Source organism: Kosakonia sp. BYX6 (assembly GCF_038449125.1).
Classification (GTDB): domain Bacteria; phylum Pseudomonadota; class Gammaproteobacteria; order Enterobacterales; family Enterobacteriaceae; genus Kosakonia; species Kosakonia calanthes.
Window position 1 is genome coordinate 2,518,995 of sequence record NZ_CP151800.1, and the last position, 56,475, is coordinate 2,575,469.

Sequence of the window (56,475 nt, forward strand, 5' to 3'; positions counted from 1 at the left end):
CAATGTGCGCTCATGGCCTGCGGTAAACGTCGTGACAATGATTTCATCAAACGAGAGCGCAAACGCCAGCATGCCCCCGGCCAGCAGTGCCGATCCCAGATTCGGCAACACCACATAGCGGAAGGTTTGCCAGCCGTCGGCACCCAAATCCATCGACGCTTCCACCAGGCTCCACGACGTACGCCGGAACCGGGCGATGACGTTGTTAAATACCACTACCACGCAGAACGTCGCATGCCCGACGACAATGGTGAAAAAACCTGGCTCCAGGTCGACGGTCTTGAAGGCCGTCAACAGCGCCAGGCCGGTGATGATCCCCGGCAACGCAATCGGTAACAGCAGCAATAGCGAAATAGCGTTTTTGCCGAAAAAATCGCTGCGCCATAACGCCATTGCAGCAAGCGTGCCAAGAATCAAGGCGATAACCGTCGCCAGCGCCGCGATTTGCAGTGACAGTGTCACGGCTTCGAGAATATCCCCCCGTCCCGCCGCCACGCTAAACCAGCGCAGCGTAAAGCCCTGCGGCGGGAAGCTAAACGCCGCGTCTTCGGTATTGAAAGCATAGATGGCGATGATCAAAAGCGGAAAGTGCAGAAAGATAACGCCGCCCCAGGCGGCAATTTTGAGCAAAAACGGTGCGCGGTCAGAGTGCATCGAACGCTCCAAGACGTTTTACAAACGCCAGATAAAGGGCAATCAACACCATCGGCACAAGGGTAAACGCGGCGGCCATCGGCATGTTGCCAATCGCCCCTTGCTGCGAATAGACCATGTTGCCAATAAAGTAGCCCGGCGGGCCGACCAGTTGCGGGACAATAAAATCGCCCAGCGTCAGCGAGAAGGTAAAAATCGACCCGGCCGCCACGCCCGGAATCGCCAGCGGCAGCACCACATAACGGAACGTCTGGCGCGGGTGCGCGCCCAAATCCGCCGACGCCTGCAACAGCGACGGCGGCAACCGTTCGAGCGCAGCCTGAATCGGCAAAATCATAAACGGCAGCCAGATATAGACGAACACCAGAAAACGCCCGAGACCAGAGGTGGACAAGGTGTTGCCGCCCACCGCGGGCAGCGTCAGAAACGCGCTCAACAACGGCTCCAGCCCCAGATGGCTTAAAAACCACTGCGCGACGCCATCGCGCGCCAGCAACAATGTCCAGGCGTACGCTTTAACGATGTAGCTCGCCCACATCGGCAGCATCACCGCGATATAAAAGAAGGCTTTCCATTTGCCCACCGCATAACGCGCCATGTACCACGCCATCGGAAACGCCAAAATGGCGCTCGCCACCGTCACCGCAATCGCCATCGTCAAGGTACGCAGGATGATGTCGTAATTCGCCGGGTTGAACAGCGCCCGCAAATTTGCCAGCGTCAAATCCGGCGTCACCGACATGGTGAAATCATCGAAGGTGTAGAAACCCTGCCACAAAAGTGTGAGCAACGAACCGAAGTAGACAATCCCGAACCACATCAGCGGGCCGAGCAACAACAGCCCCAGCCCGAGCAGCGGTTTGCGCCAGAAAAAACCGCTCAGGCTGGCGCGGCGGTGCACGGAAGACGTCACGTTCATCGCCCTGTTACCCCGCGCCTTGCAACGGCACCATCGCTTCCCGCGACCAGGAAACCTGCACCTGTTGGCCGGGCGCGAGAGTTTCCGGCAACAGCGCATCGGAGAGGTTCGCCTGGCTGACCAGCAGTTTCTCCCCGTGCGCCAACGCCAGTTCAAAGCGCGTTGCCGCGCCCTGGTACTGCACCGCCTGCACCACCGCGTTAACTTCGATCTCCCCCGGCGCGTTAAGGCGAATATGCTCCGGACGCAGCGAAAACGTGCCGCTCATGCCGCACAGTTTGCTCGCCAGATCGGCGTCAAACACATTAGAGGTGCCGACAAACCCGGCGACAAACGGCGTGCGCGGGCGCAAATAAAGCTCGCGCGGCGTATCGACCTGCTCGATCTTGCCGTTATTGAACACCGCCACGCGGTCGGACATCGACAGCGCTTCGCCCTGATCGTGGGTGACAAAAATAAAGGTGATACCAAGGTCCTGTTGCAGCTTTTTCAACTCTAACTGCATCTGCTCGCGCAGTTTCAAATCCAGCGCGCCGAGCGGCTCATCAAGCAATAACACGCGCGGTTGATTGACCAATGCGCGGGCAATCGCCACGCGCTGGCGCTGGCCACCGGAAAGCTGGGAAGGTTTACGGGCATGCACAAAACCGAGCGCCACCTTTTCCAGCGCCTCGTGGGCGCGGGCGTGGCGCTGTTTTTTATCGATGCCTTTCACCATCAACCCGTAGGCGACGTTATCGATAATCGACATATGTGGGAACAGCGCGTAATCCTGAAAAACGGTGTTTACGTCGCGTTCCCAGGGCGGCAGTTCGCTGGCTTCACGGCCGAATATGCGGATTGCCCCGCCACTGAGTTGCTCAAACCCGGCAATCAGCCGCAGGCAGGTGGTTTTGCCGGAACCGGACGGCCCCAGCATAGAGAAAAATTCCCCGTCGTTAACGGCGATGCTTACGCCGTCAACCGCGCGGATGTCGCCATAAAAACGCGAGACATCCAGAAACTCAACGGCATACGTCATGACTTCGCTCCTGGCAGATTAACGGCCGCCCATAATGGCGATGTAATCCTGTGTCCAGCGGCTGTAAGGCACGTATTTGCCCCCTTCAGCCACCGGCGTTTTCCAGAAAGCGATTTTGTCAAAGAAGCTGTAGCCGTTGGTTTCACAGCCTTTTTCGCCCAACAGCGGACTGGCTTTACACCCTTGTGGCACCACCGGCAGCGAACCAAACCAGGCGGCGACATCACCCTGTACTTTTGGCTTCAGCGACCAGTTCATCCACTTATAAGCGCAGTTGGGATGTTTTGCCTGCGCGTGCAACATGGTGGTGTCCGCCCAACCGGTAACGCCTTCTTTAGGAAAGACCGTGGCAATCGGCTGGTTTTCGCCTTTCAGCGCATTCGCCTGATACGGCCAGGCGCTGGAGGCGACGACACCTTCGTTTTTGAAGTCGCTCATCTGCACCGTGGTGTCATGCCAGTAGCGGTGGATCAGCAAATGCTGGTCGCGCAGGGTTTTCAGCACCGCCTGGTACTGCGCTTCGGTAAGCTGGTACGGATCTTTAATGCCCAATTGCGGCTGGGTAGCTTTTAAAAATAGTGCGGCGTCGGCGATATAAATCGGGCCATCGTAAGCTTGTACGCGCCCTTTGTTGCTTTTGCCATCCGGGAGATTTTGCTGCACAAACACCACCGCCCAGCTGTCCGGCGGCGTCGGGAAGGTTTTGGTGTTGTACATCAGCAGGTTCGGTCCCCACTGATACGGCGTGCCGTAGACTTTGCCGTCAACGTTGAACCACGCGCCTTTGATCAGTTTCGGATCGAGGGTGTTCCAGTTGGGGATAAGCGCGGTGTTAATCGGCTGCACGCGCTTGCCCATAATCAGGCGTAAAGACGCATCGCCGGACGCGGTCACCAGGTCATAACCGCCTTTTGCCATCAGGCTAACCATTTCATCGGAGGTGGCGGCGGTTTTCACATTCACCGCACAGCCGGACGCTTTTTCAAACTGCGTGACCCAATCGTATTCTTTATCAGTCTGGCCGCGTTCGATATAACCCGGCCAGGCGATAATATCCAGTCGCCCTTCTCCTTTTCCCACGTCGGTTGGCTCGGCGGCGTGCGCGGTCATCACCGTCAGGCTCAGCGCACACAGGCTGCTGCGGGCAAATTTCTTGCTCATTATTTTTACTCCTGTCGAATGAATAAAATGCGGCAGCCGTGCCGTAAAAATTTCTCCTATTTTAGAAATGTAGACGCAGCGTAAAGACAAGGGGTTAACGGAAACGCGGAATCTGTGTCGCTATTCACATTTCATATGAATGAGAGCAAACGAAGCGCGGAAAATAATGAATGGATTACTTCATCAACTGGCGAATTAATTCGCCTAAACGAATAGCCGCCCGCTCCTCTTTTTCGCCCCATGCCCAGGCACAGTTAAAGCGAAAAAACGATCGCCAGTTGTCGGACGTGGAAAACATTTTGCCCGGCGCAATGCTGATATGGTGCGCCAGCGCCTGCTGGCTAAGCTCGCCAGCATCCAGGCCGTTCGGCAACTCCAGCCATAAAAAATAGCCGCTTTCGTTACGGTAGATTTTCACCTCCGGCGGCAAATGGCGTAACAATGCCTGCCAGGCGAGATGTTTGCGCTCGGCAAGCTGGCGGCGCAGACGGCGCAAATGGGCGTCGTAATGGTGGGTGGAAAGATAATCGACCAGCGCCAGTTGCAGCGGCGAACTGGTCGATAACGTGCTCATTAACTGCAACTGCTGAATGCGCCGCGCGTGGCGACCAGCGGCCACCCAACCGACGCGAAACCCGGCAACCAGGCATTTGGAGAATGACGAGCAGTGCAGTGTCATATCCTGTTTATCCCACGCTTTGGCCGGTAGCGGCTGTTCGCGCCCGTAATAAAGCTCGTTGTAAACATCGTCTTCGATCAGCGTGACATTGTGTGCCGCCAGCAATTCAACCAGCCGGGCTTTTTTCTCCGCGCTTAAGGTGAAACCCAGCGGGTTCTGACTGTTGGTCATTAGCCAGCAAGCTTTGACCGGATACTCCGCCAGCACCTGCGCCAGCGCATCCAGATCGATACCCTCTTTCACATCGGTCGGTACCGACAGTGCTTTCAGCTTTAAGCGTTCCAGCGCCTGCAACGCGCCGTAAAAACAGGGGCTTTCGATAATCACCCAATCCCCCGGTTCGGTCACCGCCTGCAAACTGAGGTTCAGCGCTTCCAGCGCGCCGGCGGTAATGACGATGTCGTTCGGGGAGATATTCATGCCCTGGCGGGCGTAGCGGCGGGCAATGGCATGGCGCAACTGGCTGTTTCCCGGCGGAAGGTTTTCAATCACGCTCATCGCGGATGCGCTTTTGCTTACTTTCGCCAGCGAGCGGTTGAGTTGCAGCATCGGAAACAGTTTCGGGTCGGGAAACGCGGAACCAAACGGCAGCACCGAGGCGTCACAGCTCGCCTGTAGTACATCGAAAATGTAGGTATTGATATCGACGGCTTCATCGCGCGTGACTTTCGGCGCCACCGTGCGGGTGACGCCAGACGTTGGCGCGACGAAATACCCGGATTGCGGGCGGGCAATCACCCGCCCCTGGCTTTCCAGCAACTGATACGCATGACCGACGGTCATAAAACTCAGCCCGCTGCTGGCGACCTGTTCGCGCAGCGACGGCAGTTTTTCGCCGGGACGCCAAACGCCAAGCTCGATTTGTTCACTGATTTGCTGCGCCAGGCGCTGGTATTTTTTCATGATGATTCACGCGGTAGAAAGACCGCTCTATCATGGCACGCCCGTTGTCAGCGTGCTATATCAGTTTGTGTTATGCCGGTTTGAAACGGTGGCTGTTATAGCAAAAATAACGATGAACCTGATGTTTTGCGTGCCACCAGCGGGGAATTGGGTTCCCGACCCGGCGCACAAAGTTTGCTGGCAAGCCAGGTCAGAATGTTGTCATCCAGCAGGGCAAACAGCAGCAGCGATACCCAGTTGTTTTTCGATTTGAAGTAATTGTCTTTGGATTCCAGCTCATCTTCGATGATGCGACGCAGATGGTTTTTATCGCGTGGATTGCGCTGCAACGCACTGATCAAATCCCCCGGACGGCGACAGAAATCGATGAAGTTTTCCAGCGCGTACATCTCCACTTTCTTTTTGACCAACGTATCAAAATGAAACTCGACAGCGGCATAGTCCGCATCTGTTTGCGGGACGAGCACATGGCTAGAAACCGTGGGCGTGGTGTCCGGGTGATGGATGTCGATTTTTACCAGCCGCTGTTGCAGGCAGTCATCAAAATAGGGGTGTAACAGGCGCTGGTTGGTCTTTTTCCCTTTCAGGCGTACGCCCTTTTTGCTGTTACACAGGCAACTGGGCACCAGATTGAGCGAGAAAATGGTAAACGCTTTATTGTGCTTTTGCGGCAAGTAGTGATCGAGCGTACCGCTGCCGAGCGAACCGCACATCGGGCACGTGCGAATGCTGAACTCCTCGCGCATGGTATCGATGAAATTAATGTCTACGGTGGGATTTTTATAATAGTGCGCCAGCGCGCCCCCCATCTTGCGGCTAATGGGTTTGTCGGCCATTCCGGCCAGGATTTTGTCGGGGTTGCCGTGCGAAAGTTTGTACAAATCGTAAGCGAGTTTGATGTTTTTGATATCTTTCTCGCGCGTCCGTTTGCCAATTTTCCCGATGATTTCACTTTTCTTCGCTAAGGCATCCAGCCTGGTTTGGTCGTCCAGATCAATCAGTTTTATGCGGTTCATTGGTCATCTTCCATTGCCATGCGCAGCGCAGATAACAATTCGCTGGCGAGCACATCGCCGTAATCCGCCTCCAGCGCTTCCCAGCCTTTGTCCCGGTATTTTTCCAGCAACGTGTTCTTGATGCGCTCGATCTGGCGGGTTTGCTGATCCTGACCAAACACAAAACGCGAAATGGCGCCAACGTTCGCGCCTAAGGTACGCAGAATCGGCACATCAACATGGACTTCATTTTTATCGTTTTGGCGCAAAACAATAACCTGTTCGTGATTAACTTCACGCACGAAGTAGACCGAATGGGTGGCGACAATCGCCACCGAACCGCTCATCTCCAGCAGGTTATACAGCAGGTCGGCGAACTGGCTAATAAACTGCGGGTGCAAATGGGTTTCAGGTTCATCAATCAGTACCAGCGTGCCGTTGTCAATATGACGGCACACTTGCGCAGCGAAGGCGAGAAAACATCCTTCGCCGCTGCTGAGCGGATGCGTTTCGCCTTTCGAATAACGGACAAGCCATGCCGTTTCAGATGCTTCGCGATACGTGTCGAGCACCGCTTTGCCGGGGTTCGCTTTGCTGATTTTTTTCAACATATCCAGCGTGATGGGTACATCGTCTGTACCAACCGTCAGCGCAATTTCACCACTGTTATCAATAGCGGTGATCGCTTCACGAAACATCTCCCAGCGGCTTTTACGCCCTAATTTCTGCTTGCCTCTTGCCAGTTCGAGGATCGTTCTGACCACCGACGCTCGCGTTATCCCGGACATGTCGTTGAGCAAAAAACGTCGGTAATCAATGGCGTAACGCGATTCAACGTCACTGTCTGAAGGAAACGGGCTGCTTTGGTGCTGGGCCGAGGAAAAAGCCAGTAGGCGGTTTACCAGCACACGCTGGCCATCCCCATCAACGGAAAAGTGGGTTCTGTTGGTGAGCAACGCAGTGGTGATTTCGCCCAACGTCTGGCTTTTCCCAACGCCATTTTTACCGATGATCACCGCCATGCGCTGCGGGAGCAGGCTGTCAAAGTTAAAGCGCACGGTAATATCGTGCGCAGAGGCCAGGTTCCTGCGCTGAAAACGAATATTCATGACGGGCGACATCACATCAAATTGTTCTTGTTTGATGCCGTTAAGGATCGTGTCCGCGTTATTCCACGCAAACCAGGAACTGTAGTGGCGCAGAAAAGCGTATCGAAAATCATCCCGGCGCGTAATTTCTGTGAGCTTGTTTTGTGGATCGCCCGTATGTTTAAGAAAGACCACATCGTTAAGCGCTGCGAGGATCTTTTTCGCGTCTTTTAGCCCGAAGCGGTCGACCAGCTCACGGTAGCTTTCTGAACTTTTTAGCAAGGTGAAGAAAAAGAAACTGTCGGCGTGATAACGAATGTAGGGTGATTCGTCGTCCAGCAGACTTTCAATCATGCCCAGCTCGATGCCGAACATGCTTCGCCTTTTCGGGATATCAGCCAGGCTGCCGATATAAGCTTGCGTGAAGAAAGGTTCCGCGTCACGGGTGGGTTTGATATAGACATCCATCAGCGCGTTTACGCCGTTGTCATCCCAGTACGCTTCGCCGATAAAAATCCCCGTATTGCCGGTCTCACTGACCACCTGCCGTGCTGACCGGCACAGATAAAGGGAAAGGAAATTGTCGTCGCTCATGTTGCTCCTGCCATCGTTTAGCGTCCCGTATTGCCGCTAAAATCCGCCAGCCAGCGGCGGCTGTCAACGCCTGGAATCGGCAGGCCATGTTGCCGCTTCGTCTGGACTATCCCGCAACCTGCCATACCCTATTAAGGGAACTGTTATACGTAAATAACCCTTATCTGTTTCTGCAAGTTAACGCTCGCGCTCATTAACATTGACGCCACAACGTAGACATTGAGGTTGTGCATGTTTGGTTTAGACGCGTTTTACCTGGCGAGGATCCAGTTCGCCTTCACGGTTTCTTTTCACATTATTTTCCCCGCTATCACCATTGGGCTTGCCAGTTACCTTGCGGTACTGGAAGGGTTATGGCTGAAAACCCGCAACCCGGACTGGCGCACGCTGTATCACTTCTGGTCGAAGATCTTTGCCGTCAACTTCGGCATGGGTGTCGTTTCCGGGCTGGTGATGGCGTACCAGTTTGGCACTAACTGGAGCGGATTTTCGCAGTTCGCGGGCAGCATTACCGGGCCGTTGCTCACTTATGAGGTGCTGACCGCCTTCTTCCTGGAAGCCGGTTTTCTCGGCGTGATGCTGTTCGGCTGGAACAAAGTCGGCCCTGGGCTGCACTTTTTCGCCACCTGCATGGTGGCGCTCGGCACGCTGATGTCGACGTTCTGGATCCTGGCGTCGAACAGCTGGATGCATACACCGCAGGGCTTCGCCATTGAAAATGGCCAGGTCGTGCCGGTTGACTGGCTGGCGGTGATTTTTAATCCGTCGTTCCCCTACCGCCTGATGCATATGTCGATTGCCGCCTTTCTCAGTAGCGCCCTGTTTGTTGGTGCATCGGCCGCCTGGCATCTGTTGCGTGGTAATGACACACCGGCAATTCGCAAAATGTTTTCCATGGCGATGTGGATGGCGCTGGTGGTGGCGCCAATTCAGGCCATGGTCGGCGATATGCACGGGCTGAATACGCTTGAACATCAACCCGCGAAAATCGCCGCCATTGAAGGCCACTGGGAAAATCCGCCCGGCGAAGCCACGCCGCTGCTGCTATTTGGCCTGCCGGATATGGAACAGGAGCGCACGCGTTACGCGGTGGCGATCCCCGCGTTAGGCAGCCTGATCCTCACGCACAGCCTGGATAAACAAGTCCCGGCGCTGAAAGAGTTTCCCAAAGATCAGCGTCCTTACTCGCCGATTGTGTTCTGGTCATTTCGTGTGATGGTCGGGCTGGGCGTGTTGATGATTGGCCTGGGCGTCGCCGCGTTGTGGTTGCGCTTTCGCCAGCGGCTTTACCAGTCGCGCCCTTTTTTGCATTTTGCGCTGTGGATGGGGCCGGCAGGGTTAATCGCTATTCTCGCCGGATGGGTGACGACGGAGGTTGGCCGTCAGCCGTGGGTCGTATATGGCTTGTTGCGCACGGCGGATGCGGTTTCCGCCCACGGCGACCTGCAAATGAGCCTCAGCCTGCTGGCGTTTTTCGTGGTCTATTGCTCGGTCTTTGGCGTGGGTTACAGCTATATGGTGCGTTTGATCACCAAAGGCCCGCACACGCGTGACGAGCACGCGACGCAGGGTACGCCGGCGCGTCCGCTCTCTGCGGCGGGTGAAAGCCTTCCGGCTGATGAGGATAAAAAATAATGGGTATCGATCTTCCGTTAATTTGGTTCGTCATTATCGTTTTCGCCACGCTGATGTATATCGTGATGGACGGTTTTGACCTTGGCATCGGCATTCTGTTTCCGGTGACGCGCGACGCACACGATCGCGATGTGATGGTTAACAGTATCGCACCGGTGTGGGATGGCAATGAAACCTGGCTGGTGCTCGGCGGCGCGGGCCTGTTTGGCGCGTTTCCGCTGGCCTATGCGGTGATTGTCGATGCGCTGACCATTCCGCTGACCTTAATGTTGATTGGCCTGATCTTTCGCGGCGTGGCGTTTGAATTTCGCTTCAAAGCCACCCCTGCGCACCGCCCGTTCTGGGATAAGGCGTTTCTCAGCGGTTCCCTGCTGGCGACGTTTACTCAAGGCGTGGTGGTTGGCGCGGTGATTAACGGTTTTCAGGTCACGGGACGCAGCTTTAGCGGCGGCGCGCTCGACTGGCTGACGCCCTTTAACCTGTTCTGCGGTGTCGGTCTGGTGATTGCTTATGCGTTACTCGGCGCAAGCTGGTTGGTGATGAAAAGCGCGGAACCGTTACAGGGCAAAATGCGGGCGGCGGCGAAGAAATTGCTGCTGGCGATGTTGCTGGTGATCGGCGTGATCAGCCTGTGGACGCCGCTTGCGCACGCGGCGATTGCCGATCGTTGGTTCAGCTTGCCAAACCTGTTGTTCTTCTCGCCGGTGCCGCTGCTGGTGGTGTTGCTCAGCGCCTGGTTGTGGCGCAGCCTCGGCAACCCGAACGCGCATACTTTGCCGTTTGTGCAGACGCTGGGGTTGATTTTCCTCGGCTTTAGCGGGCTTGGTATCAGTATTTGGCCGCATATTATTCCGCCGAATATCACTTTCTGGCAGGCGGCTGCACCGCCGCAAAGTCAGGGCTTTATGCTGGTCGGCGCGCTGCTGATTATCCCGATCATTCTGGTTTACACCTTCTGGAGCTATTACGTGTTTCGCGGCAAGGTGCAGCATGGCGAGGGGTATCATTGATGAAACAACCGTTATGGAAACGGCTGATGTGGCTGGTGTTGATTTGGGGCGGCAGTGTGCTGGCGCTGGCGGCGGTCAGTATGGTGTTTCGTTTTTTGATGACCGCCGCCGGATTTAAATCCCATTGATAGGTGCCGGATGGCGGCAGTCGCCTTATCCGGCCGACAAACGGGTGCTGTAAACGGTGTAGGCCGGATAAGCGTTTTACGCGCCATCCGGCATGCGCAGCGCCAATCATTCCAGGTGCGCGCGATCCAAACCGTAGGCTTTATCCATGGCACCGGGTAATGCCTGCGACAACACCATCAAGCGGTTCCAGGTGTTGATAATGGCAATAGCGAACACCAGCTCGGACAACGCCACCTCGCTAAAATGCTCCCGCGCTTCGCGGTACACCGTATCTGGCACCCCTTGTTCGCCAAGACGCGTCATGGCTTCGGCGAGGCCCAACGCCGCTTTTTCTTTGGCGCTAAACAGCGGCGACTCGCGCCAAATCGCCACATGGTAAAGACGCAATTCGCGTTCACCCTGCAATTTGGCCTGCTTGACGTGCATGTCCACGCAAAAGGCGCAGCCATTAAGCTGCGACGCGCGGAGATCCACCAGGTTTTTAATCGTGATATCGAGGCTGCTGTTATGGGACGCCTGGCTTGCCTCGGACAGCGTTTTGATAAGCGCGGGAACGGTCTGGAAAAGATTGATGCGGTTGCTCATGATTTTTGCCTCGTTTAGGAATTCAACAGCCGCTATATTACGGCCTTATGCCATAGTAAAAAGATGCAAAAACCGAGAATAAAGGTAGGACATGAAGCCGGGTTACAAAGCTATTTATGAACAGTACCGCCTCAGCATCACCAGTGGCCTGCTGAAACCCGGCGACAAAGTGCCCGCCGTGCGCGTGCTGGCAAACGAACTCGGTGTGGCGCGTAAAACCGTGGAAACCGCGTGGGCGATTCTGGTCGGCGAAGGCTACCTGGTCAGCCAGGGCGCACGGGGAACACGGGTCAACCCCGATCTGGTGCTGGCGCGTCAATCGACAGTCCATTCCGACATCTCCGCCGCTGAATCGCCGTTGCGCACAGGCGACACGTTTCGCGATCTGCCAGGCTTTTTACGGCTCGGCATGCCTTCACTTGACGCCTTTCCCTATAAAAAATGGCTGTTGTTGTGCGGCAAAGCCGTGCGCGCCATGCAGCCGATGGAAATGACCAACCCGCCGTTGTTGGGTTACATGCCGCTGCGCGAAGCCATTGCGCAGTATGTAAATATTTCGCGCGGGCTTGCCTGCACACCAGAGCAAATATTTATTACCAGCGGCTATAACAATAATCTCCGGTTGATCCTCAACACCCTCGGCAACGCGAACGACAAAGTGGTGTTTGAAGATCCGGGCTACTTCTTCGGCCAACAAGCGCTGAAGCGCGCCGTGCAGAATTTACATTATGTGCCGGTTGATAATCAGGGACTCAATGTCGGCTATTTGCAGCACTATCACAGCGATGCACATTTTGTATTTGTGACACCGTCACATCACAGCCCGTTGGCCGTTACCCTTTCACTGCCGCGTAAGCATCAGTTGCTGGACTGGGCGAGGCAAAACAACCGTTGGATCATCGAAGATGATTACGATGGCGAATTCCATTACACCCGCAAAGTATTACCGGCGCTGAAAAGCCTGGATACTCACGATCGGGTTATCTATATGGGCACGTTCAGCAAGACCGTCATGCCCGCGCTGCGGGTCAGCTACATTGTGATGCCGCGTGCCACGGTGGCGCAGTTTCGCGAAGCTGGCGAGCTCACCGAAAGCGGCCAGCCGGTGTTAACGCAGAAAATCCTCGCCGCGTTTCTCAGCGAAGGCCACTTTTATAAGCACCTGAAAAAGATGCGCAGTCTCTATTCGCAGCGCAGAAAAATGATGCTGGCAGCACTGGAACAGGTTTATCCGGGCATTTTTAATGTTGAAGTGAACGATGGCGGGATGCATATCATCGCCTTTTTGCAAAACAGCACGCAGGATGTCGATTTGGCGCACATCTGGCAGAGCCACCAATTGCAGGTTAGCCCGCTTTCGCGTTGGTATAACCAAACCAGTAAACGCTACGGTTTGATTATGGGCTACACCAATGTGAGAACATTTGAAGAGGCGGTGGCGCTTTTGCAGCGCCCGGCTCGGGAAACACAGGCGCTGCTGAGCGTGACATAGTGGGATCAGGGCAAGCTACTGACGAAGGAGAGATCCCACGCCGTGGCGAGAAGAGATAAGCTGACGACCAGCGTCAGTGCTAACGATACTGTTATATTGGACTTTTCCATCGCATGTCCCTCCGTAAAGTGGGCTTCGTCATTAGAGTGAAAAAATCTTACCGTTTAACTCTTCAAATGAAGTTTAGGTTAACTGGTAGTTTTTGCCCGGTGTCATTTTGTGCGGAAGTTCGTCCGCATCGATCATTTGCAGCAAATCAATCTCAATGGCGTTGCAAATCGCGTCCAGCGGCAAGTCGTTATCCTCCTCGCCAAACGGATCTTCCAACTCTTCCGCCAATGTATCCAGCGAGATAAAGGTGTAGGAGATCAGTACGGAAACGAACGGCGTCATAAAGTGCAGATCCACCACCAATGCAAACGGCAGCATGATGCAAAACAGATACACCGTGCGGTGCAAAATCAAGGAATAAGCAAACGGCAGCGGCGTGGTGAAAATGCGCTCGCAACCGGAAAGCACCACCGCCATATCGTGCATCCGCTGGGTGATGCTGTGAAATAGCATGTCCGGCAGCGCGCCCTGCGTGCGGCGTTCCGCCAGCCACTCGGCCATTAATAAGAGAATGCAGTTAGCCGGTGAATGCGAATTCAGCACCTGATGAAGCTCATGGGAGGTCAGATATTTTGCGAGTGTTTCGCCCTGCGGTTTGCGGCGCAACGTCATACGTAAACAATGTGCGAAGGCAATTTGCAAACGAACGAAATGCGACAAATCAGGATCGTTTGGCAGCGTGGTTTTCACTTCCCGCAGCAAGGAGCGCGAGGCAATCATTAATTGTCCCCATAACAACCGCGCCTCGCTGTAGCGGGCAAAGCAGGCGTTGTTACGGAAACCAAGAAAGATGGCGATGGCGACACCGAGAATGCTGAACGGCGCGACGGTCAGTTTGATCCCCAAAGAGGTGTACCAGGGCAGCATCCAGACTACGACAATCGACAGCAGAAAATTCATGAAAAGCCGCGAGGTGATTTTCGGTAGTACGGAACCGTGCCAGACGAAGAGACGAGCAAGCCAATGTTGTTGGGGTCGAACGATCATAGTGATTTATGCGCAGGTGGAAAGCAGCGGCTATTAAACGTGATCGTCGTCACAGTTGCAAGTTTGCTAACTAATTGTAAAGAGAAATCGCCCTGCCTGACGAGGTGGTGGCGCAGAGGTTTCTGAAACCTGTTATACCACTATTAGTAAGTATGTTGTAACTACAGCATTGAATTACGAGATGGATGATTGCGGGATGGCGGCTGCGCCTTATCCGGCTTACAAATAAGGGATAAAAAAACCCGGCCGGAGCCGGGTTCGATATTTAGCGTCATGCAATTAGCACAGCGGTTTAACCGCGTCGCGCATGCCGCGAAGCAAGATGGCGTCGAGATCCAGCGCAACCTGCTCAACCAGACCCGTCACTTTGCTCAGATCCTGTTCCCAATGGTCACTCACGGACAGCACGGATTTCACTAGCTCGCTGGTGCTGATCTGGCGATCGCCATGCTGGCTCCACAGCTGCTGATAACGCTCAATCCAGTGCGCATCATCCTGCACCGGATAGGCCTGGCCGTTACGCTCCCCGCGATAAAACGCGATCAGCGCCGCCAGTGCAAAAGTCAGGCGCGCCGGCAGTTTGCCGTTGGCTTTCTGCCCTGCCAGCAACTGCGGCAGAATGCGGGTACGGAATTTGGTCATACCGTTCAACGCAATGGAGAGCAACTGGTGTTTGATGTATGGGTTGCGGAAACGCCCGGTCACCGCGCTGGCAAAAGATTCCAGCTCGTCACGCGGCAAATCCAGCACCGGAATAATCTCTTCGTAGATCGCCTTTTCAACAAACGCACAAATTTCGGTGTCGTTCATCGCTTCGCCTACGGTGTCCAGGCCCGCCTGGAATGCCACCGGCACCAGCGCGGTGTGCGCGCCGTTGAGGATTGCCACTTTACGTTCTTTGTACGGTTTGATGTCGTCAACAATCAGCACATTCAGCGGGAATTTGTCGAGACGCAGTTCAGAAGCCAGTGATTTCGGCCCCTGAATCACAAACAGATAGAAATGTTCAGCGGTGTCCAGGAAGGTGTCCTGGTAACCGAGTTCGGCTTCCAGCTTCGCCACTTCATCTCGCGGGTAACCGGTCACGATGCGGTCAACCAGCGTTGAACAGAAGGCGTTTGCCGTATCCAGCCATTGGGTGAATTCCGCGCCCAGCGCCCACTCCTGCGCATAACGCAGCACCAGCTCGCGCAGCGCATCGCCGTTGTAATCAATCAATTCACACGGAATGATCACCCAGCCTTTATCTTTCGCGCCGGAGAAATGCGTGAAACGTTCGAACAGCAGACGGGTCAGTTTTGCCGGGTAGCTAACTGCGGGCGCATCGTCAAATTTATCGCCCGCATGGTAGCTGATGCCCGCTTCGGTGGTGTTAGAGAACACAAAGCGGATTTCCGGGTTGTGCGCGAGTTTCAGAAACTCGTCGTACTGAGAATAAACACTGATTTCACGGTTAACCGAGCGGATAAGACGCGCATCGCTCACCGCTTCACCCTGCTCGTTCAGGCCGCGAATAATGGTGGTATAAAGGCCATCCTGCGTGCTCAGGGACGGCGGGAAATCACTCTGGATCGGGCGAACCACCACCACACCGGCGTTCAGGTCAGTGTGCTCGTTCAGCAGATCGATTTGCCAGTCGACAAAAGCGCGCAAAAAGTTCCCCTCGCCGAACTGAATAATACGTTCAGGGTATTCAGCGCCGGGAAAGTTGCGACGGTTTAATGTGTTCACAGTGGGTTCCTTTTTTGATTAGTCATACAACCTGGGAAGATTGGTGTGATAACTTACCAGACTTTTCGACCATGAAACCCTGTTTTGATCAAAATGGGATGTCTTATTGGCGACAATTATAGAAACTTGTAAAAAATTGTCGTCGCCGTCACATTTCCATCCGGCATAAGCGCGTAGCGCGGGATCTCGCCGACGCGCTGCCAGCCGCACTGTTGGTAGAAATTCTCCGCGCCGCTGCCGGTCGCGGTGTCCAGCACCAGCACACTTTTACCGTGCGCCTGCGCCTCGGTTTCCAGCGCATCCATTAAACGGCGCGCCAGCCCCTGACGCCGCGCTTTTTCATGCACCAGAAGTTTGGACACATCCGCACGATGCGGCTGGTTTTCCGGCTGATCAAGCACCACTTGCACGGTGCCGACAATCTCGCCCGCTGCGTCTTCGGCCACCAGCACAATGCGCTCACCGCGCGCCACGCTTGCCGCGACACCAGACCAGAATTGCAGGGATTTTTCCCGCGACAGCGGGTATATAAAACTGACAGAGGCACCGCCGGAAACACAGTTTTCCAGCACCTCGCACAGGGCGTTGATACATAAAGAGAGGGCGTCGCTATCGAGCGAAGAGATGCGATAAGTGGTCATTTTTATTCCTTATAAAACAACCACTATCGAGTTTACAGTTTTTTAACACAAGCGCCGAAATCATAGGATTTCGTGATGACTCAGCGCCCTTTGTTGTTTTTCACTTTCATGGCGTACATCTTCTGGTCGGCATCTTTCATCCACGGACGCAGTTCGCCGCTCCCGCCATGATCGAATTCGCTGATCCCCCAGGAGAAGGCCAGTTTCCAGGGTTTGCCAGAATGACGGTTCCACTCGTCAACTTGTTCTACCAGATGCTGCATCGCAATCCATGCGCCCTGCTCATCGGTACCGGAAAAGACAATCGCGAACTCATCCCCGCCATAGCGCACGCGCAGATCGGCTTCGCGCAGGCTGGCAGTCATCACCGAAGCCAGCGCTTTCAGCGCTTCATCGCCTTCCGCATGCCCATAAGTGTCGTTGATCTCTTTGAAGTCATCGAGATCGATCCACGCCAGGGTTAACGGCTCGGCACGACGGCGCGCGCCGACAATGGCGAATTTCGCCAGGTTGTCAAAACCGCGACGGTTAAACAAACCGGTCAGCTCATCGGTGGTGGCTGCACTCATCACCGCGAACTCATCTTCGACGATCAACGCAAAATCTTTCAGGTTCTCAAGTTCGCTCCCATCAAAGTCACGCGCTTGCCTGTCGATAAGGCAGAAGGAACCGACGATGGCGCCATCGGGCAGGCGCAGCGGGTGTCCGGCATAGAAACGAATATGAGCATCGCCGGTGACCAGCGGATTATCCGCAAAGCGCTCGTCGCGGCTGGCATCCGGGATAACCAATGCCGCGTCGCTTAAAATCGCATGACCGCAAAAAGAGATTTTGCGCGGCACGGCTTCCTTTGAATATCCCGCACTCGATTTGAAATGCAGCATATCTTCATCAACCAGCGTGATTAACGCCATCGAGACGTTAAACATGCGTTTTGCCAGCCGTGTCATGCGATCCAGGCGCTCAGTGACGCCGCTCTCCAGCAGGCCGGAATCATGCAACGATGCCAGCCGTTTGGCTTCATCTGCGGGAATAGCAGGTATTTTCATAAGGTGCCAGTCTCATCTTTCTCAGGCTGTTTTCCGCAATAATAGTAAAAAATCGGTCAATCAATGGGCGGTATACAGCATAAAGCGTAGCCTATTCAGCATATTTGTCAGTGCGAGTAGATCTGGTTTTTCCCCAGCCTTTTAGCCTGGTAAAGCGCGTCATCCGCGGCTTTCAACCAATCGGTAACGGTATGCATGCCCGGTAACGCGCTGGCAATACCGATGCTCAACGTGCATTTGAACGCGTGCTCTTGCAGCACCGTCATCGTCGCCGCCGCATCCATAATTCGCGTCGCCACGTCATAAGCCACGTCAGAAGGCGTGTCCGGTAACAGGATCACGAATTCATCCCCGCCCAGCCGCGCGGGCGTGTCTGTATTACGCGTGGCGATATGCAAAATTTTCGACACCGTTACCAACAGCGCGTCGCCAACTTTGTGCCCGAACCGGTCATTCACTTCTTTGAAATTGTCGATGTCGATAAACATCAATGACGAATGATTCGGCGTGGCGCGCAATTTATCCAGCTCATACTGAATGCGTTTTTCCAGCAAACGCCGGTTGGCGATGTCCAATAGCGGATCCATCATCGCGATACGTTCTAACTCGCGGCTTTTCATCCGCAGTTTGCTGGCGATACTGTCAGTCAGCACGCTGAGCGCCAGCATATAAATCGCAATCAGCGGCAACGTGGCGAACATCGTTCGTTGCGTGACATGCAGTTCGAGGGGCATGCCCAGCACCAGCCAGACCAGTAAAAAGACCGCCAGCAAAGTCAGCGCGGCTTTGCGCATCAACGTGAAACCGCCGGCGGAAAGGCGATCGGATAACAAAATAGTCGCGATTACGACGGAGGGCAGTGGGTTGGCGGCCATCATGGCAATCCATAACCCGCCCGCACCCGCGTCAAACACCAGGTTTTGGTGTTCGGTTTGTAAGGGATTTGCGGTATTCCGCGCACGCAGAAACGCGAGCGTTGGCCAGACAAAAGCATTTGCGCACAATAACACCACCGTCCAGAGCGGACGGTGCAGTTCAAACAATACGGAAAGAATAGGAAAAAAGCAGAGCAACGTCCCCAGAATGCGCATTAGATACATTCGCCTGACAAATCGTTTGCCAGGGACCCGCTCGTTTTTATTCAAATTATCAGACCCGGCCATCTCGCGACTTATTTCGGCTACGTATACGCAATAATACTATTGACGTTAAAAATCAGTAGCAAGCAATTTAATAAGTTATCGATATTAATTGTTTCTATTATGATTCGTCACAATTTGCCGGGATGATTAATTATCCATCGGCACTGGCGCATGATGTTCTGCCGCCACGCTGTTGTCGCCATCGGTGGTGCAGTTTCTGCCGCGTTTTTTCGAGCGATAGAGGTTCTCATCGGACACCGCCAGCAGCTCATTAAACATTTCGGTTAGCTGCCAGGCTTCGGTTTTACCGTGGCTGATGCCAATACTCACCGTCAAATGCAGCGTCTGCTGCCGCCATTTGAACGGGTGTGTTTCCACAGATTTACGCAACAATTCCGCAAGCTGCTTGCCCTCCTTCGCATCCTGCGTGGTCGCCACAACCACAAACTCCTCGCCGCCCATTCGCGCCACTACGCCCCGCTCGCCCAGCACCTGCTGCACTTTTTGCGCAAACGAAGCCAGCACTTTGTCGCCGCACTCGTGGCCATAATTATCATTGATGCTTTTGAAGTAATCGATATCCATCAACATCACTGAGAGATGTTTATCGGCAAAGCGATTGTCGTCGTGATTCAGCGCCTCGTACAACCCTGAACGGGAGTAAACGCGGGTGAGAAAATCGAAATCCGCGCGCAGGGAAACCTGGCGGATCAGGCGGTTGATGGCCTCAACGCTCACCGAGACAATCACCGGGCAAATCGCCATCGTGGCAATGCCCAGCCGCGCCGAAAACATATGCGGGATATCAAAGGGTGAACTGACAAAAATATTAATTTTGCCGCTGGAGACGAGGATTATCTCCAGCCCGCCGGTAATCAGCGTGACCAGGCTGGTTAACGGCAGCGAATAACGCACCGCGCACCAAATCAACGCGGGTAACGGGAATGCCAGGCTGCCCGCGCCGCCAATCACCACCGAAGCCAGCACCGAAACAGCCACGGCAACTATCGGCATCGTTTTGCGCCACGCAAAATGCAGCGGAACACGCGGGCGCCCCATCGCCAACAGGCCAGGCAGGATCAGCACGCCGGTGGAGAACTGCTCGCCAAACCAGTCTGCCAGCAACGGCCAGAAACCTTGATCGTTAATACCGACCGAACCGATAGCACCAAAAAAGGCGCACAGCAGCGCCGAAACCAGGCAGTAGCTGAACAGCTTCAACGCGTTAACCGGCTCGGGCGCTTTCAGCATCTGGCTGCGTTCCCAGCCGATGAATTGCGCCATGGTGATAATAAACACCATGTTGGAGAAATTAATAATGAGCGACGCGGTGCCCCAAGTGGTGGTGATGGCATCGTAAGCCAGCATGGCAACATAACTGATGAGGTAGTAGTGCCAGCGATGCAGGAAGGCGTAGCGGGCAAAGACGCCAGCCATCACCGCATTGAGCGGCCAGAATAACGAAAGCTCTTCCACCAGGCGCATCATGGCACCCAGGAAATAGAAAAGCGTTGTCAGGACAAAAATCATTACCGCATTGGTTAGCGGCGTATCTTCACGAAACGGACGCCAGGGGGACGAAAAAAATGCACGCATCAAATCTCAATCCATCTCACTAACAAGGCTATCTGTTGAAAATAGCGCGGGAAATTGCATACAGCTTAGTTCCGGGGAACCGTGTTGCGCAAAAGTCATTAGCGCGGCGAATTCATCTGTATGACCAGCCAATGGTAAATGACAGCAACAATATACTGTTGTTGCTCAGCTGTTAATGGATATCCTTGCGCAATCGCGTGCCACTTTTCCAGACAGCCACGGCAGCAAGTGGCGGTGGCATGTTGGGCAATAAAAACCGGGTGACCGCGCATCGGCGTTTGTTTGCCGTCATTGTTGGGCAATGCCGGTGCCAGCCGCTGCGCAACAAAATCCGCCGCGTGCGAGGCAATCACTTCCGCGCCTTTATCCAGGCAATATTGCCGCTCTTTCACGCCAAGGCGAAAACGCGAGCGAAACGTCGAGCGTCCCAGCCGCGCGAAAAGCGGATCAAGGTCAGCCATCAGTACACCGATCTTCCCAGTTGTTGCGTCAATGCCTCCAGCACCGCCACACCCGCCAGCGAATTGCCCGCATCATCCAGCTCTGGGCTCCAGACCGCAATGGCCATTTCGTGCGGCACAATCGCTACAATTCCGCCGCCAACACCGGATTTCGCCGGTAAGCCGACGCGCCAGGCAAACTCACCGGCGTTCTGATACATGCCGCTGGTCGCCATCAAGGCGTTGATTTGCCGCGCCTGCATCGCCGACACGACCGGGCTTGTCAGATGCGCGGCCTGTCCGCCTTGTGCCAGAAACAGAAAGGCGCGCGCCAGTTCGGCACAGCTCATTTTGAGCGCGCAATAGTGAAAATAGTTCTGTAACACGGTGGCGACATCGTTGTGGAAATTGCCGAATGATTTCATCAGCCAGGCGATGGCCATATTGCGGGCGGAATGATCGAACTCGGAGCGGGCCACGACGCTTTCGTAAGCGATATCAGGGGTGGCAGAGAGTTTACGCACGATTTCCAGCATGCGCTGGCGCGGTGCGCTGAGGCGGCTTTGCAGCATATCGCAAACCACCAGCGCCCCGGCGTTGATAAACGGATTGCGTGGTTTGCCCTGCTCGATTTCCAGTTGCAACAGCGAATTGAACGGTTGACCAGACGGATCTTTGCCCACTCGCTGCCAGATCTCATCTTCGGCGTAGTGGTTCATCGCCACCACCAGGCTGAGCACTTTTGAGATCGACTGAATGGAAAAACGCTCATCGGCATCACCCGCCTGGAAGTGTTCCCCATCGACGGTGCTGACAGCGATGCCCAGTTTGTTGCCGCTGACCGCCGCCAGCGCCGGGATATAATCCGCGACATTGCCACGTCCCAGTAGCGGGCGTACTTGCGCAATCACGGCTTCCAGCACGCCATTATCCATCACCGATGCCACTCTTTTTCCTCGCCCACAGGCCAAAACGGCCTGCGAGTATATCAGAGCTGTTTTGCCGCGTCAGGCCGGGAGACGAAAACGCGCAACCGCTTGCATTAACTGGTGAGAATCGTTGTGTAACTGTTCCGACGCGGTGGTCGCCGTGGTGACCAGTTCACCGGTGCGGCGGGCAACATTGCTCAGGGAGTGCAGGCGGCGCGTCATATTATGGATGCTTTCCCCCTGGTTCAGGGTGGCGGCGGAAATCTCACTCAGAACGCCGCTAAGGTGGCCGACCAGCCCGGTCACTTTTTGCAGATTATCTTCGAGGCGGCTCACCGCCTGGGTGCCATCATTAATGCCCTGCAACGAATGATTAATCAGTTGCTGAATGGTTTGCGTCGAATGGCTACTCTGGCGAGCCAGCAACCCGACCTCTTTTGCCACCACCGCAAAGCCGCGCCCGTGGTTGCCCGCGTGCGCCGCTTCAATGGCGGCATTCAGCGCCAGAATATTGGTCTGGAAAGCCACGCCGTCGATCAACGCCACAATATTGCGCATCTCCGCCGATCGTTCCACGATCTCGCGCATCGACTGATTCACCGTATCCATCATTCGATCGCCTCCAGCGGCGACTTTACGCGCTTCATCCGCCTGCTGGCGCGCCTGCTCCGCAAAACCGGTGCTGCCTTCGACATGGGATTCCAGCATGGCGATATGTTCCGTCACGTCGCTCAGTTCTTGTGCCTGTTTCGCCGACTGTTGATAAAGCGATTGGTTGCCTTCTGCCAGGCTATCAATGGTTTGCACCATTGATGACGTCGCGTCGCTCACCTGCATCACCAGTTGTTGCAACCCCTGCTGCATGGTGCCAACACTCAACCCAAGCTGATCGATTTCGCGGTTAAAGCGCTGCACCGGCGGCAACGGCGTGCCGAGATCGCCCGCAGCGAGGATATTGATATGAGCAATCAACTTACGCAATGGCGTGATCACCCAGCGGGACATGGCAAACCACACCAGCACGGCAATCACCAGCAGCAACGCGGGCACCAGGATAAAAAAGTGCTGCAACTGCGTGAGAGTGTCCATCAGCGCCTGGCGCCCCTGCTCGGCGCGCTGTTCGCTGGCCTGCTGGAAACGGGCATAGTTGTCATTAAAATCGGCCTGAAAAGCCTGCGCGGGTACGGCGAAGAAAGCGTCGATCGACTGGGTTTTCACCAGGCCGTCCGCCTGCTCTTTCAACGCGCCATAAAACATTTGATAGCTGTTCACCAGCCCTTCATCTTTTGGCGGGTTCAGCGACAGCCAGGCTTGCCAGGCTTTTTGCGATGCCTCAAGTGCCTGGTGAGTTTCATCCATCAGGCTGTGCCAGCTTCCGTCTGAGCCGGTCTCTTTATCCTGCATAAAATAGACGCCCGCGCGGTTAAGCAGATCGCTGGCGGTCAACAGCGCGATCCGCGCTTCATCAACCCGTACCTGCTGGCGGTGAGCTTGCTGGTTGAGTTGTTCATTGTGTTGCGCGCTGCGTAACGATGCAGAAAGGACAACTGAAGAGGCGATTTGTAGCGCGGAGAACAACCCGATAATGCAAAAAATCCCGGCTAACAAACCAAACTGCTGTGGTGTGATACGCCGGAAAATCCGGCGAAAAATTTGTGTTAAGTTCATGATATTCTTCTGTAACCAACAAGTTGCGCTGAGTCTACAAAAGGATCATGACACTCCCATTACAGCAAGGAGTGACGCGCCCCGCCGGGGCGCGTTTTACTTACAGACGATCTTTCCACACGGTCTGAATGTTACAGAATTCATGCAAACCGAAGTGCGAAAGCTCGCGGCCAAAGCCGCTTTTCTTCACGCCGCCAAAAGCAACGCGGGCATCGCTGGCGCTGAAGCCATTGATAAACACCCCGCCGCACTCCAGGTGGTCGGCAAACCAGGCGGCCTGCGCATTATCGGCGGTGAATACCGTGGCAGACAGGCCAAAATCACTGTCGTTGGCCAGTGCCAGCGCATGGTCAGCATCGCGGGCAATGGAGATCGCCGCGACCGGGCCAAACAACTCCTGGCGGAACGCCGTCATCTCTGGCGTGACGTTGGTCAGTACCGTTGCCGGGTAGTAGTTGCCGTTGCCCGGCATTTTTTCCCCGCCCAGTGCCAGTGTCGCGCCCTCTTTAATGCTCGCCAGCACCTGCTCATGCAGCTCGTCGCGCAGATCAAAGCGGGCCATTGGGCCGAGATAATTCTCTTCCACATCCGGTGCGCCCTGTTTCAACGCGGCGGCGGCGGCAACAAACTTCTCAGTGAAAGCCTCGGCAATGCCCTCTTCAACAATAAAGCGCTTCGCGGCGGCGCAAACTTGCCCGGTGTTCTGGTAACGCCCGGTCACCGCGGCTTTTACGGCCAGATCGAGATCGGCATCGTTCAGCACGATAAACGGATCCGAACCGCCGAGTTCCAGCACGCATTTTTTCAGCGCCGCCCCGGCTTGCGCACCAATCGCGGCACCTGCACGGACGCTGCCGGTCACGGTGACCGCCGCAATACGCGGGTCGTTAATCGCTTGTGTGACGCCTTCGTTGGTGGCATTCACCCAGCCAAAGACACCTTGCGGGATCCCGGCTTGCGTGAAGATTTCCCCCATCAATGCCGCAGAACCCAGCACATTTGGCGCATGTTTCAGTAGATAGCTGTTGCCAGCCAGCAAAATCGGCACGGCGCCGCGCAGCACCTGCCACAGCGGGAAGTTCCACGGCATGACCGCCAGAATTGGCCCCAGCGGACGGTATTCGATGGTCGCGCGTTGCTGTTCCACCTGAGTGGGTTCGCTGTTGAGCATCGCCGGGCCGTGTTCGGCATACCAGTCACACAGGGCGGCAGATTTATTCACTTCAGCCCGCGCCTGCAAAATCGGTTTGCCCATCTCCTGGCTCATCATTTGCGCCATTTCTTCAGCGCGAGCGCGCAGTGCAGCGCCAATATCACGCAGTTTTTGCGCGCGTTCAGCGACGCTGAGTAAACGCCATTGGCGATAACCGCTGGCCGCCAGTTCCAGCGCAGCATCCACCTCTTCACGGCTGGCCCACGGCGTAGCGCGCAGGGTTTCGCCTGTCGCCGGATTAACGGAAATGGCATGTGTTGTTGCGGAAATAGACATTATTTTCCCCTCAAGGTGTTCAGAACTTGCACCAGGATGACGGAATTTGTTATTTCTGAAAACTGAATAATATTAACTTCAGTATTCACGTTAAGAGAATGGCATGGATTTAACACAGCTTGAGATGTTCAACGCCGTGGCGCAGACCGGCAGCATTACCCAGGCGGCGCAAAAAGTGCACCGCGTGCCGTCGAACCTCACCACTCGCATCCGCCAACTGGAGGCCGATCTCGGCGTCGATCTGTTTATTCGCGAGAACCAGCGCCTGCGCCTCTCGCCCGCCGGGCACAGCTTTTTGCGCTACAGCCAGCAAATCCTCGCGCTGGTTGATGAGGCGCGAATGGTCGTCGCGGGCGATGAACCGCAAGGGCTGTTCTCCCTCGGCGCGCTGGAGAGTACTGCGGCAGTGCGCATCCCGGCAACATTAGCGCAATACAATCAGCGTTACCCGCGCATTCAGTTCGATCTGTCGACTGGCCCGTCCGGCACGATGATCGATGGCGTGATGGAGGGGCAACTGAGCGCGGCGTTTGTCGATGGCCCGATCATGCATCCCGGTCTTGAAGGCATTCCGGTGTACCGCGAGGAGATGATGATTGTCGCACCAGCAGGCCATGAACCTATCACCCGCGCCTCGCAGGTGAACGGCGCGAGTATTTACGCGTTTCGCGCCAATTGTTCCTACCGCCGCCATTTTGAAAGCTGGTTCCAGGCCGATCGCGCGACGCCTGGCAAAATTCATGAGATGGAGTCGTACCACGGCATGCTGGCCTGTGTGATTGCCGGGGCGGGGTTAGCCCTGATCCCGCGCAGCATGCTGGAAAGTATGCCCGGACATCATCAGGTCGACGCCTGGCCGCTGGCGGAAAACTGGCGCTGGTTAACCACCTGGCTGGTGTGGCGACGCGGCGCGAAAACCCGCCACCTGGAAGCGTTTATTGCGTTGTTGCAGTAGACATTGCCTGATGGCGCTTCGCTTATCAGGCCTACGGATTTTGTAGGCCGGATAAGGCGCAGCCGCCATCCGGCAAGAATCACGCGCTAAGCAATTTTTTCTCCATAAAAATACTCAGCGGATCGGCGCTGTAGGGCGCAAAAGCCTCGCGCACCTGGTACCCGCAGCATTGATACAATTTCACCGCGGCATGTTGTTCAATGCCGGTTTCCAGCCGCAGCGTGTGGCAACCTTTGTCGATTGCCGCCTGCTCCAGCGCCGCAATAAGCTTTTCGCCCAGTTGCTGCCCGCGATGCGCAGGATCGATAAACACCCGCTTCATCTCAGCGCTGCCGTCCGGGTTGAGCAGCACCGCACCACATCCCACGGCATCTTGCTGATAAATAATCTTGCGCAGAATCAGCGACGCTTGTGCAAACGACGCCAAATCCACCAGATGGTTGCTCTCCGCCGGATAAAGCGCAGTCTGGTAGCGATCCAGCGCGGCAACCAGCGCGATCACATCCGGTTGCGTGGCGGTGGCATCAACAATGCGGTACATAACGCGCTCCTGTGGTTATTACATTGTTAAATTAAGCGAAATTTTCGCCGCTTCTGTCATATGAATAACCTATAGATACGCCACACCATTGCACCTCAGGGATCTCAGGCGGTAACGTACGCAAAATGATAATTCTGATAACGGAAACCCCATGAATACCAAAGCCCGTAAAGTGATGATCATCGGTACCGGCAACGTCGGTGCGTCTGCCGCGTATGCCCTCCTCAACCAGAATATTTGTGAAGAACTGATCCTTGTCGATTTAGACCAGCAGCGCGTGGAAGGCCACGCGCAGGATCTCTCAGATGCGGCGGCGTATATGCCTGGCATGATGACCATCTCCACGCGCCCGGTGGAGGAGTGTGCAGATGTGGATATCGCGGTGATCACTGTTTCCGGCGGTGCGTTAAAGCCAGGGCAGACGCGGCTGGATGAGCTGACCAACACTGCGAAAATCGTCAAAAAGATTGTCCCATTAATGATGGAAAACGGCTTTAACGGTATTTTCCTCGTCGCGACGAACCCATGCGACATCATTACCTGGCAAGTGTGGAAACTTTCCGGCTTACCGCGTAGCCAGGTGATTGGCACCGGCGTCTGGCTGGATACCACCCGCCTGCGCCGCGCGCTGGCGCAAACGCTGGATATCGGCGCGCAAAGTATCGACGCCTTTATTCTTGGCGAACATGGCGACACCCAGTTCCCGGTGTGGTCGCACTCCTCGGTCTACGGCTCGCCGATTGCCGACGTGTATCAACGCAAAACCGGCCAGCCGTTGGATGTTGACGCACTGGCGGAGAAGGTGCGCCGCCACGGTTTTGAGATTTACGCCCGCAAAGGCTGCACCGAATATGGCATTGCCGGAACCATTGCCGAGATTTGCCGCAATATTTTCACCGGTAGCCATCGCGCGCTGGCGATTTCCTGCATTCTCGACGGGGAATATGGTGTGAGTGACGTGGCTATCGGCGTACCGGCGGTGCTGACGCAAAGCGGTGTGCAGCAGATTATTGAGTTACAACTGGAAGAGGACGAAGTGGCGAAATTCAACCACTCCGTTGAGGTGATAAAAGCGAATATCGCCCGCCTGCCGTGAAAGCGCGGTTAACCAGCGATGGTTAACCGACCCGGCAACGCGTCGAGTTGCTGGCGGATGTCAGGGCTGAGTTGAGCATCGGTGATGATATCCGTCAGTGAATCGAGGTTCGCCACATTAAACAGCGACCACGCCCCATATTTACTGCTGTCGGCCAGTAACACCCGGCGCTTAGCATTGGCAATTAAGTCGTGCTTTAGCGCCGCTTTCTCTTCCGTCGGCGCGGTAATGCCCCGCTCCAGTTCCCAGCCGTTGCAACTCACAAACGCCAGATCCGGCCAGATATTTTGCAGCAGTTTGCGCCCGTGCTCACCAATACAGGACTGGCTGGAGTCGTCGATGCGCCCGCCAATGATCGTCACTTCAATCTGTTTGAATTCCGATAGAAACAGCGCGATATGCAAATCGCTGGTGATCACCCGCAGCGGCAGATGCGTAAGCTGGCGCGCCAGCTCAATCATCGTGGTGCCCGCATCCAGCACAATGGCGTCACCCGCTTTCACTAACGCGGCCGCCGCATGGGCAATGGCGTGTTTTTCCGCCAGGTTGCGCTGCATTTTTTCACTGGTGGTCGGCTGAGAAGGAATAAACCGGTTCAGCGTGACGCCGCCGTGGGTACGGCTTATCACCCCTTCTTGATCGAGCTTGATCAGATCGCGGCGAATGGTGGCCGGAGAGGCGTCCGTCGCGGCGACCAGTTGGTCGACCGTCACCAGATTATGGCTTTTCAGGTAATCCATAATCTGCTCTAACCGGTTATATCCCTTCATATTATTCCCGTGTAATTTGCATAGCTAACTGAATGGAAACCGCCATACTTTCCGCTTTCGCTTTCCCACGCCAGGCGATATCAAATGCGGTGCCGTGATCCGCAGACGTGCGGATAAACGGCAAACCAGCGGTGATATTAACGCCATCATAAAAGCCCAGCAATTTTAACGGAATATGCCCCTGATCGTGGTACATCGCCACCACCATGTCATACATCCCTTCATGGCACTGCATAAACACCGTGTCCGGCGGGCAAGGCCCGGTGACATTCAGCCCTTCGGCTTTCATCGCTTGCACCGCTGGACCAACTATTTTGATCTCTTCATCGCCAAACAGACCGTTTTCGCCCGCGTGCGGGTTGACCCCTGCCACCGCGATCCGTGGGTTGTCATAACCCACGCGGCGCAGGAAGGTATCCGCCACGCGAACCACGGTTTTGACGCGATCCTGGTTCAGCGTATCGAGGAACTTACGCAGCGCAATGTGCGTAGTGATGTGAATGACCTTCAGTTTGTCGGTGTACAGCACCATTGCGTAATCTTTGCTGTCGGTAAGGTGCGCCAGCAACTCGGTGTGACCCGGATAGTGATGGCCGGCCAGATGCAGCGCTTCTTTATTCAGCGGCGCGGTGGCGATAGCTTTTACTTCGCCGCGCATCGCCAGTTCCGTGGCGCGTTTAATGCAGCGATAAGCCAGATCCCCAGCCTGCGCCTGCACCACGCCCGGTTGCAGCGCGGCCGCATCCGCCAGCGGTTCATCGATCACGTTGATCACCCCTGGCGCAAAATGCGCGTCGACCACCTGTTCAATGACGCGCAGTTCGGCATGCGGCGTGATATTCAGCGCCAGAATGCGGCGGAACGTTTGTGCACAGCCGACCACCACCACCGGCGATCCGGCTAATTCTCCTTCGACCAGCGATTTAATGATGATTTCCGGGCCAATACCCGCCGGGTCGCCCATCGTTACAGCAATGATATTAGTCACTCGATTTCTCCTCGATAAAATGCAGAACCTTAAGCAAGGTAGTTTCGTCACCAAAGCCACCTGCCTTGGTCATCACCGGTCGTTGCCATTCGCAACCTAAAAAATGTCCCCACGGCACGCAGCCTGCAGCCTGGCCGTGGATACGAAAACCTGTCGCGCCCAGCGCTTTCGCGACCGCCACCGCGACATCGCCGCCAGAAAGGTACAATGCTGCGGGCGTCACCTCGCCCAGCACATCGCGCGTTAAGTCAGCCAGAAAAGTACAAATCCGCTCGCCCAATTCGCTGCGGCTTAACCCCAGCCGGGAACACAACGCCTCAATCTGATGACGCGCCTGCGCATCCGGGCAGGTGTGTACCAGGCAGTGTTTGCCCTGCTCCAGCGCCTCGACAATCTGCTGGCGATAACTGTCCGGGTTGCCGCTAAATACCGTTTCAATATCAATCAACAAGCGCGCCACACGCGGGTGTTCGCTGGCGTGCGCCAGTTGTTGCTGAGCGATCTCACTCATTGAACCGACAATTGCCAGCACTGGGGACGACTTGCGGGCGGATAACGCGCGGGCCAGCGCATCGCATAAGCCAGCGGAACCAACCAGCAGCGGCGCCACGCCTGCGCTCATCACCTGCTGGATAATCGCGTCGAGATCCGCATCCGTTTCGGCATCCACCACCAGCAGTTGCGGCGCGTCGATTGTTGCTTCTGCCAGCGCTGCGGCCACATCGGCAGGTTTGAGATAACGGCATGTCGCTTCCAGCAGGCTGCCGATGTCGGCGCTGGTGACGGGCGTTTTCGGATCGGTGGCGAATTCGGTGTTGGTCAGCAGCACCCCGTTGACATAGCACTGCCCGTTGTGGGTTGTACGCCCCGCCGCCGGAAATGCCGGCGCCACAATCACCGCCGCCGTGTTGCAGGCCTGGCGCATCGCAGCCACTTCCGCGCCGATATTGCCGCGCAGCGTGGAGTCGATTTTCTTTACCAGCCAACCCGGCGCGTGCCGGGTAATGATGTCATCGATGAGTGCCACGACCCGCGCATGCGCCTCATCTTTGCTTAATGCGCGGCTATCACTGTTGTAGATAACCGCCTGCGCCTGGCGGGCGATACCCGCCATAAGCGCCACTTCAACCTGCATCCCCGCCAGCGCCAGGCTGACGCCCGCGTCATTCGCGCCGGTAAAGTCATCGGCGAGGATCACTATCTGTTGGTTCGCCAGTTGTTCGTTCATCCCTTCTCCGGGTCATTATGCGCTGATTATGATTATATTCAATCATGATTGATTATATGTGAGCAAGATCAACTTATTCAGTTTGCGAATAAATTATAAATTTAGGCCATGCAGTGACGGTGATTGACAAATATTGATTGAGTTCAATCACCATAACAGAGACAGGAGAAGGTTGTGGTAACGATTAACAGCACCTTGATAAGCGGTGCGGGCGCAATCCCGGCGATTGCGCCCCTGCTTGCAGGTAAAAAGAACGTGTTACTGGTTAGCGACAGCAACATCATCAAGCTTGCAGCCACGGAACAGATCCGCGCGCTGCTGAGCGCCGAAGACCGCGATGTGCACTTAATTGACAACGTGCCGCCGGAACCCAGCCAGCACGACGTGGCGAAGATTATGCAGAACCTGCGTGAAACCGCGTTCGACCTGGTGGTTGGTATTGGCGGCGGCAGCGTGCTGGATGTCGCCAAACTGCTGTCGGTGCTCTGCCACCCGGTGTCGCCTGGCCTGGATGCGCTGCTGGCGGGGGAAAAACCGACCGAGCGCGTGGCTTCTCTGCTGATCCCCGCCACCGCAGGAACCGGCTCGGAAGCGACGCCGAACGCGATTCTCGCTATCCCGGAGCAGGACACCAAAATCGGCATTATCTCGCCGGTGATGCTGCCGGATTATGTGGCGCTGATCCCGGAGCTGACCACCAGCATGCCCGCACATATCGCCTCTTCCACCGGCATTGACGCGCTGTGTCATCTGATTGAGTGCTTCACCGCCACCATCGCCAATCCGGTGAGTGACAACGTTGCGCTGATCGGCCTGCGTAAACTGCTGCGCAATATCGAAACCGCTGTCAACGAACCGCACAACCTCAATGCGCGTCTCGAAATGCTATGGGCGTCTTATTACGGCGGCGCGGCGATCACCCACGCCGGAACACACCTGGTGCACGCGCTTTCCTATCCACTCGGCGGCAAATACCACCTGCCGCACGGTGTGGCGAACGCCATTCTGCTCGCGCCATGCATGAAAGTGGTTCGCCCCTATGCGGTCGAGAAATTCGCCCAGGTGTGGGATCTGGTGCCCGACGCGGATACCACGTTAGATAACGAACAAAAATCCCATGCATTAGTGGACTGGTTCGCCGCGCTGGTGAAGCGCCTGAACTTGCCCGACAACCTCGAAGCGCTCGGCGTGCCGCGCGAGGATATCCCGGCGCTGAGCGACGCTGCGCTGAATGTGAAGCGCTTGATGAATAACGCGCCTTGCACCGTGGATCACCAGCAGGTGCAGGCCATTTATCAGACGTTGTTTTAATGATGGGCACGGGTTCGTAGGCCGGATAAGGCGGCAGCCGCCATCCGGCAATCAAACGTACCGGGCCGCAAGCAGCTAACAAGGGAAAAGTCATGAACAAACAAATCAAAGGCGTGCTGACGGCGATTGTCACGCCATTTGACGCCGACGGCGCAGTCAACCCGCAGGCGCTGAAGCAGCAGATCAACCGCCAACTGGACGCCGGAAACGGCATTTTTTGCGGTGGCACCAACGGTGAGTTTTTTGTGCTCAACGAGCAGGAAAAAGTCGCGGTTACCGCGACCTGCATTGACGAAGTGGCCGGGCGAGCGCCGGTGGTGGCGCATATTGGCGAGATCTCCACGCGCGAAACCATTCGTCTGGGGAAACAGATTGAGAAACTCGGCGTCGATGCGGTTTCCGTGATCACGCCCTATTTCGTGCCGCTGAAACAGGACGAGCTGATCGCCCACTACACGGCAGTTGCCGACGCGGTAAGCGTACCGATGTTTCTCTACAACATTCCGGCGCGCACCGGCAACACCATCGAGCCGGAAACCGCCCGCACGCTGGCGGCGCACCCGAATATCATTGGCATCAAGGACAGCGCGGGCAGTTACGAAAGCCTGAGCGGTTATCTGAACGTGGTGAAGGATATCGCCAGCTTTGATGTGCTGAACGGACCGGATTCATTAATCCATCGGGGTTTTGTCGAGGGTTGTTCGGCCTGTATTTCCGGGCTGGCGAACGTTGCCCCGCAGGCCATTAACGCCATTTGGTCGCGTTTTAACGCGGGCGATATTGACGGTTCCCGCACGGCGCAAGAGAGCGTAACCGGTCTGCGTACCGACCTCTACAACGTGGCGTTCTCACCGGCAGCGGTAAAAAAAGCATTACAAATCATGGGATACGACGTTGGCGACAGCCGTTACGCCGTCACGTTTAGTGAGCAGCAATTACAACAGATCCGCCAGATAGTGAACCCGTACCTTCACTGATAGCGGTATTTATTCGTCATAAGAAAACCGGGCGCTTCACGCGCCCCGGATTCACTCGCCCTGAAGAGAGGCAAAGATGAACACCTTTACACCTCAAGATACCCTGATAATTATTGGCATTGTGGTGGCCTATATTCTGTTCACCACCTGGTTAACGTTCCGTTTGCGCAGTAAAAACAACGGCGACTTTATGGAAGGCTCGCGCGCCATGCCGGCCTTTATCGTCGGGATTTTGTTAATGTCCGAATACATCGGCGCCAAATCGACCGTCGGCACAGCGCAGGCGGCGTTTGAAGATGGTTTTGCCGCGTCCTGGTCGGTGATTGGCGCGGCGATTGGCTTCCCGCTGTTTGGCCTGTTGCTGGTAAAACGCATCTATAACACCGGCAAAATCACCATTTCCGGCGCGATTGCCGAGAAATACGGCAACAGCACGAAAAACATTATCTCCATCATCATGATTTACGCCCTGCTGCTGGTGAACGTCGGCAACTATGTCAGCGGCGCGGCGGCGATTTCCACGGTGCTGAAAGTGAACCTGCCGGTGGCCGCCTTTATCACCGCCATTGTCAGTACCTTTTACTTCGCCTTCGGCGGCATGAAAGGTGTTGCCTGGGTCACGCTGCTGCACAGCGCGCTGAAGTATTTCGGTATTATCGCGATCATGGGTTTTGCCCTGTCGAAAACCGGCGGTTTTACGCCGATGATCGAAAACATGCCGAAATACTACTGGACCTGGGACGGTAACTTCGGTGCCAGCACCATTTTTGCGTGGCTTATCGGCACCATCGGTTCGATCTTCTGTACCCAATTCGTGATTCAGGCGATTTGTTCCACTAAAGATGTGAAATCCGCAAAGCGTGCGACCTGGGTAGCCTTCTTCTTCTGCCTGCCGATTGCACTGGCGATTGCGGTGATTGGCGTGGCGGCAAAATACCTGCACCCGGAAATCAACAGCCTGTATGCAATGCCGATTTTCTTGCAGGACATGAACCCGTGGGTGGCCGGTTTAGTGACAACGTCACTCGTGGCTTCCATTTTTGTCAGCGTCAGCACTGTTGCGCTGGCTATCGCCTCGCTGGTGGTGAAAGATTTTTATGTTCCGTACCGCAAACCGACGCCGGAACAAGAGTTTAAAGCGACGCGCTGGTTGTCGCTGCTGATTGGCTTCCTGCCGCTGATCTTCGTGCTGCTGGTGCCGGAAGTACTGAAACTCTCCTTCTTTACCCGTGCGATTCGTCTGTCGATTTCCGTGGTCGCAGTGATCGCTTTCTATGCACCGTTCTTCAAAAGCGCCCGCGGCGCCAATGCCGGCCTGATTGCCGCCTGTCTGGTGACCTCGGTCTGGTATCTGCTGGGCGATCCATTTGGTATCAATAATATGTATATCGCGCTGGTGACCCCGGCGGTGGTGATGGTGCTGGATCGCCTGATCCCGAATAAAGCGCACCCCAAAGCGGTGAACAACGCGCCAACCCCTGTTCGAAATGATGGAGTTTGATATGTCCGAGACTGTAATCCGCGATGGTGTGTTACGCCCGCAATCGCAAGACGCACGCGTTATCACGGCGATGCTGCCGTCACCCTGCCCACAAAACCATGCGGCGAATATTCTGCCGCTGCCGGATGGCACCTTGATGTGCGTCTGGTTCGGCGGCTCGCAGGAAGGCGTGGCGGATATTTCTGTCTGGAGTTCGCGCCTGGCACCGGGCGCAGAAGCCTGGAGCGAGGCGGTAAAACTCTCTGACGATCCGTCGCGTTCAGAGCAGAACCCCGTACTGTTTCTCGCCCCGGACAAGGTGCTGTGGCTGCTATGGACGGCGCAGGTTTCCGGTAATCAGGACACGGCGATTGTGCGCTTTCGCCAGTCGAAAGATTTCGGCGTGAACTGGGGTGAGATCGGCACACTGCTGGACAAACCGGGTACTTTCATTCGCCAGCCGATTACCGTGCTGGAGAATGGCAACTGGCTACTGCCGGTGTTCTATTGCCGCACGCAGCCGGGGGAAAAATGGGTCGGCAATAATGACATCAGCGCGGTGAAAATCTCCAGCGATCAGGGTAAAAGCTGGCGCGACGTTGAGGTGCCGCAAAGTCTCGGCTGCGTACATATGAACATCACCGCCCTGCCCAATGGTCAACTGGTGGCGCTGTTTCGCAGCCGCTGGGCGGACAATATCTATTACAGCCAATCTAGCGATGACGGTGAAAGCTGGTCGGTGCCGGAACCGACTGAACTGCCGAACAACAACTCGTCGATTCAGGTCACCACGCTGGCGGATGGTTACCTGGCGCTGGTGTTTAACCCTATGAATGCCGCTGGCGCCACCGAACGCCGCGCCTCGCTGTACGATGAAATCGACGACGGTGACGGGCGCAAAGAACCGACAGTGACCAGCGGGCGCAGCGCTTTTTGGGGCGCGCCGCGCGCGCCGATGACAGTCGCGCTCTCCCCGGACGGCGGCAAAAGCTGGCCGTGGCAGCGCCATCTCGATGAAGGCGACGGCTACTGCATGACCAACAATTCGCAAGAGAAATTGAACCGCGAGTTTTCGTATCCCAGCATCAAACAGGGTGCGGAGGGCGACTTGCACATCGCCTACACCTATTTTCGCCAGGCGATTAAATATGTGCGCGTCACCCCGGCCTGGGTGAAGGAGTAAGCGATGATTGTCGGAAACCTTAACGCCCTGCCGCTGGCAGGGCTTCCCGCCGCGCTGCGCGGCATTCTTGAACTGCCGCAGTGTTCGCTAGCGGCGCTTCAGGGCCATGTTGACGGGCGTTTGCAACCGGAACAGGCCGCGTGGTTTTGCACTGTCGGTCCGGCAAACACCCAGCCACAGGCGCAGCGCCACACGGAATATCATCACGAATGGGCGGATATCCAGGTAGTGTTGGCCGGCGAAGAGGTGATCCATGCCGGGACACACTACGTCGCGCAGGCAAGTGATGAGCAGCGCAAGCCGGATTTGTACATCACCACGACCGCGCGCTTGCCGGTGAGCATCACCTTGCGCACCGGGGATTTTGCGGTGTTCCTGCCCGGCGAACCGCACCAGGCACTGTGCGCGGTCCATGATCCGATGACCGTGCGTAAAGCGGTGTTCAAAGTGCCGCGCGCACTGCTGGAGGGATAAATGCCACATGCCGTTGTCACCGGTGCCAGCTCCGGGATTGGTGAAGCCATTGTTAGCCTGCTGCTGGCGCAGGGCTGGCAGGTCACCGGGCTTTCCCGCTCTCGGGTGGTGCGCGAAAGCGAGGCATTTCGCAGCCGGCAAGTCGATTTAAGCGACGACAGCGCGTTGCGCCAGGCACTTGCCGATGTGGAAACGCCGCAGGCGGTGATTCATGCCGCCGGGATGATGGCGGCCGCCCCGCTCGGCGAACTTGATGCGACGACAAGCCAGCGGCTGTGGCGGCTGCATGTGCAGGCGGCGGAAACGCTGGTCAACCATTTTGCGCCGCAGATGCAGCAAGACGGGCGGATTGTGGTGATTGGCAGCCGGACATCGCGCGGTGCGGCCGGGCGTTCACAATATGTGGCGACCAAAGCCGCACTGGTGGGGATGGTAAGAAGCTGGGCGGCGGAATTAGCGCCGCGCGGTATTACCGCCAATGTGGTCGCCCCTGGCGCAACCGAAACTCCGATGCTCTGCGCGCCAGGGAGAGAAAGTTCGCCGCCCAACGTGCCGCCGATTGGCCGTTTGATTAAACCGCAGGAAGTGGCGGCGCTAGTGGGGTTTGTGCTGTCGGCGGATGCCGCCGCCCTCACCGGGCAGGAATTGGTGATCTGCGGTGGCGCGTCGTTGAAGTGAGTCTGGCGTTTGCATGTATTGTCGGATGGTGGCTGCCGCCTTGTCCGGCCTACGTGTTCCGGCAATACCGCTATCGCAAAAACACTTTGCCCAACAAATACAATGTCGCCTGGCCGCCAATCAACACGCGCTCGTCGCGCCATTCGCAACGCAAATCGCCGCCTCTGGTGGAGACCTGGCGCGCCTGCATTATTGTTTTACCGAGCTTATCGCCCCAATACGGAATCAACATGCTGTGCGCCGAGCCGGTAACCGGATCTTCGGCGACCGCTTCACCGGGGCAGAAAAAGCGGCTGACAAAATCAGCGTCATCGCCCGGCGCGGTCACGCAGACCATTTTGCCAAGCGGGATCATCCCGGCGATATCCGGTTGAATAGCTTCTACCTGTGCCTGGGTTTCCAGCACTACCATGTAATCGCGCCCGACGCGCACCTCGTTGGCACTGTGGATGCCCAAGGTTTTAAACAGCAGTTCCGGCGGGTTTGTCACGGCTTCCGCCGACCAGGCCGGGAAGTTGAGTGTCAGCCAGTCACCGTTGCGGCTTACCGTCAGTTCGCCGACAAAACGGGTGGTAAAGACGATTTCGGTCGCCGGGTAGTCCAGGTATTCGAAAATCACATGGGCGGCAGCGAGCGTCGCGTGACCGCACAGGTTGATTTCATCTTGTGTTGTAAACCAGCGCAGCTCGAAACCGCTGTCGTTACGCACAAAAAACGCCGTTTCGGATTGATTATGTTGCTGCGCCATTTTCAGCAGCAGGTCGTCGGGTAACCACTCGGTGAGTGGGCAGACGGCGGCCGCGTTCCCGCCAAAAGTTTGGTCGCTGAACGCGTCCACCATATAGAAATCGATTGTTTGCATAGCGTGTCCTCTTCTTGTTCTTCGTTTCTGACCGCAATTTTTCAACGATGCAATGGGTATTTGTCAGGTGAATGAGAATTGGGATCTACATCACAAAAAGTTTGTCATTTCGCCAAAAAGCATTAAGATCTTTTTTCTCTCTCCCTATTCATCCAACCAACCCAAAACACAATGATGACAAACACGGTTTCACGAAAAGTCGCGTGGCTGCGGGTAGTGACGCTTGCCGTTGCCGCTTTTATTTTTAACACCACCGAATTCGTGCCTGTGGGTTTACTGTCGGATATCGCCCAGAGCTTCGACATGCAGACCGCCCAGGTGGGGATCATGCTGACCATTTACGCGTGGGTGGTGGCGCTGCTGTCGCTGCCGTTTATGCTGCTGACCAGCCAGATCGAGCGCCGTAAGTTGTTGATTGGATTATTTGTGCTGTTTATCGCCAGCCATGTGTTGTCGTTCCTCGCGTGGAGCTTTGAGGTGCTGGTGATTAGCCGGATCGGCATTGCCTTCGCGCACGCTATTTTCTGGTCGATAACCGCCTCGCTGGCGATTCGCCTGGCCCCTGCGGGCAAACGCGCGCAGGCATTGAGTTTGCTGGCGACGGGCACTGCGCTGGCGATGGTGCTCGGGCTGCCGATTGGCCGTGTGGTGGGGCAATATTTTGGCTGGCGCACCACCTTTTTCGCCATCGGTTTGGGCGCATTAATCACCCTCGTTTGCCTGGTGAAATTGCTGCCGAAACTGCCGAGTGAGCATTCGGGTTCGCTAAAAAGCCTGCCGCTGCTGTTTCGCCGCCCGGCGCTGATGTGCATCTATTTGCTGACGGTTGTCGTCGTGACCGCCCATTACACCGCTTATAGCTATATCGAACCGTTTGTGCAGTATGTGGCGGGCTTTAGTGCCAATTTCGCCACCGTGCTGCTGTTAGTGTTGGGTGGTGCGGGGATTATTGGCAGCCTGCTGTTCGGTAAGCTTGGCAATCGGCACGCTTCCGGGCTGGTGTGCAGCGCCATTGGTCTGCTGGCGATCTCGCTCGTGATGATGTTGCCAGCGTCCGGCAGTGAAATGCATCTGGCGGTGCTCAGCGTGTTCTGGGGTATCGCGATCATGATTATCGGCCTGGGTATGCAGGTAAAAGTGCTGGCGCTGGCGCCGGATGCGACAGATGTCGCGATGTCGCTGTTTTCCGGTATTTTCAACATTGGTATTGGCGCGGGTGCGCTGGTCGGCAACCAGATTAGCCTGCACTGGTCGATGGATGTGATTGGTTACGCGGGCGCCATTCCGGCGGTGGCTGCGCTGGTGTGGGCGGTGGTGATTTTCCGTCGCTGGCCGGTGCAGCTTGAAGAACAGAGTAGCCATATTTGACCGGGTTTCCATTTTTTGCCGGATGGCTGATTGCCGGATGGCGCTGACGCTTATCCGGCCTACAATCTGGATTCAGATCATGTAGGCCGGATAAGGCGATAGCCGCCATCCGGCGAAGCAGCGATCTCGTACTCACAGCGCTCCCGACACAACCTTATCCATTACCGCGGTTTGCCAGTCGAACCACGGGTTCCACGTCAGCCGGGCGTGAATTTTGTCTGGCTCAACCAAACCCCAATCCGAATACCACACCTCATCGCCTTTCAGGCAACGTTTTGCCGCCGCTTCCGATTGCCCGTTTGAACAGAGCATCACGCTGCCTTTGCGGCCATACAGCGGATTTTGCGGGGAAAACAGCACCGACATATGGGAAAACTGGCTGATGCGATCTTCGGGCAGAAAATCCTTTTTCACCCGTAAGCGTGACACCGTCACCGCTTCTGGCGGCGGTGTGCCGTACCAAATCACCCGGCTGGCGGGATGGGTAAAATCACGGTCAAAATGATCCAAAATCCAGCGGGTGTTGAGCACCGAATCATGCTCGGTCAACACCAGCAGCGTGGGTTTGTTCCACGGTTTTCGCGCCAGAATACGCTGCGCGCTGGCGCTGGTTCGCCAGAACTGGGCGAAACCGTTGGTCGGCACGCGTAAATAACGCGTCGCGATTTGCTGCGGGAAAATGGCGCTCGGCGGGCGTAACCAGTCGCGGAACAAAGCCACTGTCGGGGCGAGGAAGTCATAACTGGTGCTGGATTTGAAAGCCGGAGAAAAGAGCACCAGCCCCTGAACGTTGTCATGTTCTGCGGCGTATTCCAGCGCCAGATTGCCGCCGGTGGAAAAGCCGCCCAGCCACAATGATCCGACTTCTTTGCCGAGAATATCGGCCTGCTCTTTGACCACCTGCCGCCACTGGTCAACGCTGACATCCAGCAGATCCGAAGGCCGCGTGCCGTGCCCGGCCAGCAACACCGTGCGTACCAGGAAACCCTGCTTTGCCAGTTGTGGAGCGATATCGGCAAATGATGCAGGCCCGTCGCCCAGGCCATGAATCAGTAAAATGCCTTTACGCGGCGTCTGCGCAGGACGCCACTCCTGCGGCGTGTTGAGTCGCAACTCGGCGTCTTTATCCAGCGTCTGGAAAGCGCGATGGGCGGCGACAAAATCGCGCGTTTGCTGTTGGTATTCGGCAAAACTGCTTTGCCCCAGCGGCGGCGGTGCGACGTGGCGTTGCTGGCAGCCCGTCAGCAACCCTAACGCCAGAAGCAAACTCGCAAGATACTTACGCATCAAGCACCTACATGATAAGTGGAGATAATTTCCAGCACGCCGTTAATGATAAATTGCACGCCCATACAAACCAGTAAGAAGCCCATCAGCCGGGAGATCGCCTCAATACCGCCCTTGCCCACCAGCCGCATAATCGCCCCGGAACTGCGCAGGCTGCCCCATAAAATCACCGCGACGGCGGCGAACACCAGCGGCGGCGCGACGGCTATCACCCAGGCGGGGAAATCAGCGCCGTGGCGAACCGTCGAAGCGGAACTGATGATCATGGCGATGGTGCCCGGCCCTGCGGTGCTCGGCATTGCCAACGGCACAAAGGCGATGTTGGCACCCGGCTCATCTTCCAGCTCTTCCGATTTGGTTTTCGCTTCCATGGATTCGTGCGGTTTTTGTTGCGGGAAAAGCATGCGAAAACCGATAAAGGCGACGATCAACCCACCGGCGATGCGCAGCCCAGGAATAGAGATGCCGAAGGTATTCATGACGAGCTGCCCGGCGTACCAGGCGACCATCATAATGACGAAAACGTAGATTGAGGCCATCCGCGCCTGTTGATTCCGCTGCGCGCTGTTCATATTGCCCGCCAGCCCTAAAAACAGCGCGACGGTCGTTAACGGGTTAGCCAGCGGCAACAATACCACCAGCCCAAGACCGATGACTTTAAACAATTCCAGCATGGTGATATTCACTCCTTGGATAGTAAAAACGCCGCCAGTATAGCCTTAACGCGGCGGCATTCGTATCTGACCCTTGCTTCGCTCAAATATAAAGCAAATAAATTCAGTTAGTTGCCGTTATAAATTATTAAAATTAAGAAATGTTTTAGCAAATAGTGGCATCGCCGATTCATTCGGTTGACTTATATTTGCCTGAGCAATAATATCTGCCGTGACTAATCTACTTGCCGGGGCAACCATTGTGAAAAGCTCGAATGATCTTTTTAATGAAATCATTCCTTTAGGTCGCTTAATCCATATGGTTAACCAGAAAAAAGATCGTTTACTGAACGACTATCTGTCACCGCTGGATATCACCGCCACCCAATTCAAGGTGCTGTGCTCCATCCGCTGTGAAGTGTGCATTACTCCGGTCGAGCTTAAAAAGGTGCTTTCCGTCGATCTTGGCGCACTGACCCGCATGATGGACAGGCTGGTGTGCAAAGGCTGGATCGAGCGTAACCCGAATCCGAATGACAAGCGCGGCGTGCTGGTGCAGTTAACTGCCGAAGGCGCGGCGCTGTGTGAGCAATGTCATCAATTAGTAGGGCAAAACCTGCATCAAGAATTAACAAAAAACTTAACGGTAGAAGAAGTGGCAACGCTTGAGCATTTGCTTAAGAAAATATTGCCGTAAAAAACAAAGAGGTATGACGATGTCCAGACGCAATACTGACGCTATTACCATTCATAGCATTTTGGACTGGATCGAGGATAACCTGGAATCGCCGCTGTCACTGGAAAAAGTGTCAGAGCGCTCCGGTTACTCCAAGTGGCACCTGCAACGGATGTTTAAAAAAGAGACTGGTCACTCGCTGGGTCAGTACATCCGCAGCCGCAAGTTGACGGAAATTGCACAAAAGCTCAAGGGAAGCAATGAGCCGATCCTGTATTTGGCGGAGCGTTATGGGTTTGAATCGCAACAAACGCTGACCCGCACGTTCAAGAACTATTTTGACGTGCCGCCACACAAATTCCGTGTCACGGATATACCTGCGGAGTCCCGCTATCTTTATCCGCTTAATCACGCTTGTTAATTAAATCGCCTGTTTTGAAGACGTATCGAGGAAAGTATGAAACGTATTGCCTGTGCCGCAGTCACCCTGATGGTGCTGTTATCCGGCCAGAGTTATGCGGAGCAAGTGAATCACCCCGCAAAGCAGACCACGCGCGACGCGGTGATTATTCCCACAGCCCAGCAAACATCGCCTTTTGACTTTAACCATATGGGCGTGGGCAGCGACAAATCCGACGTGTTAGGTGTGCCGTATTATAACCAGCGCAGCTAATTCGTTTTGCCCCGCACTCAGCGGGGCTTTTTTTATGCCTGCACCGCCCGGCGCAGACGAAAACCAAACACATTAATGAACAGCCCCGCCATTACCAGCACCGCACCCACCAGTTGCAACACCGACAGGGTTTCATCCAGCAGTAACGCAGCGCTCGCCATGCCAACCACTGGCACCAGCAGCGACAGTGGCGCGACACGCCAGGTTTCATAACGCCCCAGCAATGTGCCCCAAATCCCGTAACCGAGGATGGTGGCGATAAACGCCAGGTAAACCAGCGACAGCAACGTTGTGGCATCAATACTCACCAGGCTTTGCAGCATCAGCGCCGGGCCGTCGAAAATCAATGATGCCACCATAAACGGGATAATCGGGATCAGCGCACTCCACACCACCAATGACATCACTGCCGGGCGCGACGTGTGTTGCATGATTTTTTTGTTGAAAATATTGCCACAGGCCCAGCTAAACGCCGCCGCCAGCGTCAGCATAAAGCCCAACAGCGGAATATGTTGCCCGTTGAGGCTCGCTTCAATCAGCACCAGTACGCCGAACACCGCCAGCGTGATGCCGATCAGTTGTTTGGATTGCAGGCGTTCGCCAAATACCCCGGCACCCAGAATGATGGTGAAAAACGCCTGCGCCTGTAGCACCAGCGAAGCAAGCCCGGCGGGCATGCCGAATTTGATGGCGCAAAACAGGAAGGCAAATTGCCCGAAACTGATGGTCAGGCCGTAGCCCAACAGTAAGCGCATCGGCACTTTGGGCCGCGAGATAAACAGCAGCGCCGGAAAGGCCACCAGCACAAAGCGTAAACCCGCCAGCATTAACGGCGGCATATTGTGCAGGCCAACTTTGATCACCACAAAATTTAGCCCCCACGCCACCACCACCAGCATCGCCAGCAGTACATCTTTACGCGCCATCGTTAGCCTCTGTGTTTTTTCAACTTTTGTAAAAAATTTACGTTAACGCAAAAAATAGTCCAGCGACAGATCATTAATTTCGGTAGGTCAGATTTGGCATCTGCGGGTAAATCTGCGGTTGTGCATCACACTTTTTGCATGTTAAAGCTGTAGGTATCACAAAAAACTATAACAAGCATGTCGGGCAGGAAAATGACCTCAACACAATCGCGTTCCACCGCCGCATTACTGGCGTCCTCTCTTTTGTTAACCATCGGTCGCGGCGCAACGCTGCCCTTTATGACGATCTACCTCAATCGCCAGTACGGGATGGCGGTTGATCAGGTCGGTTATGCATTAACCATCGCGCTGACCATCGGTGTGGTGTTCAGTCTCGGCTTTGGCATGCTGGCCGATAAATTCGATAAAAAACGTTACATGTTACTGGCGATCGGCGCGTTTATCGCCGGGTTTGCCGCCATTCCGCTGACGCATAACGCCGGGCTGGTGGTGCTGTTTTTCGCGCTAATAAACTGCGCGTATTCGGTGTTTTCCACGGTGTTGAAAGCCTATTTTGCCGACACGTTGACGCCCTCGGCGAAGGCGAAGATTTTCTCGCTTAACTACACCTTTTTGAATATCGGCTGGACCATTGGGCCGCCGCTCGGCACGTTACTGGTGATGCAAAGCATTAACTTGCCCTTCTGGCTGGCGGCCATGTGCGCAGCGTTTCCGCTGGTGTTTATTCAACTTTACGTGAAGCGCGTCGCAGTGGGCAGCGGCCTCGATCCGGCGGTTGACTGGTCGCCTTCCGTGTTGCTGAAAGACAAAGCGCTCGGCTGGTTTACGTTGTCGAATTTTCTCGCGTCGTTTGTTGCCGGTTCCTTCGCATCTTGCCTGTCGCAATATGTGATGGCGGTCGCGAACAGCGATTTCGCCGAACAGGTGGTTGCCGTGGTTTTACCGGTAAACGCCGCCGTCGTGGTCAGCCTGCAATATGCCGTTGGACGTAAACTGACGCCTTCTAATTTGCGCCCGCTGATGGCGCTCGGCACCGCGAGTTTTGTTATCGGGCTGACGGGCTTTATGTTCTCCGGCGACAATTTGTGGCTATGGGGGCTTTCCGCCGCCGTGTTTACCTTTGGCGAAGTGATTTATGCGCCAGGCGAATATCTGCTTATTGATAACATCGCCCCGCCGGGCATGAAAGCCACCTACTTTTCCGCGCAAGCGCTCGGCTGGCTGGGCGCGGCAATGAACCCGCTGCTGACCGGTATTATTCTGACCACACTGCCTGCCTGGTCGCTGTTTATCATCCTGATGGTGACGATTGTGGTCGCCTGGCTGATGATGCTCAAAGGCATGCGGGTCCGTCCGTGGGGTGTGTTGCAGCCGCAATAATGTTAAAAATGCCCGGCGGTTACCGGGCATTATTCGCCGGATGGCGCGTAAACGCTTATCCGGCCTACAGGTTGCTACCCGTTGCTATTGGCTCCGTAGGCCTGATAAGGCGAAGCCGCCATCAGGCGTTTATTGCCGGATGGCGCTTCGCTTATCCGGTCTACGCTCGTTAGCGATTTACCACACTTGTTCGGCGATATTCGTTACCAAGCGTACTTTGTCCCACTGCTGTTCTGGCGTCAGGCTGTTGCCCTCTTCAGTGGAGGCAAAACCGCACTGCGGGCTGAGGCAAATCTGGTTGATATCAACATAGTTCGCTGCTTCGGCAAGGCGCGCTTTCACACCTTCCGGGTTTTCCAGCTCGCCATTTTTGGTGGTGATCAGCCCCAAAACCACCTGCTGTTTGCCGGGGCGAACAAAACGCAGCGGCGCGAAATCACCGGAACGGTCGTTGTCATATTCGAGGAAAAACGCATCGACATTCACGCTGCCGAACAGCACTTCAGCCACCGGCTCGTAACCGCCTTCGGAGATCCAGGTCGAGCGGAAGTTACCGCGACAAACATGTAAACCGATGGTCAAATCGTCCGGTTTTCCTTCCAGCGCCTTGTTGATCACGCGGGCATAAATACGTGCCAGTTCGTCCGGATTGTCGCCGCGCTCGCGGATTTGGCGGCGTTGATCGTCTGAGCACAGATACGCCCAAACGGTATCGTCCAGTTGCAGATAACGGCAGCCCGCGGCGTAAAACGCGTGGATCGCATCGTGCCAGGTAGTGGCCAGATCGTCAAAATACGCATCCAGTTGCGGGTAAACGGTCGCGTCGATATCTTTACGACCGCCGCGGAAATGCAGCACGCTCGGGCTTGGGATGGTCATTTTCGGTTGCGCGTTACCGCTAATACTTTTCAGGTAACGGAAATCTTCCAGCATTGGGTGATCGCCAAAACGCAGCTTGCCGATAACGCGCACGCCGTGGGCTTTCGTCTGCACACCGTTAAACTGAATGCCTTTGTCCGAGTCGTAACGCTCAACCCCTTCCAGGCCATCAAAGAAATCGAAATGCCACCATGCGCGGCGGAACTCGCCGTCGGTGACCACATGCAGACCGCAGGCGCACTGCTGCTCGACAACATGGCGAATGGCTTCATCTTCAACGCTGCGTAACTGCGCGGCGGTGATCTCGCCCTGCGCGAATTGCTGACGTGCGTTTTTGATGGCATCCGGACGCAAAAAACTGCCTACTACGTCGGCGCGGAAGGGGGCCTGATGTCGCTGCATACTTCTCTCCTCGTTCGCCGGGGCAGATGATTGCCCGGCGTGATAATTCATTATTTGAATATTTGGACTTCTGGACGGCTAAATGTCCAAATAAAATGTCACAACGGGTTGTTTGCGGCAAACGAGAAAATTTCACAGCACATGAATTAATTTCATCTTCACAGCGGCAAGATGAAAAACGGCGTTCAAAAATCCGTTTCCCCCGCGCCGCTGGCAAAGGTATAGCCTTCATCATCCCAGCCGGTCATTCCCCCGATCATGATTTTGACCGCCAGCCCCATACGCGCCAGTTTCAGGGCGGCGCGGTCGGCACCGTTGCAGTGCGGCCCGGCGCAATAGACCACAAATAACGTATCGGCAGGCCATTTTGCCATCCGCTCCGGAGTCATCATGCTGTGCGGCAGATGCAACGCGCCGGGTACATGTCGGCGAGCAAACGTTTCCGGGCTGCCGACAGCATGCAATAACACGAAATCCCGATCGTTATGCGTGATGGCGTGATGCACATCCGCGCAGTCTGTTTCGACACTCAGGCGGTGCAAAAAGTGGCTCGCGGCTTCTTCCGGGGAGGCGGCAGGAATATCGGTTACGTAGCTCATCGTGTTTTCTCCGTGTTTGTGTTAACACTAATCTAACCAAAACATCGCGGCCTGAATGTGCCCTTCTCTGCCAGATAACACCAGGATAATGACAACTTTACGACAACCTGCGGCCCGCCATCGGGTGATTGCCCTCGCTTACGATGGCCTGTGCACGTTTGAATTTGGCGTTGCCGTCGAGATTTTCGGCCTGCCGCGACCAGAAATGGGCGACAACTGGTACGACTTTACGGTGGCCGCAGTGGATGCGGGCGAACTGCGCGCAACGGGCGGCATCCGCGTGATAGTGGATGGCGGCCCCGAACTGCTTAGCGAAGCGAATACTATTGTCGTTCCAGGCTGGCGCGGCGCGGAAAAGCCCGTTCCGCCTGCGTTGTGTGCGGCACTGCATGAGGCCTGGCAGCGCGGTTGCCGCATTATCTCTATTTGCTCCGGGGTGTTTGTGCTGGCAGCCGCCGGTTTGCTGAACGGGCGTAAAGCCACTACGCACTGGCGTTATACCGAACTGCTGCGCGAGAATTACCCGGCGATTGTCGTGCTGGACGATGCGCTTTATTACGACGAAGGCAATGTGATGACCTCCGCGGGAAGCGCGGCGGGCATCGATCTCTGTTTGCATGTGGTGCGCAAGGATTTCGGTATTGAGATTGCCAACAGCGTTGCCAGGCGTCTGGTGGTCCAGCCGCACCGGGATGGCTCGCAGACCCAGCAACTGACCCGCCCGGTTGCCCGCACGCGGGAAAGCCGACAACTGGGGCAGTTGTTTGACTATCTGCACCAGCAATTAGGCGACAACCACACCGTTACGTCACTGGCGCAGCGAACCGGCATGAGCGAGCGGACTTTTTTGCGGCGCTTTCAGGAAACAACCGGCACAACCCCGGCGCGCTGGATACTGCGCGAAAGGTTGCTGCGCGCGGAATCGTTGCTGACGCAAAGCAGAATGGGGATTGAATTGATCGCCCGGAATAGCGGTTTTGCCAATGCCGCCTCGTTGCGTCACCATTTCCATCAACAACATGGCATTTCACCGGTGGCCTATCGCAAAAAAATTTCGGTTACGGCGAAATAATTCACACCATTCACCTTTCATTGAGATTCGCCAGGCTATTCTTTATCCATCGCGGCAACAAAATTAAGGTAAGAGAGGCAGGTAAAGTTAATAGATGGAGAATTAAGATGATGGCAAATATGCATGTATTTATGGCAGTTCTTGGAATTATTTTGTTTTCGGGATTCCTGGCTGCTTATTTTAGTCACAAATGGGATGACTGATGAACAGCGATAATCCCCCGGCATGACGGCCCCTTACGCAAACACGTAAGGGGCCGTTTTCATTATTAATTCGGTAAAAAAAAACCGCCAGTATTTGGCGGTCAATGCTTGCATGGATAGATCTGTACTTTTTTTAAACATTAACTTGAAAATCAATGCTAACGATCTGCTAGCCAACTTAGCATCTCGTTCCTAAATAAATCTTAAACAAGGCTTAAGATAAGTGGCTAACGGCAAGCCGTAATAACCTCTCATCGAAACGTTTTTCTGGCTGAAATAAGCGTTTGCTGTTGAAATTGTTGAAGATATATCTTTGCGGACCGTCTGATTATGCTACCGTCACATTTCCATTTAACAGACCGGAGGGGTTATCCCCAATCTCAAGTTCAAGTGCCCGGTTTGCAGCAGCCAAAAGTTTTTGTTCACATCATTTTGCCCCGGCAGGCTTCAACCTCATGGGGCGATTTGCTCAGTTTGTGGAACAAGACTTACCGCCAAATCCTGTATAACCGTGCTACGAAGAAGACGCTGGCCGAAGCATGTTTTATAAATTGGGCCTCCGCAGAGGCCCTTTTAATTATTTCTATTTACGCGTTTTTTGCTTTGCCTAAAGAAAAGCCACTCACTTTAGCAATATGCACGCGCAATATTGTGCCTTTCACACTCGTCCAACCGCCATTGCCGGTCATCCAGGACGGATCTTTAATATGCAAATAGTTAAGCGGAATTTCGTGTTCATCTTCAACACGATAATCTTGCGCTAAATCATCAAAAAAGCGGGCAATGGGATCGGTAATGGATTCATTACCGGCAATAGAGCGAATCGATTTCGCCGTAGATAGCGCATATTCCTGCCCGGAAACCAGTTCACCCGCAACGACCTGGCCGCCAACAACCAGCGTGACCACCATCCCCGCTCCCAAATTGGCGCAGGAGACGAGATGCGATAACGCGCTGTCCTGAGTACTGATGGTCGGCGTAATAGCCTCTGATGCTTCACGTTCACTTTCCATTAACACCTCCCGTACTGGCGTAAAAAACCGCCCGCAGGCGGTCGCTGATCAGTAGAATTTCCGGATGGCTTGTTCGGTTTCCTGCTGGCTTACCAGGTCCGAAAATCGGGCAACGAGGAAGGTTTCTCCGTCTAACTCCCAAGGTTCGATTGGGATTTCGAGAAACGAGCTCTGCTCATTTTTGAAGGTGACCGATTTTGCACTGTCTTCCACGGTCACATTTTCAACCTTACCACCGGCGCGTATTACCACTACATTTTTGGTCATGTCGGTTACCTCAGTTGCTTTAATAGTTTTCGACATTAACACAGCCACTTTCTCAATGCCTGCTCAATGCCACGGAATGTTAAGCGCGAAAATCAGGTCCTTTAATTTGGCTTAATGAGAGGGATAACGCTACGCCGGGAAACGTGAAGTGGCCCACACTTTAACAATTGTGTGGTTAATTTGAGGCGGCAAAAAACCAGAGACTGGCAAAAAGCCCGCCTCTGGCTGTGGAATTTACGGTGATGCCGGGTGCCTCCCGGTGAGCTTGCGCCAGCCCGCAAGACTCGCTTTTACCCCAAAAAGGTATGACTGGTAGCCCCGCCGCGTAGGGGGATTCATCACCATGTTTAACGGTATTTCCCGAATATAATCAGGTCAATGCCCTTACAGGTTATGTAACTTTTTAAAGCATAACGCCTGTCAATTATTCGCTTAATCCCCGGTTTTTCAGCATCGACTCGATAAGCGGATCGTGGCCGCGCCATTGCCGATAGAGGTTTGCCAGGTCTTCGCTGTTACCGCGCGACAAAATTGCATCACGAAATTTCTGGCCGTTTTCTCGGGTTAAACCGCCCTGCTCGACAAACCACTGATAACCGTCATCGGCCAGCATTTGCGTCCATAAATAGGCGTAATAACCCGCCGCGTAACCCCCGCCAAAAATATGCGCGAAATAACTGCTGCGATAGCGCGGCGGCACCGCGGCGAGGTCGAGATTTTCGTTGCGGATGGCCTGCGCTTCAAAGCTGTCCACATCGGTTATGCCGGCGCCGTCTTCCAGCGCGTGCCAGTTCATATCCAGCAGCGCGGCGCTCAGCAATTCGGTCATGTCATAACCTTTATTAAATTGTGTGGCGCGCAGCATTTTCTCACGCAGGTCGTCTGGCATTGCCTCGCCGCTCTGGTGATGGCGGGCATAACGGGTAAAGACCTGCGGCTGGCTGGCCCAGTGCTCGTTAATTTGCGAAGGGAACTCTACAAAATCGCGCGGCGTGTTGGTGCCGGAAAGGCTGGCGTAACGCTGGCTGGCGAACAGCCCATGCAGCGTATGACCAAACTCGTGGAACAGCGTGATCACCTCATCCCATGACAGCAGCGCCGCCTGGCCGTTTGCCGGTTTCTGATAGTTGCAGACGTTATAGATGACCGGTTGCGTGCCGTTCAGCGTCGATTGTTCAATAAAATTGCCCATCCAGGCGCCGCCGCTTTTCGAATCACGGGCGAAGAAATCCCCGTAAAACAGCGCTAACCCGCGATCGTCAGCATCGAAAATTTCCCACACGCGAACATCCGGGTGGTACGCCGGAATATCGAAACGTTCGGTAAAGCGGATGCCAAACAGCTGGCTTGCTGTCCAGAACACCCCTTCGGTTAACACCGTGTCCAGTGCAAAATAAGGTTTGATTTGCGACTCATCCAGCGCGTATTTCGCCAGCCGCACCTGCTCGGCGTAATACGCCCAGTCCCAGGCTTGTGCGGTAAAGCCGCCTTGTTGGGTGTCGATAACCTGCTGGATATCCGCCAGTTCGCGTTCGGCGCGAGCCCGCGCAGCGGGTGCGATATTGCGCATAAAGGTCAGCGCAGTCTGCGGCGTTCCCGCCATTTGATCGGCAATTTTCCAACTGGCGAAATCGGCGAAACCAAGCAGCTTCGCTTGCTGAGCACGTAGCTGCACCAACCGTAACACCAGCGCGCGCGTGTCATTGGCATCCCCCCGCTGCGTACGCAGCCAGCCCGCGTTGAACAGGTTTTCACGGGTCTGGCGATCGCGTAACGCCGCCAATGCGGGTTGCTGCGTGGTGTTAAGCAGGGGCAGCAGCCAGCGGTTTTCCAGCCCTTTGGCCTTCGCGGCGTCGGCCGCTGTGGCAATGTCTTCCGCACGTAAGCCATCAAGCTGGTGCGCATAATCCACCACCAGCCCGCCCGCTTTATCGGCCGCCAGCAGACGCTGGTTGAACTGGCTGGTCAGCGTCGCCGCTTCGGTATTCAACGCTTTTAGCGTCATTTTGTCCTGCGCGCTCAGCGTTGCGCCTGCCAGCACAAAACGCTGATAAATGACGTCAACAAGGCGCAGCGATTCGGCGTCCAGCCCCAGCGCCTGGCGGTCTATCCACACCGTTTCGACCCGGGCGAATAGCGCATCATTAAGGTAAATATCGTTCGCCAGCTCCGCCAGTTCGGTGGAAAACGCTTCATCCAACTGCTGCAAAAAATCATTGGTGTGGGCGGAGGTCATGGCGAAGAAAACGCTGGTGACATGGGTGAGCAATTCGCCGCTCTGCTCCAGCGCAAGGTAAGTGTTAGCAAAATCCGCTGCCGCATTGTTGTGAGTAATGGCGGCTATCTCGGCACGCTTTTGCCGCACACCTTCGTCAAATGCCGGGCGGTAATGCTCCTGCTGGATGGCGTCAAAAGGCGGAGCCTGATAAGGCAGAGAGCTTGCTGTAAAGAAGGGATTGGTGACCGACATATTTCGCTCCTGAATGCGGTGAGTCTCCTCAGAGTAGGCATCCACCGGGCGCATCGCAATCATTTCTCGCATCTGCGCATAAGCGCGTATTTTTTGCCACACTGTAAAGCGACACAACTTGTGTTACCGCTTCATAGCGGTGCATGTTATGTTACGAAATCACAAAAAGCGTTGAGGAACAATGACATGATTATTCTCGTTACCGGGGCGACTGCGGGTTTTGGCGAAGGCATTACGCGCCGCTTTATTCAAAACGGTCATAAGGTGATTGCCACAGGCCGCCGTCAGGAGCGTTTGCAGGAGCTGAAAGACGAGCTGGGCGACAACCTGTACACGGCACAGTTGGATGTCCGTAATCGCGCCGCCATTGAAGCGTTCATCACCTCCCTTCCGGCGGATTGGCGCGGTATCGACGTGCTGGTGAATAACGCCGGGCTGGCGCTGGGTATGGAACCGGCGCATAAAGCGAACGTCGACGATTGGGAAACCATGATCGACACCAATAATAAAGGTCTGGTGTATATGACGCGCGCCGTACTGCCAGGCATGGTGGAACGCAATCGCGGCCATATCATTAATATCGGTTCTACGGCGGGCAGCTGGCCTTACGCGGGCGGCAACGTTTATGGCGCGAGCAAAGCGTTTGTGCGCCAATTCAGCCTGAACCTGCGCACCGATCTGAGCGGTACCGCAGTTCGTGTGACCAACATTGAGCCGGGTCTTGTTGGCGGCACTGAGTTCTCTAACGTGCGCTTTAAAGGCGATGACGCCAAAGCGGATAAGACTTACGAGAACACCACCGCGCTGAGTGCGGAAGATGTGACCGAAGCGGTTTGGTGGGTTTCCACGCTGCCGAAACACGTCAATATCAATACGCTTGAAATGATGCCGGTTAGCCAGACTTACGCTGGCCTGAGCGTTCATCGTCAGGGTTAATTTTTCCTGCCCGGCCTGCGGGCAGGGTCTGGGATACAGGTAAAATAAATGGTATGGTAGCCGGGTTAACCCTTTGGAAAGTAAGAGCGAATGGCCGCTGAAACGCAACTCAACCCTACACAACCCGTAAATCAACAAATTTACCGCATCTTACGGCGGGATATTGTGCACTGCCTGATCCCACCAGGTACGCCGTTGTCGGAAAAAGAGGTGTCGGTGCGTTTTGACGTTTCGCGCCAGCCGGTGCGGGAAGCCTTTATTAAACTGGCTGAAAACGGCCTGATTCAAATCCGCCCACAGCGCGGAAGCTACGTGAATAAAATCTCCCTCACTCAAGTGCGTAATGGCTGCTTTGTTCGCCAGGCGATTGAGTGCGCCGTTGCCCGCCGCGCCGCCATGATGATTGATGACAGCGCCTGTTATCAGCTTGAGCAAAACCTCCATCAGCAACGCATTGCCATTGAGCGCAAACAGCTGAATGACTTTTTTGAGCTGGATGACAATTTTCACCAGAAGCTGGCGCTGATCGCCGACTGCCAGTTAGCGTGGGATACCATCGAAAACATCAAAGCCACCATTGACCGCGTGCGCTATATGAGCCTCGACCATGTTTCGCCGCCGGAAATGCTGCTGCGTCAACATCAGGATATCTTCGATGCGCTGGAAAAACGCGATGCCGACGCGGTGGTGAACGCCATGACACTGCATTTGCAGGAGATCAGCGAGTCGGTGAAAACCATTCGTCAGGAGAATCGCGACTGGTTTAGCGAAGAGTAAATCCCGCCTTTTTCTCCCTTCCGGTCACATTTTTTTGTCGCAAAAAAGTGTGACCTTGATCAAAAACAAAAACTCATCATCTCAGGGGCGTATTTATAGAGCGTCCGTTTTGGGGACATCTTCTGCCCCATTTCGCTTTGCGGATATTAACAAGGAGAAACCACCATGATGACTTATGATCGAAACCGTAACGCTATTACCATCGGTTCCCGCGTGATGATCAACGGCTCAGGCCGCACTGGCAAAATCGTGGCAATTCATGCCGATGGATTGAGCGCTGAAAAAGTGCGCCGCAGCAAAACGGTGGAAGTTGAAGGATGTGAAGGCAAATTTGAACCGGTTGAACTGATTCGCCTGGGCCTGCACTGAGTGGTGAGAATGCCGCCGAGGCGGCATTCTTCGTTTGCGTTACAGCGCGGCAGCGTACTGAGCCACTGTCGCTTTCGCCCCTTTCTCCAGCAATGTTTGATACGCTTTTTGCACCTGCGCAACAAACTTCGCCTCTTTCGGCAATTCACGCCCGAAAATAGCATCAATTCCCAGCAACGCCTGAACGCGCGCTTCGCCTTCCGCGCTCTCTTTTACCGTTTTTTGAATAACGGAAAGCAGCGGATCGCACACTTCGATGGCCTGGCCTTGCTCATCCACGCCGCCAACGTAACGCATCCAGCCAGCAATACCTAATGACAACAGCGAGAAATCACTGTTGTGCACCAGATGCCAGCGCACAGAATCAAGCATACGTTGCGGCAGCTTCTGGCTCCCATCCATGGCGATTTGCCAGGTACGATGGCGCAGTGCGGTGTTGCTGTAACGCGCGATCAGCAGATCGGCGTAATGCGCCAGATCCACGCCCTGCACTTTCAGAGTCGGCGCTTGTTCTTGCAGCATCAGTGCATGCGCGGCGCGGCGGTAATTGTCATCTTCCATGCAGTCGTTGATGTGCTGGTAACCCGCAAGGTAGCCAAGATAAGCGAGGAAGGAGTGGCTGCCATTCAGCATACGCAGTTTCATCTCTTCAAACGGCACCACATCTTTGACCAGCTCCGCGCCCGCTTTTTCCCACGCCGGGCGTCCGGCGACAAAGTTATCTTCAATCACCCACTGGCGGAACGGCTCACAGGCCACGCCGGCCGGGTCGCGAACGCCGGTCAGTTGTTCAATTTTATTCAGGGTATCTTCCGTGACTGCCGGAACGATGCGATCGACCATGGTTGACGGGAAAGTGACATTAACTTCGATCCAGTCCGCCAGATCCCCATTCACCGCGCGCGCGTAAGCGCACACCACATTGCGGGTGACATGGCCGTTTTCCGGCATGTTATCGCAGGACATCACGCTGAAAGCCGGTAAACCAGCGGCTTTACGGCGCGCCAGCGCTTCCACTACCACACCGGCAGCCGATTTTGGCTGATGCGGGTTTTGCAAATCGCCAACGATTAATGGGTGATCGAGCATCAATTCGCCGGTCGCCGGTGAATGGCAGTACCCTTTTTCGGTGATCGTCAGTGAAACGATCGCGACCTGCGGCTCGCACATAGCGTCCAGCACGGTTTCCAGGCCATCAACCTGCGCGTGCAGCGCACGTTTTGCCACGCCGACCACGCGAGCGGTCCACGCATCGGCAGACATTTCTGCCACGGTGTAGAGATTATCCTGCTGTTTCAAATCGGCAATTTGTTGCTCGCCGCCAATCAGGTTGACCTCGCAATAACCCCAATCGCTGCCGTGTTCTGCGGCAAGGATATCGGCATAGACCGACTGATGTGCGCGGTGAAACGCGCCGAAACCAAGATGCACAATGCGGGGAACCAGTTTGTTACGATCATAACTGGGTAACGTGGCTTTCGCCGTTAACAGCCTGTTTTCCATGGTGGGACTCTTCTTATTAAGTGAAACAGTGGTTCAATAGATTAAGGACTGCCGCAAACCAGACTATGATTTGCGACAGGATTTGCGGACTACACCAACTAGAATGGTAACCAAATGTGTCAGATTCCCCTTAGGCTTCACCGCTTTTAACACGCAAAGAGGAATCAGATGTAGGTACGCGAGCCTACTGGTTGCGCCGCTTCGCGGGGTTCGGCAGCGTCTTGCAGAATGTTCAAATCGCGATCGCGGACTTCCGGCATCAGCACAGCAGAAAGCAGGCCAATCAGCGAGTAGACAATCAGCATCACCACAATCGGCCACCAGGAGCCGGTCATATTACAGAAGATCCCCGCCAGCACCGGGCCGAAACCTACCGCAACCAGACCGCCCGCCTCTTTGGAAATCGCCATGCGCGTAAAGCGATTACGGGAACCAAACATCTCCGCCATGGTGATATTTTCCAGCGCGAACAGCCCCAGCACGGCAAAGTTATGGATAACGATAATCGACAGCATAATGACGCCAGGCGAGTAGGTTTTATCCACAATGATCGCCATCATCGGGTACGCGAGGATAATCGCCGAAATACACAAACAGATGTACGGCAAACGGCGGCCGATTTTATCCGACAGCCAGCCCAGTAGCGGAATGGTGAGGAAACCGATAATCGAGCTAATCATCAACGCATCGGTGGGAATGCGCTTTTCAAACAACAGCGTCTGGACCAAATAACCGGCCAGGAAGGTCTGGATCAGCCCGGAGTTACCCGCCTGCCCAAAACGCAGCCCGGTTGCCAGCCAGAACGTTTTACTGCTGAACATCGCACCGAGACCGGTTTCAGCTTGATCGATTTTCGCCGGTGCGTGCACACCTTCGTGAACCTGCTCAAACACCGGGCTCTCTTTCAGGTTCAGACGCAGCCAGATGGCGAACAGCATCACCACGACGCTGGCGATAAACGGTACGCGCCAGCCCCAGGCGAGCAGTTCTTCACGGTCGAGCGCGAAAAACATAATCGCCCAGATGGCCGTGGCGCTCAGCGTGCCGCAGTTGGTGCCCATCGCCACCAGCGAAGAGATAATGCCGCGTTTTCCTTTCGGGGCGTATTCCGCCAGCATGGTGCCGGCACCGGAAATTTCCGCGCCCGCGCCCAGCCCCTGGATGATGCGCAATGTCACCAGCAGCACCGGTGCGAAAATGCCAATTTGCGCGTAAGTCGGTAAAACGCCAATCAGCGTGGTACAGATCCCCATCATGGTGATGGTGATAAACAGCACTTTTTTACGCCCAATACGGTCACCCATTTTACCGAAGACAAACGCGCCGATAATGCGCGCAATATAACCCGCTCCGTAGGTTCCCATCGCCAGGATCAGTGCCATTGCCGCTGATTGCTCCGGGAAGAAAATCTCGTGAAACACCAGCGCTGCGCCTAGCGAATAGAGCTGGAAATCCATAAATTCCAGCGCCGTACCCAGCCAGCCGGACACCGCCGCTTTCACCAGATCCGAGGTCGTTCTTTCAGTGTTAACTTGCGTCATAATGGCCATCTCGAAAAAAGTCGCATGCGTACCGCTTAACCGCATTTTTCGTGGTAATTAATTGAACGTTAATAAGACCTTACAGCACTGTCGCTGATCTTTTTCAAACAGTTCAATCGCATCGGTGACATGTTGATAATCAAATTTATGCGTCACTAATTTGCCAGGATCGATTAACCCGCGCGCCAGCCAGTCGATCACCACCGGGAATTTATTGGCATTGAGACGTGACGAGAAAATCGACAGCTCTTTGCCGGTAATGCCCTGCTGGATGATTTGGCTGGGTTCGC

General features: G+C 55.3%; 56 protein-coding genes (2 of these 56 running past the window's edge). 22 read left to right on the top strand and 34 right to left on the bottom strand.

Annotation, left to right across the window (positions count from 1 at the left end):
* The 7 genes from AAEY27_RS11730 to AAEY27_RS11760 all read right to left on the bottom strand — a co-directional run.
* Positions 1–654, bottom strand: the 5' portion of a protein-coding gene (locus tag AAEY27_RS11730) for an ABC transporter permease (RefSeq protein ID WP_342320697.1). It extends 135 nt beyond the left edge of the window; the window shows 654 of its 789 coding nt (coding positions 1–654); its start codon is at positions 652–654; the stop codon falls past the left edge of the window.
* Complete coding sequence (locus tag AAEY27_RS11735) at positions 644–1,573, bottom strand: ABC transporter permease (protein ID WP_342320698.1); 930 nt, start codon at positions 1,571–1,573, stop codon at positions 644–646. Before AAEY27_RS11735 ends, AAEY27_RS11730 begins: the two co-directional genes overlap by 11 nt.
* Positions 1,574–1,580: 7 nt before the next feature.
* Positions 1,581–2,594, bottom strand: coding sequence for an ABC transporter ATP-binding protein (locus AAEY27_RS11740; RefSeq protein WP_342320700.1), 1,014 nt, complete (start codon positions 2,592–2,594; stop codon positions 1,581–1,583).
* Positions 2,595–2,612: 18 nt separating this feature from the next.
* A complete protein-coding gene (ydcS, locus tag AAEY27_RS11745) occupies positions 2,613–3,755 on the bottom strand; it encodes a putative ABC transporter substrate-binding protein YdcS (protein ID WP_342320701.1) in 1,143 nt (380 codons plus the stop codon).
* Positions 3,756–3,930: 175 nt separating this feature from the next.
* Positions 3,931–5,337 carry a PLP-dependent aminotransferase family protein gene (locus tag AAEY27_RS11750; protein WP_342320702.1) on the bottom strand — a complete coding sequence of 469 codons (1,407 nt, stop codon included), beginning with the start codon at positions 5,335–5,337 and terminating at the stop codon, positions 3,931–3,933.
* 95 nt (positions 5,338–5,432) lie between these two features.
* The gene (locus AAEY27_RS11755) at positions 5,433–6,353 is read right to left on the bottom strand and encodes a hypothetical protein (RefSeq protein ID WP_342320703.1); all 921 of its coding nucleotides are present in this window, start codon (positions 6,351–6,353) and stop codon (positions 5,433–5,435) included.
* Positions 6,350–8,014, bottom strand: coding sequence for an ATP-dependent nuclease (locus tag AAEY27_RS11760; RefSeq protein ID WP_342320704.1), 1,665 nt, complete (start codon positions 8,012–8,014; stop codon positions 6,350–6,352). Before AAEY27_RS11760 ends, AAEY27_RS11755 begins: the two co-directional genes overlap by 4 nt.
* 231 nt (positions 8,015–8,245) lie before the next feature.
* On the opposite strand from AAEY27_RS11760, the gene AAEY27_RS11765 reads away from it, so the two are divergent.
* Genes AAEY27_RS11765 through AAEY27_RS11775 form a run of 3 tightly spaced genes read left to right on the top strand, consistent with a single transcriptional unit; the run spans position 8,246 to position 10,787 of the window.
* Positions 8,246–9,649, top strand: coding sequence for a cytochrome ubiquinol oxidase subunit I (locus AAEY27_RS11765; RefSeq protein ID WP_342320705.1), 1,404 nt, complete (start codon positions 8,246–8,248; stop codon positions 9,647–9,649).
* Positions 9,649–10,659 (top strand): cytochrome d ubiquinol oxidase subunit II, encoded by a 1,011-nt coding sequence (cydB, locus tag AAEY27_RS11770; protein WP_342320706.1) that lies wholly within the window; start codon positions 9,649–9,651, stop codon positions 10,657–10,659. The genes AAEY27_RS11765 and cydB overlap by 1 nt, the downstream gene beginning before the upstream one ends.
* Positions 10,659–10,787, top strand: a complete 129-nt coding sequence (locus AAEY27_RS11775) for a DUF2474 domain-containing protein (RefSeq protein WP_342320708.1) — start codon at positions 10,659–10,661, stop codon at positions 10,785–10,787. The genes cydB and AAEY27_RS11775 overlap by 1 nt, the downstream gene beginning before the upstream one ends.
* A gap of 106 nt (positions 10,788–10,893) precedes the next feature.
* Here the strand turns inward: AAEY27_RS11775 and AAEY27_RS11780 are convergent, their stop codons facing one another.
* Positions 10,894–11,373 (bottom strand): carboxymuconolactone decarboxylase family protein, encoded by a 480-nt coding sequence (locus AAEY27_RS11780; protein ID WP_342320709.1) that lies wholly within the window; start codon positions 11,371–11,373, stop codon positions 10,894–10,896.
* A gap of 91 nt (positions 11,374–11,464) precedes the next feature.
* Between AAEY27_RS11780 and AAEY27_RS11785 the strand changes: the two genes are divergently transcribed.
* Complete coding sequence (locus AAEY27_RS11785; RefSeq protein WP_342320711.1) at positions 11,465–12,865, top strand: PLP-dependent aminotransferase family protein; 1,401 nt, start codon at positions 11,465–11,467, stop codon at positions 12,863–12,865.
* Positions 12,866–13,048: 183 nt separating this feature from the next.
* Here the strand turns inward: AAEY27_RS11785 and AAEY27_RS11790 are convergent, their stop codons facing one another.
* The 10 genes from AAEY27_RS11790 to sad form a co-directional block, all read right to left on the bottom strand.
* A complete protein-coding gene (locus tag AAEY27_RS11790) occupies positions 13,049–13,963 on the bottom strand; it encodes a bestrophin family protein (RefSeq protein WP_342320713.1) in 915 nt (304 codons plus the stop codon).
* Between the two features lie 279 nt (positions 13,964–14,242).
* Positions 14,243–15,694 (bottom strand): tagaturonate reductase, encoded by a 1,452-nt coding sequence (locus AAEY27_RS11795; RefSeq protein WP_342320714.1) that lies wholly within the window; start codon positions 15,692–15,694, stop codon positions 14,243–14,245.
* A gap of 116 nt (positions 15,695–15,810) precedes the next feature.
* Positions 15,811–16,335, bottom strand: coding sequence for a GNAT family N-acetyltransferase (locus AAEY27_RS11800; RefSeq protein ID WP_342320715.1), 525 nt, complete (start codon positions 16,333–16,335; stop codon positions 15,811–15,813).
* 80 nt (positions 16,336–16,415) lie between these two features.
* Positions 16,416–17,384, bottom strand: a complete 969-nt coding sequence (locus tag AAEY27_RS11805; RefSeq protein ID WP_342320716.1) for a sensor domain-containing diguanylate cyclase — start codon at positions 17,382–17,384, stop codon at positions 16,416–16,418.
* Between the two features lie 107 nt (positions 17,385–17,491).
* Entirely contained in the window at positions 17,492–18,484 is a 993-nt protein-coding gene (locus AAEY27_RS11810; protein WP_342320717.1) for a sensor domain-containing diguanylate cyclase, read from the bottom strand.
* A 189-nt stretch (positions 18,485–18,673) separates the two neighbouring features.
* The gene (locus tag AAEY27_RS11815) at positions 18,674–20,122 is read right to left on the bottom strand and encodes a GGDEF domain-containing protein (protein WP_342320718.1); all 1,449 of its coding nucleotides are present in this window, start codon (positions 20,120–20,122) and stop codon (positions 18,674–18,676) included.
* A 98-nt stretch (positions 20,123–20,220) separates the two neighbouring features.
* A complete protein-coding gene (locus tag AAEY27_RS11820; RefSeq protein ID WP_342320720.1) occupies positions 20,221–20,583 on the bottom strand; it encodes a DUF4186 domain-containing protein in 363 nt (120 codons plus the stop codon).
* Entirely contained in the window at positions 20,583–21,509 is a 927-nt protein-coding gene (gene glsB, locus AAEY27_RS11825) for a glutaminase B (RefSeq protein ID WP_342320721.1), read from the bottom strand. Before glsB ends, AAEY27_RS11820 begins: the two co-directional genes overlap by 1 nt.
* Positions 21,510–21,569: 60 nt before the next feature.
* The gene (locus AAEY27_RS11830; RefSeq protein ID WP_342320722.1) at positions 21,570–23,159 is read right to left on the bottom strand and encodes a methyl-accepting chemotaxis protein; all 1,590 of its coding nucleotides are present in this window, start codon (positions 23,157–23,159) and stop codon (positions 21,570–21,572) included.
* Between the two features lie 100 nt (positions 23,160–23,259).
* Positions 23,260–24,648 (bottom strand): succinate-semialdehyde dehydrogenase, encoded by a 1,389-nt coding sequence (gene sad / locus AAEY27_RS11835; protein ID WP_342320724.1) that lies wholly within the window; start codon positions 24,646–24,648, stop codon positions 23,260–23,262.
* Positions 24,649–24,751: 103 nt separating this feature from the next.
* Between sad and ptrR the strand changes: the two genes are divergently transcribed.
* Positions 24,752–25,603, top strand: coding sequence for a putrescine utilization regulator PtrR (ptrR, locus tag AAEY27_RS11840; protein WP_342320726.1), 852 nt, complete (start codon positions 24,752–24,754; stop codon positions 25,601–25,603).
* 79 nt (positions 25,604–25,682) lie between these two features.
* Here ptrR and AAEY27_RS11845 read toward each other — a convergent pair whose 3' ends face one another.
* Positions 25,683–26,144 (bottom strand): GNAT family N-acetyltransferase, encoded by a 462-nt coding sequence (locus AAEY27_RS11845; protein WP_342320727.1) that lies wholly within the window; start codon positions 26,142–26,144, stop codon positions 25,683–25,685.
* Positions 26,145–26,295: 151 nt separating this feature from the next.
* Here AAEY27_RS11845 and AAEY27_RS11850 point away from each other — a divergent pair, with 151 nt between their 5' ends.
* On the top strand, positions 26,296–27,240 hold the full coding sequence (locus AAEY27_RS11850) for an L-lactate dehydrogenase (protein ID WP_342320728.1): 945 nt from the start codon (positions 26,296–26,298) through the stop codon (positions 27,238–27,240).
* 8 nt (positions 27,241–27,248) lie between these two features.
* Here AAEY27_RS11850 and AAEY27_RS11855 read toward each other — a convergent pair whose 3' ends face one another.
* From AAEY27_RS11855 to dtnK, 3 genes are read right to left on the bottom strand one after another with little or no spacing between them, the layout of a single operon-like run.
* A complete protein-coding gene (locus tag AAEY27_RS11855; RefSeq protein ID WP_342320729.1) occupies positions 27,249–28,010 on the bottom strand; it encodes a DeoR/GlpR family DNA-binding transcription regulator in 762 nt (253 codons plus the stop codon).
* 1 nt (position 28,011) lies between these two features.
* Positions 28,012–28,998: a D-threonate 4-phosphate dehydrogenase gene (locus AAEY27_RS11860; RefSeq protein WP_342320730.1), complete on the bottom strand. Its 987-nt coding sequence runs from the start codon at positions 28,996–28,998 to the stop codon at positions 28,012–28,014.
* On the bottom strand, positions 28,991–30,226 hold the full coding sequence (dtnK, locus tag AAEY27_RS11865) for a D-threonate kinase (RefSeq protein ID WP_342320732.1): 1,236 nt from the start codon (positions 30,224–30,226) through the stop codon (positions 28,991–28,993). Before dtnK ends, AAEY27_RS11860 begins: the two co-directional genes overlap by 8 nt.
* Before the next feature lie 174 nt (positions 30,227–30,400).
* Here dtnK and AAEY27_RS11870 point away from each other — a divergent pair, with 174 nt between their 5' ends.
* The 6 genes from AAEY27_RS11870 (at position 30,401) to AAEY27_RS11895 (ending at position 36,329) form a co-directional block, all read left to right on the top strand.
* The gene (locus AAEY27_RS11870; protein WP_342320733.1) at positions 30,401–31,537 is read left to right on the top strand and encodes an iron-containing alcohol dehydrogenase; all 1,137 of its coding nucleotides are present in this window, start codon (positions 30,401–30,403) and stop codon (positions 31,535–31,537) included.
* A 92-nt stretch (positions 31,538–31,629) separates the two neighbouring features.
* Positions 31,630–32,514: a dihydrodipicolinate synthase family protein gene (locus AAEY27_RS11875; RefSeq protein ID WP_342320734.1), complete on the top strand. Its 885-nt coding sequence runs from the start codon at positions 31,630–31,632 to the stop codon at positions 32,512–32,514.
* Positions 32,515–32,590: 76 nt separating this feature from the next.
* Entirely contained in the window at positions 32,591–34,015 is a 1,425-nt protein-coding gene (locus AAEY27_RS11880) for a sodium:solute symporter family protein (protein ID WP_342320736.1), read from the top strand.
* A gap of 1 nt (position 34,016) precedes the next feature.
* Positions 34,017–35,177 (top strand): sialidase family protein, encoded by a 1,161-nt coding sequence (locus AAEY27_RS11885; protein ID WP_342320737.1) that lies wholly within the window; start codon positions 34,017–34,019, stop codon positions 35,175–35,177.
* Positions 35,178–35,180: 3 nt separating this feature from the next.
* Positions 35,181–35,651 (top strand): YhcH/YjgK/YiaL family protein, encoded by a 471-nt coding sequence (locus AAEY27_RS11890; protein ID WP_342320738.1) that lies wholly within the window; start codon positions 35,181–35,183, stop codon positions 35,649–35,651.
* On the top strand, positions 35,652–36,329 hold the full coding sequence (locus AAEY27_RS11895; protein WP_342320739.1) for an SDR family NAD(P)-dependent oxidoreductase: 678 nt from the start codon (positions 35,652–35,654) through the stop codon (positions 36,327–36,329).
* Between the two features lie 70 nt (positions 36,330–36,399).
* Here the strand turns inward: AAEY27_RS11895 and AAEY27_RS11900 are convergent, their stop codons facing one another.
* Entirely contained in the window at positions 36,400–37,191 is a 792-nt protein-coding gene (locus AAEY27_RS11900; RefSeq protein WP_342320740.1) for a PhzF family phenazine biosynthesis protein, read from the bottom strand.
* Positions 37,192–37,362: 171 nt separating this feature from the next.
* Here AAEY27_RS11900 and AAEY27_RS11905 point away from each other — a divergent pair, with 171 nt between their 5' ends.
* Positions 37,363–38,559: a sugar transporter gene (locus AAEY27_RS11905; protein WP_342320742.1), complete on the top strand. Its 1,197-nt coding sequence runs from the start codon at positions 37,363–37,365 to the stop codon at positions 38,557–38,559.
* Positions 38,560–38,691: 132 nt separating this feature from the next.
* Here the strand turns inward: AAEY27_RS11905 and AAEY27_RS11910 are convergent, their stop codons facing one another.
* Together AAEY27_RS11910 and AAEY27_RS11915 are read right to left on the bottom strand one after the other, a co-directional pair.
* Positions 38,692–39,846, bottom strand: a complete 1,155-nt coding sequence (locus AAEY27_RS11910) for an alpha/beta hydrolase (RefSeq protein WP_342320743.1) — start codon at positions 39,844–39,846, stop codon at positions 38,692–38,694.
* Positions 39,846–40,520: a MarC family NAAT transporter gene (locus tag AAEY27_RS11915; protein WP_342320744.1), complete on the bottom strand. Its 675-nt coding sequence runs from the start codon at positions 40,518–40,520 to the stop codon at positions 39,846–39,848. Before AAEY27_RS11915 ends, AAEY27_RS11910 begins: the two co-directional genes overlap by 1 nt.
* Positions 40,521–40,761: 241 nt before the next feature.
* On the opposite strand from AAEY27_RS11915, the gene marR reads away from it, so the two are divergent.
* From marR to marB, 3 genes are read left to right on the top strand one after another with little or no spacing between them, the layout of a single operon-like run.
* Positions 40,762–41,196 carry a multiple antibiotic resistance transcriptional regulator MarR gene (marR, locus tag AAEY27_RS11920; protein WP_342320746.1) on the top strand — a complete coding sequence of 145 codons (435 nt, stop codon included), beginning with the start codon at positions 40,762–40,764 and terminating at the stop codon, positions 41,194–41,196.
* A gap of 19 nt (positions 41,197–41,215) precedes the next feature.
* Complete coding sequence (gene marA / locus AAEY27_RS11925; RefSeq protein WP_342320748.1) at positions 41,216–41,596, top strand: MDR efflux pump AcrAB transcriptional activator MarA; 381 nt, start codon at positions 41,216–41,218, stop codon at positions 41,594–41,596.
* A 36-nt stretch (positions 41,597–41,632) separates the two neighbouring features.
* On the top strand, positions 41,633–41,848 hold the full coding sequence (gene marB, locus AAEY27_RS11930; protein WP_342320749.1) for a multiple antibiotic resistance protein MarB: 216 nt from the start codon (positions 41,633–41,635) through the stop codon (positions 41,846–41,848).
* 32 nt (positions 41,849–41,880) lie between these two features.
* On the opposite strand, the gene eamA is transcribed toward marB, so the two are convergent.
* A complete protein-coding gene (eamA, locus tag AAEY27_RS11935) occupies positions 41,881–42,774 on the bottom strand; it encodes an O-acetylserine/cysteine exporter (protein ID WP_342320750.1) in 894 nt (297 codons plus the stop codon).
* Between the two features lie 192 nt (positions 42,775–42,966).
* Here eamA and ydeE point away from each other — a divergent pair, with 192 nt between their 5' ends.
* Positions 42,967–44,154, top strand: a complete 1,188-nt coding sequence (gene ydeE / locus AAEY27_RS11940; RefSeq protein ID WP_342320752.1) for an efflux MFS transporter YdeE — start codon at positions 42,967–42,969, stop codon at positions 44,152–44,154.
* 177 nt (positions 44,155–44,331) lie between these two features.
* On the opposite strand, the gene AAEY27_RS11945 is transcribed toward ydeE, so the two are convergent.
* Positions 44,332–45,435, bottom strand: coding sequence for a cobalamin-independent methionine synthase II family protein (locus AAEY27_RS11945; protein ID WP_342320754.1), 1,104 nt, complete (start codon positions 45,433–45,435; stop codon positions 44,332–44,334).
* A 185-nt stretch (positions 45,436–45,620) separates the two neighbouring features.
* Positions 45,621–46,034: a rhodanese-like domain-containing protein gene (locus AAEY27_RS11950; protein ID WP_342320755.1), complete on the bottom strand. Its 414-nt coding sequence runs from the start codon at positions 46,032–46,034 to the stop codon at positions 45,621–45,623.
* Positions 46,035–46,101: 67 nt separating this feature from the next.
* Between AAEY27_RS11950 and ftrA the strand changes: the two genes are divergently transcribed.
* Together ftrA and mgtS are read left to right on the top strand one after the other, a co-directional pair.
* Positions 46,102–47,106, top strand: a complete 1,005-nt coding sequence (gene ftrA, locus AAEY27_RS11955; protein WP_425294679.1) for a transcriptional regulator FtrA — start codon at positions 46,102–46,104, stop codon at positions 47,104–47,106.
* A gap of 107 nt (positions 47,107–47,213) precedes the next feature.
* Complete coding sequence (gene mgtS / locus AAEY27_RS11960; protein ID WP_342320757.1) at positions 47,214–47,309, top strand: protein MgtS; 96 nt, start codon at positions 47,214–47,216, stop codon at positions 47,307–47,309.
* 587 nt (positions 47,310–47,896) lie between these two features.
* Here mgtS and AAEY27_RS11965 read toward each other — a convergent pair.
* The 3 genes from AAEY27_RS11965 to dcp form a co-directional block, all read right to left on the bottom strand.
* Positions 47,897–48,322, bottom strand: a complete 426-nt coding sequence (locus AAEY27_RS11965) for a hypothetical protein (protein ID WP_342320758.1) — start codon at positions 48,320–48,322, stop codon at positions 47,897–47,899.
* Between the two features lie 48 nt (positions 48,323–48,370).
* Complete coding sequence (locus AAEY27_RS11970; protein WP_342320760.1) at positions 48,371–48,589, bottom strand: hypothetical protein; 219 nt, start codon at positions 48,587–48,589, stop codon at positions 48,371–48,373.
* Between the two features lie 424 nt (positions 48,590–49,013).
* Complete coding sequence (dcp, locus tag AAEY27_RS11975; RefSeq protein ID WP_342320761.1) at positions 49,014–51,059, bottom strand: peptidyl-dipeptidase Dcp; 2,046 nt, start codon at positions 51,057–51,059, stop codon at positions 49,014–49,016.
* Positions 51,060–51,245: 186 nt separating this feature from the next.
* Between dcp and ydfG the strand changes: the two genes are divergently transcribed.
* The 3 genes from ydfG to ydfZ all read left to right on the top strand — a co-directional run bounded on the left by ydfG (position 51,246) and on the right by ydfZ (position 53,141).
* Complete coding sequence (gene ydfG / locus AAEY27_RS11980; protein WP_342320762.1) at positions 51,246–51,995, top strand: bifunctional NADP-dependent 3-hydroxy acid dehydrogenase/3-hydroxypropionate dehydrogenase YdfG; 750 nt, start codon at positions 51,246–51,248, stop codon at positions 51,993–51,995.
* Between the two features lie 90 nt (positions 51,996–52,085).
* Positions 52,086–52,772 (top strand): GntR family transcriptional regulator, encoded by a 687-nt coding sequence (locus tag AAEY27_RS11985; RefSeq protein ID WP_342320763.1) that lies wholly within the window; start codon positions 52,086–52,088, stop codon positions 52,770–52,772.
* Between the two features lie 165 nt (positions 52,773–52,937).
* The gene (gene ydfZ, locus AAEY27_RS11990; protein WP_342320764.1) at positions 52,938–53,141 is read left to right on the top strand and encodes a putative selenium delivery protein YdfZ; all 204 of its coding nucleotides are present in this window, start codon (positions 52,938–52,940) and stop codon (positions 53,139–53,141) included.
* Between the two features lie 39 nt (positions 53,142–53,180).
* Here the strand turns inward: ydfZ and AAEY27_RS11995 are convergent, their stop codons facing one another.
* The 3 genes from AAEY27_RS11995 to AAEY27_RS12005 form a co-directional block, all read right to left on the bottom strand.
* The gene (locus AAEY27_RS11995; RefSeq protein ID WP_342320765.1) at positions 53,181–54,644 is read right to left on the bottom strand and encodes a mannitol dehydrogenase family protein; all 1,464 of its coding nucleotides are present in this window, start codon (positions 54,642–54,644) and stop codon (positions 53,181–53,183) included.
* A 164-nt stretch (positions 54,645–54,808) separates the two neighbouring features.
* Positions 54,809–56,185, bottom strand: a complete 1,377-nt coding sequence (locus AAEY27_RS12000) for an MFS transporter (protein ID WP_342320766.1) — start codon at positions 56,183–56,185, stop codon at positions 54,809–54,811.
* A gap of 57 nt (positions 56,186–56,242) precedes the next feature.
* Positions 56,243–56,475 carry the 3' portion of a Zn-dependent oxidoreductase gene (locus AAEY27_RS12005; protein ID WP_342320767.1) on the bottom strand. It continues 784 nt past the right edge of the window, so the window shows 233 of its 1,017 coding nt (coding positions 785–1,017); its start codon lies beyond the right edge, outside the window — the gene reads right to left on this strand; the stop codon is at positions 56,243–56,245.

Bases quoted from the DNA above. Each gene is read 5' to 3' on its own strand.
- AAEY27_RS11735 (WP_342320698.1), bottom strand. From the start codon at position 1,573: ATGAACGTGACGTCTTCCGTGCACCGCCGCGCCAGCCTGAGCGGTTTT.
- AAEY27_RS11740 (WP_342320700.1), bottom strand. From the start codon at position 2,594: ATGACGTATGCCGTTGAGTTTCTGGATGTCTCGCGTTTTTATGGCGAC.
- ydcS (WP_342320701.1), bottom strand. From the start codon at position 3,755: ATGAGCAAGAAATTTGCCCGCAGCAGCCTGTGTGCGCTGAGCCTGACG.
- AAEY27_RS11750 (WP_342320702.1), bottom strand. From the start codon at position 5,337: ATGAAAAAATACCAGCGCCTGGCGCAGCAAATCAGTGAACAAATCGAG.
- AAEY27_RS11755 (WP_342320703.1), bottom strand. From the start codon at position 6,353: ATGAACCGCATAAAACTGATTGATCTGGACGACCAAACCAGGCTGGAT.
- AAEY27_RS11760 (WP_342320704.1), bottom strand. From the start codon at position 8,014: ATGAGCGACGACAATTTCCTTTCCCTTTATCTGTGCCGGTCAGCACGG.
- AAEY27_RS11765 (WP_342320705.1), top strand. From the start codon at position 8,246: ATGTTTGGTTTAGACGCGTTTTACCTGGCGAGGATCCAGTTCGCCTTC.
- cydB (WP_342320706.1), top strand. From the start codon at position 9,649: ATGGGTATCGATCTTCCGTTAATTTGGTTCGTCATTATCGTTTTCGCC.
- AAEY27_RS11775 (WP_342320708.1), top strand. From the start codon at position 10,659: ATGAAACAACCGTTATGGAAACGGCTGATGTGGCTGGTGTTGATTTGG.
- AAEY27_RS11780 (WP_342320709.1), bottom strand. From the start codon at position 11,373: ATGAGCAACCGCATCAATCTTTTCCAGACCGTTCCCGCGCTTATCAAA.
- AAEY27_RS11785 (WP_342320711.1), top strand. From the start codon at position 11,465: ATGAAGCCGGGTTACAAAGCTATTTATGAACAGTACCGCCTCAGCATC.
- AAEY27_RS11790 (WP_342320713.1), bottom strand. From the start codon at position 13,963: ATGATCGTTCGACCCCAACAACATTGGCTTGCTCGTCTCTTCGTCTGG.
- AAEY27_RS11800 (WP_342320715.1), bottom strand. From the start codon at position 16,335: ATGACCACTTATCGCATCTCTTCGCTCGATAGCGACGCCCTCTCTTTA.
- AAEY27_RS11805 (WP_342320716.1), bottom strand. From the start codon at position 17,384: ATGAAAATACCTGCTATTCCCGCAGATGAAGCCAAACGGCTGGCATCG.
- AAEY27_RS11810 (WP_342320717.1), bottom strand. From the start codon at position 18,484: ATGTATCTAATGCGCATTCTGGGGACGTTGCTCTGCTTTTTTCCTATT.
- AAEY27_RS11815 (WP_342320718.1), bottom strand. From the start codon at position 20,122: ATGCGTGCATTTTTTTCGTCCCCCTGGCGTCCGTTTCGTGAAGATACG.
- AAEY27_RS11820 (WP_342320720.1), bottom strand. From the start codon at position 20,583: ATGGCTGACCTTGATCCGCTTTTCGCGCGGCTGGGACGCTCGACGTTT.
- AAEY27_RS11830 (WP_342320722.1), bottom strand. From the start codon at position 23,159: ATGAACTTAACACAAATTTTTCGCCGGATTTTCCGGCGTATCACACCA.
- sad (WP_342320724.1), bottom strand. From the start codon at position 24,648: ATGTCTATTTCCGCAACAACACATGCCATTTCCGTTAATCCGGCGACA.
- ptrR (WP_342320726.1), top strand. From the start codon at position 24,752: ATGGATTTAACACAGCTTGAGATGTTCAACGCCGTGGCGCAGACCGGC.
- AAEY27_RS11845 (WP_342320727.1), bottom strand. From the start codon at position 26,144: ATGTACCGCATTGTTGATGCCACCGCCACGCAACCGGATGTGATCGCG.
- AAEY27_RS11850 (WP_342320728.1), top strand. From the start codon at position 26,296: ATGAATACCAAAGCCCGTAAAGTGATGATCATCGGTACCGGCAACGTC.
- AAEY27_RS11855 (WP_342320729.1), bottom strand. From the start codon at position 28,010: ATGAAGGGATATAACCGGTTAGAGCAGATTATGGATTACCTGAAAAGC.
- dtnK (WP_342320732.1), bottom strand. From the start codon at position 30,226: ATGAACGAACAACTGGCGAACCAACAGATAGTGATCCTCGCCGATGAC.
- AAEY27_RS11875 (WP_342320734.1), top strand. From the start codon at position 31,630: ATGAACAAACAAATCAAAGGCGTGCTGACGGCGATTGTCACGCCATTT.
- AAEY27_RS11880 (WP_342320736.1), top strand. From the start codon at position 32,591: ATGAACACCTTTACACCTCAAGATACCCTGATAATTATTGGCATTGTG.
- AAEY27_RS11885 (WP_342320737.1), top strand. From the start codon at position 34,017: ATGTCCGAGACTGTAATCCGCGATGGTGTGTTACGCCCGCAATCGCAA.
- AAEY27_RS11890 (WP_342320738.1), top strand. From the start codon at position 35,181: ATGATTGTCGGAAACCTTAACGCCCTGCCGCTGGCAGGGCTTCCCGCC.
- AAEY27_RS11895 (WP_342320739.1), top strand. From the start codon at position 35,652: ATGCCACATGCCGTTGTCACCGGTGCCAGCTCCGGGATTGGTGAAGCC.
- AAEY27_RS11900 (WP_342320740.1), bottom strand. From the start codon at position 37,191: ATGCAAACAATCGATTTCTATATGGTGGACGCGTTCAGCGACCAAACT.
- AAEY27_RS11905 (WP_342320742.1), top strand. From the start codon at position 37,363: ATGATGACAAACACGGTTTCACGAAAAGTCGCGTGGCTGCGGGTAGTG.
- AAEY27_RS11910 (WP_342320743.1), bottom strand. From the start codon at position 39,846: ATGCGTAAGTATCTTGCGAGTTTGCTTCTGGCGTTAGGGTTGCTGACG.
- AAEY27_RS11915 (WP_342320744.1), bottom strand. From the start codon at position 40,520: ATGCTGGAATTGTTTAAAGTCATCGGTCTTGGGCTGGTGGTATTGTTG.
- marA (WP_342320748.1), top strand. From the start codon at position 41,216: ATGTCCAGACGCAATACTGACGCTATTACCATTCATAGCATTTTGGAC.
- marB (WP_342320749.1), top strand. From the start codon at position 41,633: ATGAAACGTATTGCCTGTGCCGCAGTCACCCTGATGGTGCTGTTATCC.
- eamA (WP_342320750.1), bottom strand. From the start codon at position 42,774: ATGGCGCGTAAAGATGTACTGCTGGCGATGCTGGTGGTGGTGGCGTGG.
- ydeE (WP_342320752.1), top strand. From the start codon at position 42,967: ATGACCTCAACACAATCGCGTTCCACCGCCGCATTACTGGCGTCCTCT.
- AAEY27_RS11945 (WP_342320754.1), bottom strand. From the start codon at position 45,435: ATGCAGCGACATCAGGCCCCCTTCCGCGCCGACGTAGTAGGCAGTTTT.
- AAEY27_RS11950 (WP_342320755.1), bottom strand. From the start codon at position 46,034: ATGAGCTACGTAACCGATATTCCTGCCGCCTCCCCGGAAGAAGCCGCG.
- mgtS (WP_342320757.1), top strand. From the start codon at position 47,214: ATGATGGCAAATATGCATGTATTTATGGCAGTTCTTGGAATTATTTTG.
- AAEY27_RS11965 (WP_342320758.1), bottom strand. From the start codon at position 48,322: ATGGAAAGTGAACGTGAAGCATCAGAGGCTATTACGCCGACCATCAGT.
- AAEY27_RS11970 (WP_342320760.1), bottom strand. From the start codon at position 48,589: ATGACCAAAAATGTAGTGGTAATACGCGCCGGTGGTAAGGTTGAAAAT.
- dcp (WP_342320761.1), bottom strand. From the start codon at position 51,059: ATGTCGGTCACCAATCCCTTCTTTACAGCAAGCTCTCTGCCTTATCAG.
- ydfG (WP_342320762.1), top strand. From the start codon at position 51,246: ATGATTATTCTCGTTACCGGGGCGACTGCGGGTTTTGGCGAAGGCATT.
- AAEY27_RS11985 (WP_342320763.1), top strand. From the start codon at position 52,086: ATGGCCGCTGAAACGCAACTCAACCCTACACAACCCGTAAATCAACAA.
- ydfZ (WP_342320764.1), top strand. From the start codon at position 52,938: ATGATGACTTATGATCGAAACCGTAACGCTATTACCATCGGTTCCCGC.
- AAEY27_RS11995 (WP_342320765.1), bottom strand. From the start codon at position 54,644: ATGGAAAACAGGCTGTTAACGGCGAAAGCCACGTTACCCAGTTATGAT.
- AAEY27_RS12000 (WP_342320766.1), bottom strand. From the start codon at position 56,185: ATGACGCAAGTTAACACTGAAAGAACGACCTCGGATCTGGTGAAAGCG.